Raw genomic sequence first — 45,112 nt, forward strand, 5'->3', positions numbered from 1 at the left:
CCAGGTCCCCGCGGTCTGACGGACGGCCAGCCGTTCCGCGGCCCGGAAGAGCCGGGCGTTGCGGCTCGCGCCCCGGCCGTCGGAGCGGCGTTCCGCGATGGCGTGCACGACGGTGGCGCCCGCCGCACGGGCGGCGGTGACCAGTTCGGCGATCCGGTCCAGGGTGCCGGCCTCCCTGACGGCGGCGGCGAGTTCGGGCAGCGCCCCGTCCGGGCCGACCACCCCGCGCTGGCACTCCACGGTGAGCAGGGCGGTGGCCGACGGGTCGCGCACAAGCGCGTCGAGTCCTCGTGGATACGGCATGGTCACGCACCTTAACTGACGGATCGTCAGCCGGTAAGGTGCACGGATGACCGCCACACAGCGGCGCGGCCGCCGGATCATGATGACGCCGGACGAGACCGACGCCTTCCTGCGCGAGCAGCGCACCTGCCGGGTCGCCACCGTCTCGCCGGACGGCCGTCCGCATGTCGGCGCGCTGTGGTTCGCCTGGGACGGCACCTCGCTGTGGCTGTACTCGATCACGCGCAGCCGCCGCTGGGCGGATCTGCGGCGGGACCCCCGGGTCGCGGTGGTCGTGGACGACGGCCTGGAGTACGGGGAGCTGCGCGGGGTGGAGCTCTCCGGCAGCGTGGAGTTCGTCGGCGAGGCCCCGCGCACCGGTGAGCCGCATCAGGCGCTGGAGGCGCCCGAGCGGCTCTTCGCCGCCAAGAACTTCGGCCTCGACACCATGGTGCACGACGGCCGGCACGCCTGGCTGCGGCTCACCCCGGACGCGGTCACCTCCTGGGACTTCCGCAAGATCACGCAGGGCTGACGCCCGGCAGGCCCCGGCAGTGCCCCGGCGGCGCCTGCGTCGGCCCCGGCGACGCGGCGGCCCGCGCTCACTCCGGGGCGACGTCGGCGCCCGCCGTGCGCAGCGCGTCCACCGCGACCCGGATCGCCGGCCGGCGGTCCGCGTCGGAGCGCCAGACCGCGTAGATGTGGCGCCGCATGGTGTGCCGGACCGGGACCGCGCGCACCCCCTCCGGCAGCGGGCCGCGCCCCAGCCGCGGCGCGACCGCCACTCCGAGCCCGGCGGCGACCAGCGCGAGTACGGTGTGGTGCTCCTCGGCGTGGTGCGCGATGCGGGGTTCGACACCCTTGCCCCGCAGCGTGAACAGCAGCCACTCATGGCAGAAGCCGCCGTCCGGCCAGGCGATCCAGTCGTCGTCCGCGAGCTCGCCGAGATCGACCTCGGCCCGGTCCGCGAGGGGGTGGCCGGGGGGCAGCGCGACATCGGCGAAGTCGTCCAGGAGCGGCTGCTTGGCGAGTCCGCCCGGCAGCGACAGCGGCTTGTTGTACCAGTCCAGGACGACCGCGAGGTCGATGTCACCGCGCACCAGGCGGACCAGGGCGGGCTCCGGCTCCATCTCCTGGATCATCGCCCTCAGCTGGGGATATCCCTGCCGCATCGCCACCAGGGCCTGCGGGAACAGCCCGCGCACGGCGGTCGGGAAGGCGCCCATGCGCAGCTCGCCCACCGGGGCTCCGCGGTGTGCCTCCAGGTCGGAGTGGGCCAGCTCGACCTGGGACAGGATCCGCCCGGCGTGGCCGGACAGCAGCTTGCCCGCGTCGGTCAGCCGTACCCCGCGCCCGTTCTTGGCGAGCAGCTGCTGACCGGTCTCGCGTTCCAGCTTGCTCATCTGCTGGGAGACGGCCGAGGTCGTCACATGCAGGATGTCCGCGGCGGCGCTCACCGAGCCGTAGGTCGAGATGGCGTGGAGGATCCGGAGGCGCTCCAGGTTCAACATATAAGCAACCCTACGCTGTCCCTGTTACCAATACTCGCTTGTCCTAAGAGGTCGCAACGGTCAAGGTGGTCGGTATGAGCGCAACCGCCGCACAACCCGCAGCCGAGTCCGCCGCTACACCGGCTGCCTCACCTGCCGTCCCCCCTCGCGGCACCCCGGCCGCCGGGAGCCCCGTCCGCCTCCTCCCCCGCGCCGGCCTCGACTGGCGGGTCCGCTGGACCGTGCTCGCGCTCATCTGGGGCTTCAGCTTCCTGTTCATCAAGGTCGGCACCGAGGCCTTCGCCCCGCTCCAGGTCACCCTGGGCCGGATGGGCTTCGGCACGGCGGTGCTGGTCGCCGCCGTCGCGGTCAAGCGGGAGCGGATCCCGCGCGGGGCACGCACCTGGGGCCATCTGGCCGTCGCGGCGTTCCTGCTCAACGCGCTGCCGATGACGCTGTTCTCGTACGCGGAGCTGACCATCCCGTCCACCCTCGCCGGGATCTGCAACGCCACGACTCCGCTGTGGAGCATGGTGCTGTCGGTCGTGGCGTTCTCCGAGGACCGCCCGACCCGGCAGCGTGTCGTGGGCGTGGCCATCGGCTTCGTCGGCGTCCTGACCGTCCTCGGCGCCTGGCAGGGCTTCTCCGGGCAGGACCCGGCCGGCACCATGATGGCCCTGGCCGCCGCCGCCAGTTACGCGGTCGGCTGGATCTATGTGCGCCGCACCCTGAGCGCCAGCGGCAACTCGGCCCTGTCGATGTCCGCGCTCCAGCTGCTGCTGGCCACCGCGCAACTGGCCGTCGTCACCCCGCTGTTCACCTCGATACCGACGTCGTTCCCGGTGCTGCCGCTGCTCGCCGTGGTCGCCCTGGGCGCGCTCGGCACCGGCTTCGCCTTCCTGCTCCAGTACCGCCTGGTCGCCGAGAAGGGCCCGACGATCGCGACCATGGTCACCTACCTCATCCCCGTCATCGCCACCGCGGCCGGCGTCGCGATCCTCGGCGAGCAGCTGAGCTGGAACGAGCCGGCCGGGGCCCTGATCGTGCTGGCCGGCGCCGCCCTGACGCAGCGTCAGCCGAGGCGGCCGGTCCGGTAGGGCCGTACGGCGTCGGCGATCGCGTCCGCGAGAGCGGGGAGTTCGCCGACGTCCAGCGGTGACACGGTCACCCGCACACCCGGCGGGGACGCCAGCCGGAAACGGGCCCCGGGGGCCACCGCCCAGCCGGACTGGAGCAGCCGGGTGACCGCGCCGGTCTCGTCGGGGACCGGGACCCAGATGTTCATACCGCTGCGCCCGTGCGCGGGGACGCCCCGCGCGGCCAGCTCCCGCAGCAGACCGTCGCGCCGGGCCGCGTAGGCGGCGGCCACCCGGTCCTCGCGCACGGCGCCGCCGCGCCACAGGTGCACCACCGCGTCCTGCAGCAGATGGCTGACCCAGCCCGGCCCGAGCCGGTGCCGGCCGCAGACCCGGTCGACGGTGACGGGGTCGCCGGTGAGGACGGCCAGCCGCAGGTCGGGCCCGTACGCCTTGGCGGTGGAGCGGACCAGCATCCAGTGCCGGGTGCTGCCGGCCAGCGGGTGCAGCGGCAGCTCGACGAGGCCGTGGACATGGTCGTCGTCGACCACCAGCACCTCCGGATACCCGGACAGCACGTCCCGCAGCGCGGCCGCCCGCCCGGCGGAGATCACCGCCCCGGTCGGATTCTGCCCCCGGTCGGTGACCACGAGGGCCCGGGCCCCCTGCCGCAGCGCGCGCTCCACCTCGCCCGGCAGCGGGCCGTCGTCGTCCACCCCGACGGGCACCGGCCGCATCCCCAGCGCCGGGACGAGATCGAAGACGCTGCCCCACCCCGGGTCCTCGACGGCGACCACGTCCCCGGGGCGCAGATGCGCGGTGAGCGCCCGCTCGATGGCGTCCAGCGAGCCGGAGGTGACGCCGACCGGACCGTCGGGCACCCCGTCGGCGTCGAACGCCTCGCGGGCCAGCCGGGCCAGCTCCCCGTCCACCGCGGAGCCGCCGTACATCATCGGCTGCCGCGCGTGCCGGGTGGCCGCGGCGGCCAGGGCCTCGCCGAGCGGGGGCAGCAGCGCCGGGTCCGGATTGCCGGTGGCCAGGTTGCGTACGCCCGGCGGCACCTCGATCCGGATCTCGTCCCGGGCGCTGGTCGCCGGGCGTGGCAGGACCCGGCTGCCGCGCCGCCCCGCCGTCTCGATCACTCCCCGGTCCCGCAGCAGGCGGTAGGCGGCCGCGACGGTGTTGGGGTTCACCGCCAGCTCGCCCGCGAGTTCCCGCAGCGGGGGCAGGCCGGCGCCGGGCCGCAACGCGCCCTCGCTGACGGCCCGTTCGATACCGGCGGCAATCTCTGCTGCGCCACGTCCGGTGAACGTATAGTCTCCTAGCACAAAGACTATTATGCACTAGTTCAAAAAGGACGCACCCACCATGGCCGAATACCGGGCGACCGACCGGACCGTCCCCACCCGCAGCGCCGAGCGCGCTTCCCACGACCGCGACGTGGTGCACGCGATCCTCGACGAGGGCTACGTCTGCCACCTCGGCTTCATCCGCGACGGCGCTCCCGTCGTCCTGCCCACGCTCTACGCCCGTGTCGGCGAGCGGCTCTATGTGCACGGCTCCACCGGCTCCCGCCCGCTGCGCGGGGCGGCCCAGGATCCCGGACTCGCGGTCTGCCTGACGGTCACCCATGTCGACGGGATCGTGCTGGCCCGCTCCGCCTTCCACCACTCCATCAACTACCGCTCGGTGGTGGTGCACGGCACCGCCCACCAGGTCACCGACCCCGCCGAGCGCACCCGCGCCCTGGACGCCCTGGTCGACCACATCGTCCCCGGCCGGGCCGAGGACTCCCGCCGCGCCAACGCCAAGGAGCTCGCCGCCACCTCCGTCATCGCCCTGGACCTGCACGAGGTCTCCGCCAAGATCCGCACCGGCGGCCCCAACGACGACCCCGAGGACCTCGCCCTCCCCCACTGGAGCGGCGTACTGCCCGTGCTGCGCGGCTACGGCACCCCGGTCCCCTCCGCCGACCTGGACCCCGCCATCGCCGTCCCCGCCTATCTCGCCTGAGGAGAACCGTGCTGATCCATCCCTGGGACGCCGCCCTCGACGACGCCGAATGGCAGACCTGGCTGGCCGCCCACGACTTCGGCCAGCTCGCCGTCAACGGCCTGCCCGGGTGGCCGCCCGTCGTGCAGCCGCTGCACTTCGCCTACGACGCCGGGCGCGCCGAGGTGGTCACGCATCTGGCCCGCCCCAACCCCGTCTGGGCCGCCGTCGCCGCCTGCCCGTACGTCACCCTCAGCGTGGTCGACGACCACACCTTCATCCCCGGCCCCTGGCACGCCCCCGACGGAGCCCCGCCCGAGCACGGCACCCCGACCAGCTTCTACGCCGCCGTCCAGCTGCGCTGCACCGCCCACGTCGTCGACGACCCCCAGGGCAAGGCCGACCTCCTGCACCGCCAGCTCGCCCACTTCCAGCCCGCGGGCGACCACGCCCCGGTGGCCCCGGACACCGCGCCCTTCGGCCGGATGCTCCCCGGCATCCGTGGTCTGCGCCTCGAAATCACCGACGTCCGGGCCAAGTTCAAGTACGGCGGCAACAAGCCCCGGTCCCTGCAACACGAGGTCTCCGACCGCCTCGCGCACCGCGACGCCCCCGGCGACACGGCCGCCCGCGCCCATCAACTGCGGCGCCTGACGGCCACGTCCGGCGACTGAGGACGGACCCGCGACCGGGCTACCCGCGACCGGGCCGGGCTCGGGCTTCCCGCACGGCCATGCCAACGGCCGCCCCGAGCAGGATCAGCGTGCCGGTGAGGGTCGCCGGGGTGAGGCGCTCACCGAGCAGCGTGACCGCGATGAGCGCGGCGGACACCGGCTCGATGAGGGTGACGACGGAGACCGTGGCGGCCCGCACCACGGCCGCACCGGCGAAGTACAGCCCGTAGGCCAGCGCGGTGGGGACCGAGGCGAGGTACAGGAGCAGCCCGAGGCTGTGGCCCAGACCGTCCGGGCCGGGAAGCAGGCCGCCCTCGCACACGGCCAGGGGCAGTACGCACACCGCGCAGACGGCGAAGGACCACAGCGAGGTCAGCACCGGGTCACCGCCCTCGCCGGCGCGTCCCGGACGCCGGGTCAGCACGGTGATCACGGCGTACCCGCAGGCGGAGAGCAGCCCGAGCGCGACTCCCGCCTGGCGGACGTCGGTGCCGTCGCCGCCCAGCACCAGTACGGCCAGCCCGGCCAGGGCGCCGCCGATGGCGGGCAGCCCGCCCCGGCCGAGGCGTTCGCCCATGGTCAGCCGGGCGCCCACTGCGATGAGGACGGGCCCGGCACCGAGGGTCACGACGGTGGCGACGGCGAGCCCGGTGACGGCGACCGCGCAGAAGTACGCGGTCTGGAAGAGGGTCAGCCCGAGCCCGGTGACCAGGATCCGCCGGGCGGGGGCGGCGCCCCGGACGCGGAGCGGGCGGCCCGACAGCAGCCGCGCGGCGAGCAGCAGCAGGACACCGCCGGCCGACCGCCAGAAGGTGAGCGCGAAGGGGCCGAGCCCGCTGCCGTGGAGCAGTGAGGCGACGGCGCCGGCCGTGCCCCAGGCGGTGGCGGCGAGGGTGACGTAGAGCAGACCCCGACCGGCGGTCGGGGTGGAGGACTGCGCAGCGGAGTGCGCAGGGGAATGTGACACGGAGTTCTCCCGCGGAGGACACGAAGGGTCGCCTGGTCCCGTGTGCGGGCAGCGGCAACCGTCCCGGGACGCGCCCGGGCCTGGTCTTCCGTGGCTTCGCCGCCCGCGTCAGGCGGCGGGAGGCGGCAGAACGCCGTGATGCGAAGGCATGACCAGCACTCTATAGGCGCTGTACGCGCTCGGGGAGCGGCTCGATCACCGGCTCGGCACCCACGTCCCCACCGTCCGCCTTGCCCGGCTTCGCCGTCTGCGCGACGAACGCCCCGGCCAGCACCAGCGTCCCGCCGACGATCTGCGGCAGCGCGAGGTGTTCGCCGAGCAGCACCCAGGCGAAGACCGTGCCGCAGACCGCCTCCAGGCAGGCCACGACGCCGGCGACCTGCGGCGACAGCCGCCGTACCGCCAGTACGCCGGTGACGTACGCGACGACGGTGGCCACCAGCACCACCCAGCCGAGCAGCAGCGCGGCGGGCACCTGGTACTCCCCCAGGGCCGCCCGGCCGGCGAGCACCGACCAGTCCATGCCCCAGGGGCGGGACACCACGGTCAGTACGACGGCCCCGACCAGCAGGCCGTAGGCGATGACGGCGATGGGGTCGGGCGCGTCGTCGCCCTCGCTGCCGTGGTCGGCCAGGACGAAGTAGCTGACCTGGCAGATGGCCGCGCCGAAGGCGAGCAGCAGCCCGAGCGCGTCGAAGGCGAGCCCGGACCAGACCTCGACCACCGACGCCATGCCGCCGACCGCCAGCACCACGCCCACCGCCGCGGCCCGGGTCACCGGCTTGCGCTGAACGAACCGCACCCAGCCCAGCAGCAGCGCCGGGCCGAGGAACTCCACCAGGATCGCGACGCCGACCGGGATCCTGGATATCGCGGCGAAGTAGAAGGTCTGCACTCCGGCGACGCCGAGCAGGCCGAAGCCGAGCAGCAGTCCGGGGTGCCGGGCCACCAGCGTCCGGTGCCGCCAGGCGACCGGCAGCATGACCAGGGCCGCGCCCGCCACCCGTAGCCACACCACGTGCAGCGGGTCGAGCCCGGCCTCGATCAGCGGCTTGGCCGCGACTCCCGAACCGCCGAACGCGACCGCCGACACGAGTGCGAGGCCGAGTCCGGCGCCCCTCCCCTTCGATGCATGCATCGGGCCATGATGTCAGCTCGCGACAGCACCGTCACCCCGGTAGCAACTGACATCACCTCCGGGCCGGAGGCCCTTCCCGGTCACAGCGGACCGGCCCCGGCACGGCGCAGCACCTCGGCCGCCCTGCTCAGCGGGTCCGCGGCCAGCGCCGCCAGCAGATCGGCGCCACCGGCAGCCGGCTCGCCCCGGTCACGGGCCAGGGAGTCGGCGGTGTTCAGGGCCGCCGCGGCCGACGGGCTCCAGCCCGGCACCTCGGGGGCGGCGGCGACGGGCGGCACGCCCGGCTCCTCCACGGTCCCGCGCCATCTCAGGCCGTAGCCGATGCTGCGCTGGGCCAGATATCCCAGGACCCGCCCCAGCCGGGCACCGAGCGCCTCCCGGGCCGGCGGATCGTTCTCCAGCAGGGAGTGCAGCAGGTGCGCGGTGTCGATCTGCGAGTCGCCGTCCCGCGCGGCACGCCGGCGCGCGCCGACGGCGACCGCGCGCAACTCCCCGCCGAGCCGCGCGTCCTCCATGGTGTCGCTGTGCACGGTTCCACCTCATCAGGTGGCGGGCCGCACATCATCCGCACAGGGAGGCATTCGCCCCTCCGTCACAAGAGGGGTGGGCGCCCCCCGGCTCCTCCTCCTACGGGATGACACCCCCTGAGGCCACGGCCAGGGCTACGGCCACAGCAGCCCGCGCGTCCAGCCGGCCCCTCCGCCTTCCACGTCCCGTACGTAGCGCAGCCGCCGGTGGTGTCCCTCGCCGTCACCCTGGAAGAACTCGGCCTCCCCCGCCGTCAGTTCGTAGACCCGGTGGCCGTCCGGTACCGCCTCCGGGTCGGCCGCCACCAGCGCGGCCGCCCGCCGCCGTTCCTCCTCGTACGCCTGGAGGCCGGCCAGCGGGGCGCTCATCAGGCCGGTGAAGCCCGCCACCCGGGAACGTTCACGGCGGCCGAGGAAGTCACGGCGCGCGGTGGCCGCGTCCAGAGCGCGCACCGGGCCCGCCATCCGGATCTGCCGGCCGTGGCCCGGCCAGTACCAGGTCAGCGCCGCCCACGGGTTCGCGGCCAGGTCGTGCCCCTTGCGGCTGCCCGCGTCGGAGGCGAAGACGAAGGCGCAGCGGGCCAGGTCGACGCCGCGCAGCATCAGCACCCGCGCCGAGGGCCGGCCGTCGGCGCCGGCGGTGCTGAGCGTCATCACATGAGGCTCGGGCACGCCGTCGTCCAGCGCGTGTCCCAGCCAGTCGGCGAAGACCGGCCCGGGCTCGGGACCGGCGCGCTCCGGATCGAAGCCGGGCAGCCGCCCGGCCAGTACGGGGGCCGCGCGCATCCGCCGCAGCAGTTCGGTCTCGGTTCCGGATTCAGGTCCGGATTCAGGTCCGGATTCAGGTTCGGGCACAGCCCGATCCTCACACAGCACCGGACAATCCTGACGGTTCATCAGTATTGAATATTGCGGCTCCGGCGGTTACGTTCCGCAGCACGCGCCGACAGAGGAGGAGTGGTCGCATGGCCGAGGTCACCGCCCAGGCCCTTGTCGCGGCTCCGGTCGAGAAGGTCTGGGACAGACTCACCGACTTCAGCTCGCACACCGAGTGGAGCACCACCCACACCGGCTACCCGAAGGGCGGACCCTCGCCGCTGGAGGCCGGCGCCACCTACCAGGAGAACATGAAGCTGATGGGCTTCCCCGCCGAGGTGACCTGGACGGTGGCCGAGCTCGATCCGGGGCGCGGATTCACCATCACCGGCAAGGGCCCGATGGCCGTGGAGCTGCTCACCCGCTACACCCTCACCCCGGAGGGCGACGCCACCGTGCTGCGCATCGACGGTTCCTTCACCGGCGCCGCGGTCTCCCTGATGGCCGGCAAGCTCAGGGACTCGGCGACGGCCGCCCTGGAGGAGTCGCTGCGCAGGTTCGCCGCTCTCGTCGAATAGCCCGCACGCGCAACGAGGCGGCCGGGGCACACGCCCCGGCCGCCTCGGTTCGTCGGCTGCTTCCGGCTACTCGCCGGCGTCGTCCGCCTCGTCGGCGAGGATCAGGTAGAGCTTCTTACGGGCCTCGTTCACCACCACCAGCGCCTTCTCGCGCTGACCCGGGGTACCGGTGGCCCACACCTGACGGAAGGCGTCGACGAGTCCGCCGCCCGCCTTCCGGATCTCGTGCAGGCTTTCCCAGTCGACGCCGCGCCCGGCCTCCTCCCAGGGGGCCTCGGCACCCGCGTCGGCCTCGGTGCGGCCGGCCTCGGTGAGCGTGAACAGCTTCTTGCCACCCTCGCTCGCACTGGTGATCAGGCCCTCGTCCTCCAGCAGCTGCAGCGTGGGGTAGACCGAGCCGGGGCTCGGCTTCCACGCGCCGCCGCTGCGCTCGGCGATCTCCTGGATGATCTCGTAGCCGTGCCGCGGCTGCTCCTTGAGCAGCACCAGGATCGACGCGCGCACGTCGCCGCGCCGCGCCCTGCTCCGATGGCCGCCCCGGCCGCGTCCGGGTCCCCATCCGGGGCCCGGTCCGGGCCCCCAGGGGCCGCCACCACCGAACGGCGGTCCGAACGGACCGAAGGCCGCCCGCCGCTCCTCGCGTCCGCCCTGGCCGTGGTGCCCGGGGCCGTCATGTCCGTGTCCTTGGAAACGCATGATGATGTTCCTTCCACCGTTGATCGATCGCGATGGCTCAACGATATATCGGTGACTGTCGGATGACAAGCCCCTTACAGACTGCTTGGTGTCCTGTCTCACTCAATCGAGTCGTTTTCTCAACGAAGCGAGTCGTTCGGGCTTCGGTCTCAGCGAACCGGTCGCGCGACTGAGGGCGCTGGGGGTGCTGGATGGCTGTACCGGCTGGGGTGGATCAGGCAGGGCCGTGCGTCGAGGTGTCGTACGTCGACGCGGTACACGGCGTCGTCGGCGTCCGTTGCAGGCCTGTGTGGCGAGCCGGTTCGAGGATGTCGATCCGGTACGTACGTTCCGCTGGTCGCGCGGTGAGCGTCACTTCCCGGGCTGGTACTGGGCGGCGACGACCGGGCGGCACATCGGCTTCGAGTCGTGGCTGGAGCGGGACCGACTGCTGCTGATGGACTTCGATCCCAACGTGGTGGGGATCGGCTCACAGCCGTTCCGGCTGCACTGACATGACGGTGAGCGGGAGCGTCGGCACGCCCCGGACTGCTTCGTGCGCCGTGCGAATGGCTCGGCGGGTGCCACCGACGTCCCGATCGCGGAGCTCCACGAGGCTGCCACTGAACAGGTCCCGCTGGTGGGAGAAGCCCAGGGCCAAGGCTGCCGAGCTGACGGCGGCCGGGCACCAGGTGTCGGCCAGCGGCATCAAGCAGCGGCGCCAGCGCTACCAGCGGGATGGCCTGGTCGGTCGGTCGGCCGGACGGACGGTCGGTCGGTCGGTCGGTCGGTCGGTCGGCCAAGCAGATGCAGGCCTTCGGCCAGGTCGAGGCGGCCTTGGTGGAGGCGATGCGACAGGCGATCGCGGAGACCGCCGACGCGCCGTCGAGGGCGGACCAACCAGATCCTGTCCGATCGGGAGGAGACCGCCGAGGTTGAGCTGCCGTCTCGGGCCACGCTCTACCGGCTGTTCGACAGGCTTGCCGCCGGCACCCACGCCACCGGGCCGGCCCGCACCCGCCGCTCCATCGGAGCACGGCCGTCCGGGCCGTTCGGCGAAGTACCGGCCAGGGCGCTTGGCGAGCTGATGCAGATCGATTCCACACCGATGGACGTGCTGCTGCGGCTGGATGACGGCGTCGCCGGGAAGGTCGAGTCGACGGCCATGGTCGGCATCGCCACCAGGTCGATCACCGCGGCGGTGCCGCGGCCCTCCACGAAGGCCGCGGACACCTCCGCGTTGCCGGCCCGCGGTGCTACCCCTGAGGCCGCCTGATCGCCCCTCACTTGCGCTACTGCTGAGGCCGTCGGCTCACATATCCGCGTCGCTCAGCCAACCGCTCCCGTCATCGCGTGCGGCCGTACCGCCGGTTCGAGCAGCGACAATGTCCGCTGCCGCGCATCCAGGCCGACACGGATACCGACCGGCATCGGCAGATTCGGGCCGGCATGTCCGAACTCGACGTTGCCCAGGACCGGGATGTCACGGTCGCCGAGGACGTCGAGGACTATCTCGTGAAGGGTCGGGGACGCGTCAGACGCCCCGAGCCCGTCGATCTCGTACGGGACGCCCACGACCATGCCGGAGATCCGATCGAGGATGCCGCAGTGCCGCAGCACCTGTAGATAGCTCCACACATACGATGCTTGGCCGCCCGTCTCCTCCCAGAACAGCACCGCGCCGTCGAACCATTCGAGCGGCAGCGCGTACGGCGTCGCCTGCGTCAGCACGATGCGATTGATCACCCCGCCGATCAGCCGGCCTTCGGTGCGACCGGCACGCCAGCACTCCCACGACGGGGTGGCCGGCAGCGCACCGATCGGCTCCGTACCGGTCAGCAGCCTCGAGTAGAGCTTCTCAAGCACCGCTTGGCGCGCTGCGGGCGCGGCCTGCCAGTGCCCGCCGAGTCCAGGGGTGGCCAAGTCGGCATGGAAACCGACCAGACCCGTGCGCGCGTAGAGCACCAGATGCAGCAGCGAGATGTCGCTGTAGCCGAGGATCGGCTTGGGGTCGGCAGTGATCGCCTCGACGTCGATCAGGTCGAGGTAGCCGAGCGCAGTCTGACCGCCGTCATGCGCGACGATCGCGCGCACCTCAGGATCACGCAGAAGAGCATTGAACTCCCTGGCGATCTCGGCCGGCGTAGCCGCGCTCCACCAACGGTGCCGCCCTGCTTCGAGGAGCGGTGCCCGACGCACGCGGAATCCCATCCGCTCAAGCACGATCACCGCCTGCTCGAGGTCGGGCTCGTAAGCGGCATGGAGCGGCCCGGACAGCGATGCGATAACGACGAGGTCTCCGGGCCTCAGGGCACGAGGTCGAAGCAGTTGAGGCAGCTCAGAACCGGTCACCGACGCAGTATCCCGACACGCGCAACAACACGCGATACATTTACCGATCGACCGCCCAGCAGTCCTGGCCCGCACAGCCCCCGGCTGGTCCCCGTACATGAGCCGACCCCGGGGGAATTACGGACGACTGACGTCGTTGAGACAGGCCACTTGTCCTGTCTCATCGGACGTTGACCGGTCTCACTGAAGTTGACGACCGTTCTGTTCGTCTCATCGAAGTCTGAGGGGGCGTCTTGTGGATCAGGCCGCATACGCTCGGCTCCGTGCCCCGCCGTTCGAAGAAGCCCCGCCGACTGATCGCCGACGGGCGCGCGCACCTGTGGACGCTTCGCCACAGCCACAGCCACAGCCACAGCCACAGCGAACTGGACGGCGGCCGGTCCGCGGACTGCCGCGAGACCCTCACGCTGTACCCGCAGCCGGCCGGCAGCGGCGGCCCGCTGTGCATCGTCTTCGCCGAGGGCCCGGGCCGGTACGTGGGCGGGTTCCCCATGGGCTCCGGGGATGTGGGGTACGTCCGGGGAGGCTCCCTGAACCTGCACGAACCGGGCGCTGTCCGGGCCCTGCTCGACGCGGCGTCGGCCCGCGGGTGGCAGCCGGGGGAGCCGCAGTCGGTGGAGGTCGACGGCTGGCCCCTGCTGGAGGCGGCGGCCGCCGCGCAAGCCGGTCGAACTCCGTGAGACGGGACACCGCTTCTGTGGGTCGCGCCGGCTGGGCGGTCGCTGATCGTTTCGGTTAGGCACGTAACTCATGCGCAGACACCCTGCGCGCACAGATGCCGTCACCAAAGATGGCCGGAGAACGTCAGCTCGGACAGCTTTGGTCAAGAGCCGGATCCCTTATGTATCCCGTTCAGGAAAGACGCTGGTTCGTTGGGCGCATCCCGCCATACGGTGGCGCCATGAGCAATCACTCCGAAGCACCTGTCGCGCCCGTCCAGGCCTATGAACCCCCCTACTACGTGGCTGTCTTCGCCACGGTGCGAACCCAGGACCAGAGCGGCTACAGCGAGACCAACGCACGCATGGAAGACCTGGTGAAGGACATCCCTGGGTTCCTGGGGATGGACCACGCGCAGACTCCTGGTGGGCTGTCCATCACCGTCGGGTACTTCCGCGACGCCGACGCCCTCACGGAGTGGCGGTACAACACCGAGCACCGCGCGGCGCAAAAGCGCGGGCAAGCCGAGTGGTACCAGAACTACACGCTGCATGTGGCGAAAGTGGAGCGGAGCCACGGGTTCCGGCGAGCGTAGGTCCCGCAGAGCCCGACAGCGGGGAACACCTCCAGGAGACGCTCGGCCACCGTCACCGGTAACCACAGGGTGCCCGGCGACAGCGCGCCGGCCACCGGACGTTGGCCTTAGTACCCGGTCCGGACGGCCGCATGGAGGCGCTGTCGTGTGCCGTCGCGCAGTGCGACCAGAAAGGCTGCGACGGCATCGCCCTCACCTGCGGATCTCTGCCGAGCAGGATCAACCGGTCCCGCTCCAGCACGACTTATGGCCCACGTGATCCCGCGCGGTCACCGAGTAGTACCGGCCGGCGAAGCCCGGCGTGCCCTTGTCCCAACGGAACGGCCGGACAGGTTCGGCCGCCTCGGACGGAAGCTGCCAACTCGCTCCCAGAGGGAGCCCGCTTCACTCTCCGTCGCTGCGAGAGTCCGGCGCAAACGCTGCTAACGCCTCATCGCCGTACGCACGCGACAGCGCTTCCACCGCACCCCCGGCCCAGAGAGCCGAGCCGGTACTCAACCGTCGGTGAGGCCCCTGCCGACGGCCTTGACGCAGGGGCGGCCTCAGGTGTCCTCGGCAGTGCCGGAGGAGAGCAGTCCGCAGCTGTCGAAGTTCATGCACCCGCAGGCGAGGCACTCGGCGACGGCGTTGCGCAGGGCCTGCGTTTCCTGGATGAACCGGTCCAGTTCGGGGATCTTGCGTTCGGCGAGAGCGCGCCACTGCCTGGTGGCGCCCCGGTCGGCGTCCGCGTCCAGCAACTGGCGGATCTCGGCCAGGGTGAACCCGGCCCGCTGCGCCATTTTGATCAACGCGATCCGCCGCACCGTGCCGGCCGGATAGACACGCCGACCCGCGACGCGTCCGGCGGGCGACAGCAAGCCGACGCTCTCGTAGTAGCGCAAGGCCGAGGGGCGCATCCTGACCTGCCGCGCGAGTTCCCCAATGCCGAGCTCTCGCACTGATCCTCCTTGACCTCAAGCGCGCTTGAACCACGAGTCTGGCCGGGTGACTCCTCCACGGACAACTCGCCTTCTGCCGCGGACGTATCGGCCCCTCTTCGCTCACCGTGAGTTCCGACGCCTCCTGCCGGCCCTGGCAGCCTCCGATCTCGGTGACGGGATGAGTGTGGTCGCCGTGGCATGGCTGGCCGTCCAGATCGCACCACCCGGTCGGTCCGGCCTGTTCGTCGGTGCGGCGATTGCCGCGTATGCCCTTCCCGGGGCTGCCGGCGCCCTGGTCTTCGGCCGTTGGTTGCGTCGCTTGCCCGCTCGGCGGCTGCTGGCCGCGGACAGTTGGCTCCGTGCGTCACTGCTCGGTTGCGTGCCTTTGGCCTGGACGGCAGGGGTGCTGAACCCGGTTCTGTATGTCGTCCTGCTCGCCGGTTCGTCAGTGCTGCATGCCTGGGGAGGTGCGGGAAAGTACTCCCTGCTCGCCCAGATCCTTCCCCCGGATCAGCGGCTGGCCGCCAACTCGCTGCTCAGTAGCAGCACTTCGGCGTCGGTCATCGTCGGTCCCGCACTCGCCGGATTCCTCGCGACGGCCGTGAGTCCGGCCTGGATCATCGGGCTCGACGCCGCGTCCTTCGCCGTCCTCGCCTTCCAGGCCGGCCGGCCGGGCGGAGTGGCCCCGTCGACAGCGACGTCCGCTCTGGTCGGCACCGGCCGATCGGCAGCCGGTCTGTACTTGTTGCGCAGGCAGCCCGAACTTCTCGGGGTCCTCGCCCTGACATGGTTCTTCAACTTCCTGTACGGACCCGTGGAGGTCGCGCTCCCGCTGCATGTCACCCATGACCTGCACGCCGAGTCCAGCCTTCTCGGGCTGTACTGGACGCTCTTCGGGGTGGGTGCCGTTCTGGGGGGCCTGGCTGCCGGTGCCCTCCGCAAGCTCCCTCTCTGGCCCGTGACCCTGGCCATCGTTGCCGGTTGGGGCCTCACCCTGGTGCCCTTCGGCCTGGGTGCGCCGGCCTCCGTCTCAGTCGCGTGCTTTGCTCTGGGCGGCGTGATCTACGGACCTTTCACGGCGCTGTCGTTCACCCTGTTCCAGGACCGCACGCCGGTGGCTCGGCTGACCGCGGTCCTGGCCGCCCGAGGCGCCGCCCTTCTCACCGCCGCACCGGTTGGCACCGCGCTCGGCGGCCCCCTCACCGCCGCCCTGGGCCCACGGTTGGTACTGGCTGCCTCGGGGATCACGACCATCGTTCTCGCCGTCGTCGCCACCGGGGTGCGGGTCCGGGGACATCAGCGGGCCGGTTCGAGGCTCGTCCGAGGGGCTGCCTCGAACGGCAGCGACTCACCCCGTCACCGCCGGCCGACCGGCTTGCCCGACAGCCGCACCGTCGACCGCGCCCTCCGGGAGACCCCGACGACCTCCCAGGAATGAGCACCATGGCCCGCCCGGGCGCCTTCGCTCACGAGGTGCCGCGCCCCCCGGCGCACAACGCGTCGTCGATCAGGGTGCTGGCAGCGTCCTCCTGGGCCAGCATGTGCTCCGAGGTGTCGCCGCGTGCCTCGGACATGGAGACCACGGCGCTCCGACGGCCGTCGTCGGTGACGCCGTTGAGGGTGATGTAGCCGCCGTCCCCGCCCTCGTGGCTCCAGTAGGTTCCTCCGCAGGTCAGGGGGCGTTCGGCGAGGCCGAGCCCGTATCGCCCGCCGGGCCACCACTGCTGGACGTCCGCGCTCACGGGGACGGTCTGCTTCATCTCGGCGAGCTGCCGCGGCGGCAGCAGGCGGCCCGCGAGCAGCGCGCGGAGGAGGCGGTTCTCATCCCGCGTGGTCGTGGCGAACGAGGTCTCGTGGTCGACCGCGACCTGATCGGTGACGTCCACCAGGGAGCCGGGGCCGAAGAGCTGGTACGCCTGGGCGTGCGGCCGGGGCAGGGCGGAGGAGGTGCCGGTCCACCGGGTCTGGTCGAGGCCGAGCGGCCGCAGGACCCGGTCTTCGATCTCCTGGTGGGCGGGGTGACCGGTGGCCCGCTGGATGATCATGCCGAGCAGGACGTAGCCGGGGTTGGAGTACGCCCAGCCCTCGCCGGGCGGGAAGTCCGGCGCGTAGGCCATGGCGCCGGCCACCAACTGCTCGGGGCTGTAGACGTCGTTGCGCTGCTGGTAGTACTCCTCCGCCGTGGTGTACCCGGGCAGGACGTTGTGGATGCCGCTGGTGTGCTGGAGCAGCTGACGGATGGTGATCCGGCTGCCGTCGTTGCCGTTGCCCCGCACCACTGCGGGCAGCCAGTGATCGACCGTGTCGTCCAGGGACAGCCCGCCCTCCGCCTCCAGTTGGAGGACCACGGTGGCGACCAGCGTCTTGGCCGTGCTGGCCATGCGGAAGGAGCCGTCGGAAGAGACCGGGCGGCCGGTGCTCGGGTCGGCCGTGCCGCTGGTGGCGACCGACTGCCGACCGTCGGGTGCGACCGCGCGGGCCTGCACGCCGCTGACACCGAGGGCGTGGATCGCCTCGGTGTCCCGGCGCAACCGGTCTGCGGCGAAGGAACCCGCCGGCCGGGCCACGGCGGTGGCCGCCTCGGCGGCGAGCAGCATGGCGGTGGCCAGTACCACGGCGAGGCGCGTGCGCGAGGTTGAAGTCATGGCCAGACGCTAGGTCCGCCCCCGGGGCGGAGGCGATCCGGCGCACCCCAGGACCGGGATGGGGATATCCCCCGGCACGGGCTCGACAGGTACCGCATCGCCGCGGGTGTCGCCCGCGCGGTTCAGCGCACCGCGGCGGTGGTCGCGGTCCCCGGCGGGATGCCCGGCGGGCGGTGCCGTCCTTGCCGGCGGGCAGCGGAGCCCGACAGGGCTCAGGAGCATGCCTGTGACCTCGTCCTCAGCGGCCCTGACCGTTCGCGGTGGCCGTGATCGTCACCGGGGCCCGCGGGCGGCCTGCGCCCCGGCCGGACGCAGGCCCGAGTCAGCGCGACGCCGCACGGGCTCCGGCCCGCGGTGCTGCTCGAACTAGGCTCGGACCATGCGCATCCGAATCGTCGACGCCTTCACCGACCGGCCCTTCGCGGGCAATCCCGCCGGGGTCCTCGTCCTGGACTCCGCCGGCTTCCCGGACGACCGCTGGCTGCAGCAGGTGGCCGCCGAGGTCAACCACGCCGAGACCGCGTTCCTCGTCCCGCTGCCCGACGACCCCGACGCCGACTGGGCCCTGCGCTGGTTCACCCCCACCACCGAGGTCAGGCTCTGCGGCCACGCCACGCTCGCCGCCGCGCACGTCCTGGGAACCTCCGTACGCTTCCGTACGCGGCACAGCGGCATCCTCACCGCCGTCATCGCCGACACCGCCGTCATCGCCGACGGCACGGCAGGCGGAGCGATCACTTTGGACTTCCCGGTGGCGCCGCTCACCGCGACAGCGGTCGCCGCCGAGATCGCGCCGGCCATCGGCGCGGAGGTGCTGAGTGTCCACGAGACCGGTGAGAACGTCGGCGACCTCCTGGTCGAGGTCACCGACGAGAAGACCGTACGGGCGCTGGCCCCCGACTTCGCGGCGGTGGCGGCGCTCCCCTCACGTCGCGGCCTGATCGTCACCGCCCGCGCCGACGACCCCGGCGCCGGCTACGACTTCGTCTCGCGGTGCTTCTTCCCCAACCTCGGCATCCCCGAGGACCCGGTCACCGGCAGCGCCCACACCGCCCTCGCCCCGTTCTGGTCGGCCCGCCTCGGGCGTTCCGGGCTGACCGGTCTGCAGGCCTCGCCCCGGACCGGTCTGGTGGGCACCGCGCTGCGCGGCGACCGGGTACTGCTCACCGGCACCGCGGTCACCGTCATCGACGGCGAACTGGCCGCCTAGAAGACTGCTGAAAATCTCATGTTCTGGCCCCGGCTCGGTGGAGTCGGGGCCAGTCTTGTAGGCATGCAGGGTGAGTGGGCCGGGGAGATGGTCGGGCCGGATGTGTGGGAGACGTGCCGGGAGTTGATCCCGGTGGGGAGTGTGTTCGCGTTCCTGGCCGAGCATCGTGAGGTGCTGTTCCCGCCGGGGATGTTCGCGGACATGTATCCGTCGTCCAATGGCCGTCCGAGTCTGCCGCCGCAGGTGCTGGCCGCGACGGTGGTGCTGCAGAGCCTGCAGGGGCTGTCGGACTTCGAGACGGTCCAGGAACTGCGGTGTGACCTGCGGTGGAAGGCGGCTTGCGGGCTCGGGCTGTACGACACCGCGTTCGATCCGTCGCTGCTGACGTACTTCCGGCGCCGCTTGCGTCATTCGGCCGATCCGATGCGGATCTTCACCAAGGTCAGGGAAGTCGTGGCCGCGACCGGCGTGCTCAAGGGCAAACAGCGGCGCGCGCTGGACTCCACCGTGCTCGATGACGCGGTGGCCACCCAGGACACCGTCACCCAGATCATCTCCGCGATCCGCCGGGTGATCCGCGAGGTCCCCGGCGCCGACGAGGTGGCCGCGGGCACTGCCGGGCACACGACTACACCGACCCGGGCAAGCCGAGGATCGCCTGGGACGACGAGAGGGCCCGCGCCGCGCTGGTCGACGCGCTGGTCACCGACGCCCTCAACCTGCTCGGGCACCTGCCCGAGCAGAACCTGGGGGAGAAGGCGGCGAACGCGGTCGGCCTGCTGGCCCTGGTCGCCGGGCAGGACGTGGAACCCGCCGAGGACTCCGACGGACGCGACGGGCGCTGGCGCATCGCCAAGCGCACGGTGGCGGACCGGACGGTGTCCACCGTTGACCCCGACGCGCGGCACATCCACAAAAACCGCACCCGTCACCAGGACGGCTTCAAAGGGCATGCGTCCTTCGAGCCGGAGACCGGGCTGTTCACCGCCGTCGCCCTGACCAGCGGCTACGGCCCCGACAACCACGAGGCCGCCGTCGCCGCCGGTCTGCTGGCCGACGAGGAAGAGGGCGCGGAGTTAACCGTGCTCGGCGATTCCGCCTACGGCACCGGCGACCTGCGCGCGCAACTGCAGGCCGACGGCCACACCCTGGTGATCAAGCCGCCGCCGTTGCGGCAGGCAGTCCCCGGCGGGTTCACCGTCGACGACTTCCGTATCGGCCTGACCGCAGGCACCGCGACCTGCCCGGCCGGAAACACCGCCAACCTCGGCCAGATCAAACCCGACGGCGCCCGCACCGCCCAGTTCAAGGGTGTGTGCGCCGACTGCCCGCTGCGGACGCGTTGCACCACCTCCAAGACCGGACGCACCCTCAACGTCCACCCCCAGTACGAACTGCTGGCCGCCGCCCGGGCCCAGGCCGCCACCGACCCCGTCTGGAAGGACGAATACCGCCGATGGCGGCCACCCGTCGAACGCGCCATCGCCTGGCTCGTCGCCAAGGGCAACCGCCGGGTTCCCTACCGCGGCGTCATCGCCAACAACATCTGGCTCCACCACCGCGCCGCCGCCCTCAACCTCCGCCGACTGATCAACCTGGGACTCACCCGGACGAGCAACACCTGGCATCTCACCCCAGCCACCGCATAGCAAAAGGGCCGCCCGGCCTGCGGCCGGACAGCCCCTCGACAAGATTTTCAGCAGTCTTCTAGAAGACTGCTGAAAATCTCATGTTCTGGCCCCGGCTCGGTGGAGTCGGGGCCAGTCTTGTAGGCATGCAGGGTGAGTGGGCCGGGGAGATGGTCGGGCCGGATGTGTGGGAGACGTGCCGGGAGTTGATCCCGGTGGGGAGTGTGTTCGCGTTCCTGGCCGAGCATCGTGAGGTGCTGTTCCCGCCGGGGATGTTCGCGGACATGTATCCGTCGTCCAATGGCCGTCCGAGTCTGCCGCCGCAGGTGCTGGCCGCGACGGTGGTGCTGCAGAGCCTGCAGGGGCTGTCGGACTTCGAGACGGTCCAGGAACTGCGGTGTGACCTGCGGTGGAAGGCGGCTTGCGGGCTCGGGCTGTACGACACCGCGTTCGATCCGTCGCTGCTGACGTACTTCCGGCGCCGCTTGCGTCATTCGGCCGATCCGATGCGGATCTTCACCAAGGTCAGGGAAGTCGTGGCCGCGACCGGCGTGCTCAAGGGCAAACAGCGGCGCGCGCTGGACTCCACCGTGCTCGATGACGCGGTGGCCACCCAGGACACCGTCACCCAGATCATCTCCGCGATCCGCCGGGTGATCCGCGAGGTCCCCGGCGCCGACGAGGTGGCCGCGGGCACTGCCGGGCACACGACTACACCGACCCGGGCAAGCCGAGGATCGCCTGGGACGACGAGAGGGCCCGCGCCGCGCTGGTCGACGCGCTGGTCACCGACGCCCTCAACCTGCTCGGGCACCTGCCCGAGCAGAACCTGGGGGAGAAGGCGGCGAACGCGGTCGGCCTGCTGGCCCTGGTCGCCGGGCAGGACGTGGAACCCGCCGAGGACTCCGACGGACGCGACGGGCGCTGGCGCATCGCCAAGCGCACGGTGGCGGACCGGACGGTGTCCACCGTTGACCCCGACGCGCGGCACATCCACAAAAACCGCACCCGTCACCAGGACGGCTTCAAAGGGCATGCGTCCTTCGAGCCGGAGACCGGGCTGTTCACCGCCGTCGCCCTGACCAGCGGCTACGGCCCCGACAACCACGAGGCCGCCGTCGCCGCCGGTCTGCTGGCCGACGAGGAAGAGGGCGCGGAGTTAACCGTGCTCGGCGATTCCGCCTACGGCACCGGCGACCTGCGCGCGCAACTGCAGGCCGACGGCCACACCCTGGTGATCAAGCCGCCGCCGTTGCGGCAGGCAGTCCCCGGCGGGTTCACCGTCGACGACTTCCGTATCGGCCTGACCGCAGGCACCGCGACCTGCCCGGCCGGAAACACCGCCAACCTCGGCCAGATCAAACCCGACGGCGCCCGCACCGCCCAGTTCAAGGGTGTGTGCGCCGACTGCCCGCTGCGGACGCGTTGCACCACCTCCAAGACCGGACGCACCCTCAACGTCCACCCCCAGTACGAACTGCTGGCCGCCGCCCGGGCCCAGGCCGCCACCGACCCCGTCTGGAAGGACGAATACCGCCGATGGCGGCCACCCGTCGAACGCGCCATCGCCTGGCTCGTCGCCAAGGGCAACCGCCGGGTTCCCTACCGCGGCGTCATCGCCAACAACATCTGGCTCCACCACCGCGCCGCCGCCCTCAACCTCCGCCGACTGATCAACCTGGGACTCACCCGGACGAGCAACACCTGGCATCTCACCCCAGCCACCGCATAGCAAAAGGGCCGCCCGGCCTGCGGCCGGACAGCCCCTCGACAAGATTTTCAGCAGTCTTCTAGCACGGTGACCGCGGCGGTTCACCGGTTCCGCCCCGCGGCCCGCGCCGCCCGCGCGGCCCGGTGAACAATCGCTGTCACCGGTCAACCCGTCGGCAGCCAGCCGACCCTGCCCGCGAGCAGCGCGTAGCCGACGAAGGCCACGATGTCGATCAGCGCGTGGGCCGCCACCAGCGGTCCGACCCGGCCCCAGCGCCGGTACAGCAGGACGAAGACCACACCCATGGCCATGTTGCCGAGCAGGCCGCCGATGCCCTGGTAGAGGTGGTACGAACCGCGCAGCACCGCGCTGGCGACCAGCGCGGCGGCCGGGGTCCAGCCCAACTGGCCGAGCCTGCGCAGCAGATAACCGACCACAATGACTTCCTCCAGCACGGCGTTCTGCACCGCCGACAGGATCAGTACCGGGATCTTCCACCACACATCGGGCAGCGACTCGGGGACGACCGTCAGATTGGCGCCGGCCGCCCGCACCGCCAGGTAGAAGGCGAGCCCGGTGCCGCCGATCGCCGCCGCGACGCACACCCCGGCGCCCAGGTCCCAGCGCGGCCTGCGCAGGTCGAAGCCGATCACGGACATCCCCGTCCGCTCGCCGACTTCCCCGGTCACGAACCGCTCACGCGCCAGCAGGTGCGCGACCAGCGCGACGGGGACGAGGGCCGTGGCGATCCCGAAGAGCTGCCAGGCCAGATCCAGCCAGGGCCGGCCCGGGGCCTGGGAGGAGACCAGGGTCGCGGCCTGGTTGCGCAGGGCGCCGGGTCTGGTGATCGAGCCGATGAAGCTGATCAGCGACGCCAGCGCACTCGCGCCCAGTGACAGGGCCAGCACCAGCAGGGTCTCGCTGCGCAACGTACGCCGCCCCGTCACGACAGCATCTGTCGCTTCTGACTCGCCTCGCACATAAACCTCCATTTTCGCCATCCTGCCGCATTCCCGATCAGCCGCCGCTAAGGTCTCGAAATCAAGTGCGAAGCTCGCGCAACTCTCCAGGGGAAGCACATCATGGGACGTCATCGAGTCCCCGTCGATTCGACCATGCCGGACCCGTCGGGGGCACAGCGGGCCCGGCGCCGCACCATCGGCATCACCACCGCTCTCGTACTGACCGTGGGCGCCGGCACGTTCGCCGCGCTGCGCAGCGGCGTTCTCCCCTTGGGCGGCCAGTGCGCCGACGGCACGGTGAGGCTGCGGGTCGCGGCCTCCCCCGATATCGCGCCCGCGCTGGACCAGGTGGCCGCGCAGGCACGCCGTGACGGCGTCAGGAGCGACGGAAGGTGCCTCGATGTGAAGGTCATCGCCCGGTCGGCCTCCGAGGTCTCGGCGTCGCTGGGCAGTGGCAGCTCGGACGGTTCCGACTTCGAGGTGTGGGTCCCCGACTCCAGCGCCTGGGCCGAGTTGTCCGACGTCGGGGAGCGCAGCACGCCCACCACGACGATCGGCGCGATCGCGTCGTCGCCGATCGCGATGGGCACGGTGGCGGCCCGCGCGGCGGAACTCGGCTGGCCGGAGAAGACGTACACCTGGGCGGAGCTCACCCGGGCCGCCGCCACGGCGAAACTGCGGCTCGGTGCCGCCGATCCGGCCACCAGCGCGACCGCGCTGCTGGCGCTGGCCATGGTCAACGCCTCCATCGCCAAGGAGGGCGGGGACACCGACACCCGTACCGCCGCCGTGGCGAAGCTGCTGGCCCGGCACTCCGCGCCCGGCGACGCCGAGATGGCGGCGAGCCTGCCGGGCGACGCCTCTAAGGACGAGCTGGACAACCCGCTGCGCAGCCAGGCGCTGCTCATGTCCGAGCAGGCCGCGTACGCGCACAACACCGCCGCCGGCAGCGCCCCGGATCTGCGGTTGTTCTATCCCGAGGACGGCACCGCGACCCTGGACTACCCGTACACCCTGGTCGACCCCGACGAGGTGGGTACGGAGCGGGAGCGGGCCGCCACCCGGCTCCTGGCGCTGCTGCAGGCCCCGGACGGACTGCGCCGGCTGGCCTCGCACGGCTTCCGCGCCCCGGCGGGCGCTCCGGTGGACGCCGTGGTGTCCAGAACGGGCGGCCGTTCCTCGCAGCCGGTGAGCAACCGGCCGGTCAAGGTGCCCCCGGCGCGGGAGCTGAGACGGGTGCGTTCGCTGTGGCAGATCACCGTGCAGAACGCGCGGCTGATCACCGTCGTGGACGCCTCGTTCTCCATGGCGCAGACCATGCCGGGTTCGGGCGGCAAGTCGCGGATGGAGGTGACCCGGGCCGCGCTGCTCCAGGCGCTGTCCCAGTTCACCGCGGACGACGAGATCGGGCTGTGGGAGTTCGCCCACCGGCTCGACGGTGGCCGGGACTACCGGGAGGTGGTGACCGCGCGGCCGCTGGGCGACACCATGGCGCGGGGCGGCACCCAACGCTCCCGGCTGACCGCCGCCTTCGGCACCCTCGAACCGGTGTCCCACGGGGCGACGGGGCTGTACGACTCGGCGCTGGCGATCTACCGGGACGCCCGCAGGACCTACCGGCCGCACGAGTTCAACGCGGTCGTCATCCTCACCGACGGGGCCAACGAGGATCCCGGGAGCATCTCCCTGGGCACGCTCGCCGGCCGGCTCAGGAAGCTCGACGATCCGGACCGGCCGATCCCGCTGATCGCGATCGCCATCGGACCGGACGCCGACAAGGCGGCCTGCGACCGGATGGCCCGGGCCACCGGTGGCACCGCCTACCGGGTCAACGATCCCGCCCAGATCAACACGGTGCTGCTCAGGGCCGTGGTGGCCGCCTCCTCCTGAGCCGTCCCGGTCACCGGGGCCACTCGTGCACCGGGGCCCCGGAGTGCATGTGCTCGCAGTAGCGCAGTGTCATCGCGGCCAGCGCCCGCTGCCGGTCCAGGCCGCGTCCCAGCTCCTGGTGGAAGGCGTCGCGCTGCCAGCGGGCGCCGTTGGTGCGGCTCGCGCAGCGGCCCTCGACAATGCCGAGGTAGCGGTCCCGGTCCACCGGGTCGATGCCCCAGGAGTCCAGCCCCTGGGCGGCCAGCGGCAGCAGTTCGTCGCGCACCAGGTCGACGGCGCCGATCTCGGCGAGCGCCCCGGACCGCCCGTTGCGCGGCCAGCGCAGTACCGCGTCGATGCCGTCCCGGCAGGCGGCGTCGAAGTTCGCCTCGGCGGCGGCGAACGGCAGCCGGCTCCACGCCGGGCGCGGCGCCTCGGCCAGCGCGCGCACCAGGCCGTAGTAGAAGGCGGCGTTGGCGATCACGTCGGCGACCGTGGGCCCGGCGGGCATCACCCGGTTCTCGACCCGCAGGTGCGGCACCCCGTCCACCACGGCGTACACCGGGCGGTTCCAGCGGTAGACGGTGCCGTTGTGCAGGGTGAGTTCCTTCAGCGCCGGCACCCCGCCCTCGTCGAGCACCCGCAGCGGATCCTCGTCGTCGCAGATCGGCAGCAGGGAGGGGAAGTACCGGACGTTCTCCTCGAAGAGGTCGTACGCGCCGTCGATCCAGCGTTCCCCGAACCAGGTGATCGGGCGAACGCCCTGCATGCGCAGTTCCTCGGGGCGGGTGTCGGTGGCCTGGAGGAACAGCGGCACCCGGGTCTCGCTCCACAGCTCGCGGCCGAACAGGAAGGGCGAGTTGGCGCCCATCGCGATCTGCGGCGCGACGGCGACCTGGGCCGCGTTCCACACCGCGGCGAAGCGGGCCGGGGTGACCTGGAGGTGCATCTGCATCGAGGTGCAGGCGGCTTCGGGGGCGATGGAGCCGGAAGTGGTGGTCAGCCGCTCGGTGCCGGCGATGTCGAGGCTGATGTCCTCGCCGCGGGCCGCGAGTATGCGGTCGTTGAGCAGCATGTAGCGGTCGGCGCGGGAGAGGTTGGCGGACACCAGGTCCTGGGCTCCGAGCGTCGGCAGGATGCCCACCATGACGATATGCGCGCCGACCTCGCGGGCCTTGCGGTCGGCATATCCCAGCCCGATGCGCAGTTCTTCGGCGAGCCGGTCCAGGACGCGTCCGGCCAGCCTGTGCGGAGCGATATTCACTTCAATATTGAACTGCGCGAGCTCGGTCTGGAAATCCTTGCTCGCGATGCGCTCCAGCACCTCTTCGTTCATCATGCGCGGGAGTCCGTCGGAATCCGTGAGATTCAGTTCTATCTCCAGGCCCATGAGATTACGCGGCCGGTCGAACCGCTTCTCCTCCAGCAGCCGCTCCAGCCCCACCAGGCACTGCCGCAGCTTCCGCCGGTACCGAAGGCGGTCGGACAGGTCGAACCCGGTGGCCACGACCTTCTCCCCCATGGGGTGTCCCTCCTTGTGTGGGCGTGCTCGGATGATGCCCACCCTTGAGATCGACAACGCTCTCGCGAGCCCTTTGGAACGGGCCCGCCCCGGCCGCCTACCCGCTACGCTGTCGGAGGAACACCTCTCGGGCACATTCCACTGGCAAGGCGGCTATCCGCGGTTCGTCCGGCCTCGTGAAAAAGACCGACGAGATTCAGCCATCCGCAGCAGCGTGGGAACACCTGCTGAGCGGCAGGCATTTCACCGTGAATACGGAGGAATTAGCGCCTCAGGACGGCGTAATAGCGCCTTGCTCGTAATCCTGATGACGACTAGTGGAAACACCTCGCGAACACTCCTCGTATAAACTCCGCTCATAAGGCAGAGACTCCGTGGCCCGCCGGAAGTACCCCGCAGGTATCCGGCCATGGGTGGGGATCCGCATGCCCACAGCTCTCCCCCGCCCGGTCCCGGTCGTCACGCCCCCAGTGCCGTCCGCACCCGCCGAGCACCGCCGTGTCTCCCGATGAGAGGCCGCCCACCATGCCGCTGCAGGTACCCCCAGCACCCGCCCCAGCCCTCCGGAGCGTCCTGGCCGCGCTGAGTTCGCCCACCGCCGTCCGTGAGGCGCGTACCCCGTCGTTGCGCACCGCCACCGGACCGCTGGTACCCGAACATCCGCTTCCCGTGCACGTCCTCGAACCGGTGGCTCCGGACCGGGGACTGCCACGGGCCCGGCTCACCGGCTGGCGTTTCCACATCAGGGCCGGGGAGGGCGGAGTGGCCGCGGCCGGCGAGACGGTGTGCACCGCGGACGGCTGGACCTTCTCGCACTTCTGCGAGGGTCCCTATCTGCTGTCCACCGAAAGGGCGTTGCGCCAGGCCGAGCCCCTGGCGTCGGCGTACCAGCCGCATCTGCTGTCCGTGCCGGGGCTGTACATGCTGACGCTGTGGCTGCACAGCGACGCCACCGCCGACGCCGCGACCGCCCAGCCCGGCGCGGCGGACCTGCTGATCCCACTGGCCCCTGCCCCGCCCGGGATCGCCGCGCACCGCATCCACCGGCTGTCGGACCTGGTCCCGGTGCTCACCCTCCGGCTCGCCCCGGCCCCGCTGCTGGGGACGCGCGTCTGACCCGGGAGCACGGCGGCAGACACCTGACACGCGGACACCCCCGTGACCTCACGGTCACGGGGGTGTTGCTTTGTGCGAGCAACCGCCCGCACGGGTGACTGCGTCCCCAACTAACAAGAAAAGCTCACACGAAATGCCTGCGGAATCACGTCAGTAGAGCAACACTGGACCCGACCAACGAAACGGGGGGCACGGTCATGAAGAAGGTACCTACCCCAGCAGACAGCTCGTCACACCAACCGCAGCGAAAGAACCCGCCGATCATGTGTCAGCACCAGTTGCTTTGCCCGACCGCCAGCAGCCCCGACCGCGAGGCCGCCCAGGTGGTGGCCCACCACCCGGAACAGGGCTGGAGCCTGCTGTGCAACGGTGTCCTCCTCTTCGAGGACACCGGCGAACTCCTGCCCGACGGGCAGATCATCGCACCGCACCGGCCGCTCGGCACCGAGCGCATCGTGACGGCTGCCTGAGGAGCTACCCCTCGTACTCGTCGAGCGGCGGGCACGAGCAGACCAGGTTCCGGTCGCCGTAGGCGCCGTCTATACGACGCACCGGAGGCCAGTACTTGTCCGCCGGCGACACCCCGGCCGGGAACACCGCCTCCTGACGGGAGTACGGGTGCTCCCACTCGCCGCCGAGTGCGGCAGCGGTGTGCGGCGCGTTGCGCAGCGGGTTGTCATCCGCCGGCCAGAGACCGGAGCCGACCTTGTCGATCTCCGCGCGGATCGAGATCATCGCCTGGCAGAAGCGGTCCAGTTCCGCCAGGTCCTCGCTCTCGGTCGGCTCGATCATCAGCGTCCCGGCCACCGGGAACGACATCGTCGGCGCGTGGAAGCCGTAGTCGATCAGGCGCTTGGCGACGTCGTCGACCGTCACGCCCGTCTCCTTGGTCAGCGGCCGCAGGTCGATGATGCACTCGTGCGCCACCAGCCCGCCGGGGCCGGTGTAGAGCACCGGGTAGTGCGGTTCCAGCCGCTTGGCCATGTAGTTGGCGCCCAGCACCGCGACCTGCGTGGCGGCCTTGAGCCCCTCGGCGCCCATGAGCCGTACGTACGCCCACGAGATCGGCAGTATGCCGGCCGAGCCGAACGGGGCCGCGGAGACCGGGCCGACGCCGGTCGCCGGACCGGCCTCGGGCTGGAGCGGATGGTTCGGCAGATACGGGGCCAGGTGGGCGCGGACCGCGACCGGGCCGACACCCGGGCCACCGCCGCCGTGCGGGATGCAGAAGGTCTTGTGCAGGTTGAGGTGGGACACATCGCCGCCGAAGTGGCCCGGCTTGGCAAGCCCCACCAGGGCGTTGAGGTTGGCGCCGTCCACGTAGACCTGGCCGCCGGCGTCGTGCACGGCGGCGCAGATCTCACCGATGTGCTCCTCGAACACACCGTGGGTGGAGGGGTAGGTGACCATCAGCACGGCCAGTTCGTCCGCGTACTGCTCGATCTTGGCGTGCAGGTCGGCGATGTCCACCTCGCCGTCGTCGCTGGTGCGCACGACGACCACCCGCATACCGGCCATGACCGCGCTGGCCGCGTTGGTGCCGTGCGCGGAGGACGGGATGAGGCAGACCGTGCGCCCGGTGTCACCGTTGGCCCGGTGGTACGCGCGGACCGCGAGCAGACCCGCCAACTCGCCCTGGGAACCGGCGTTGGGCTGGATGCTGACCTTGTCGTAACCGGTGACCTCGGCGAGCTGCTCCTCCAACTCCCGGATGAGCGTGAGGTATCCGGCGGCCTGCTCGGCCGGCGCGAAGGGGTGCAGCGCGCCGAACTCGGGCCAGGTGACCGGCTCCATCTCCGTCGTGGCGTTCAGCTTCATCGTGCAGGAGCCGAGCGGGATCATGCCCCGGTCCAGCGCGTAGTCCCGGTCCGCGAGGCGGCGCAGGTAGCGCAGCATGGCGGTCTCGGAGCGGTGCTGGTGGAAGACGGGGTGGGTGAGGTAGGTATCGGTGCGCAGCAGCGCCTCCGGAAGGGTGTCCCCGGTGGCCGCGTCCAGCGCCTCGATGTCACCGGGCCCGACCCCGAACGCGCCCCAGACGGCGGCGAGCTGGTCGCGACCGGTGGTCTCGTCACAGGCGATGCCGACCAGATCGGCGTCCGTCTGCCACAGGTTGACCCCGGCCTCGCGGGCGGCGGTCACGACCTCGGCGGCCCGGCCCGGCACCCGGGCGGTGACCGTGTCGAAGAAGGCGTCCGTCGTGACCTCGACACCGCCGGCCCGCAGCCCCTGGGCGAGGATCGCCGCGTAGCGGTGGGTGCGGCTCGCGATGCCGCGCAGGCCGTCGGGGCCGTGGTAGACCGCGTACATCCCGGCCATCACGGCCAGCAGGACCTGCGCGGTGCAGATGTTGCTGGTGGCCTTCTCCCGGCGGATGTGCTGCTCACGGGTCTGCAGGGCCAGCCGGTACGCCTTGTTGCCGTCGGCGTCCACCGACACGCCGACCAGGCGGCCGGGCAGGCTGCGGGCGAACTGCGCGCGCACCGCCATGTATCCGGCGTGCGGGCCGCCGAAGCCCATGGGTACGCCGAAGCGCTGGGTGGTGCCGACCGCGATGTCCGCGCCCAGTTCGCCGGGCGAGGTGAGCAGGGTCAGCGCCAGCAGGTCGGCGGCGACGGTGACGATCGCGCCCAGGCCGTGGGCCTGCTCCACGACCGGCCGCAGGTCACGGACCGCGCCGGAGGCACCCGGGTACTGGAGCAGGACGCCGAAGACACCGCGTTCGGCCACCTCGGCCGGGATGCCGGCCGAGAGGTCGGCGACGACGACCTCGACGCCGGTGGGCTCGGCGCGGGTCCGCAGCACGGCGGTGGTCTGCGGGAAGGTGTCGGCGTCGACCAGGAAGACACCGTTCTTGACCTTGCCGACCCGGCGGGACAGCGCCATCGCCTCGGCGGCGGCGGTGCTCTCGTCGAGCAGCGAGGCCCCCGAGGTGGGCAGTCCGGTGAGGTCGGCGACCACGGTCTGGAAGTTCAGCAGCGCCTCCAGGCGGCCCTGCGAGATCTCCGGCTGGTAGGGCGTGTACGCGGTGTACCAGGCCGGGTTCTCCATGACGTTGCGCAGGATCACCGGCGGGGTGAAGGTGCCGTAGTAGCCGAGCCCGATCATGGGGTGAAGGACCTGGTTGCGGTCGGCCAGCGCGCGCAGTTCGGCGGTCACCTCGGCCTCGGTACGGGCGGCCGGCATGCGCAGCGCCTCGGCGCTCCTGATGGCGTCCGGCACCGCGGCGGCGGTCAGCTCGTCGAGTGAGCCGTACCCGACCTGGGCCAGCATCTTGTCCTGCGCGGACCGGTCGGGCCCGATGTGGCGGCCGGCGAACGGAATGCCGCGTTCCAGCTCGGAGAGGGGGATGCGGTGGGCGGTCATCTGCGGAGGCCTCCTGGTCTGACGCGCTCGGGCGAGGCGCTGGTCTGACTCCAATGGGGCCTCCCCCTCTGTCATCTGAACCTGAGAGCTTCACCGTCCCGTCTGCACGGAACGGCTTTCACCGTCGGTGAGAAACGGCTTTCGCCGTCGCTGCTTTCCAGAGTGACCTCACCCGTGCGGTACGGATGCCTGAGAGATTCCGGGGAGGAGTTGCTCCTTCGGCGCCCGGCCTGCGCGACGCTGCGCTTCCGGGACTCTCCCGCATGGGGTCTGCGGCCGCTGTCAGCCTACCAGCGTGACTTCCGCGAGCGGCATGTGACAGAAAGTGGCTTTCATGCCTAAATAGGATCAATCACTAGTTGTTGGAGGAACCGTGCAGACCGGTATCGATCCGCGCAGCCTGATCGGCCGCAGGGCCTTCGACCTCAACGGAGTGAAGATCGGCACCGTCGACGAGGTCTACCTCGACGACGCCACCGGACGCCCCGAATGGGCCGCCGTCCGGACCGGGCTGTTCAGCCGTGACGCCTTCGTGCCCCTGGAGCCCAGTCAGTTCGTCGATGACCATCTCATCGTCCCCTTCGACAAGGCTCTGATCAAGGACGCACCCGACTTCGGCGTGGGCCGGCATCTCTCGCCCGAGCAGGAACTCCAGCTCTACCATCACTACGGCCTCGAAGTACCGCCCGCCGCCGTCGGCGACCACGACTTCGGCACCCTCGCCGGCGACGCCTGACCCCTGCCCCGGGGTGCGGCGGCCTCGCGCCGTCACCGCGGGGGCGGCGGGGGCAGTGGGGGCGGCGGGGGCGGCACCAGGGGCAGCGGGTCCGCGGGCTCCAGGTCGGGTGCCTCCACGGGGAACGTCCGCACCCGCCCCGGCGCCGGCGATCCCGGCTCCTCGAAGCGCACCGTGACCCGGCCCACCCCGCTGCCCTGCACCCAGCCCGCGCCGTGGACGGCATGCCGCACATCCTGGCCCGGCAGCCAGCGCCGCGCGGGGACGGCCGGCTCCTCCTGCGCCGGCTCCAGCGGGGCCGCGGCCGCCTCCTGCTCGGCGGCGAGACCCTCGGCGGCCGCCGCCTGCGCGAACAGATCCTCCTGGGTGAAGTCGGCGAGGCCCGCGACACCCACCCCGAGCAGCCTGACGCCGCCCGTGGTGTCGACGGCCTCTATCAGCCGTCCCGCCGTCTCCCGCACCACCGCCGGGTCGTCGGTCGGCGCCCGCAGCGTCTCGGAGCGCGTCAGGGTACTGAAGTCGTACCGCCGGACCTTGATCACCACGGTGCGCCCGGAGCGCCCGGCGCCCCGCAGCCGCTTCACGCAACGGTCGGCCAGCCGGTCCAGCTCGGCCCGGACCCGTATCCGGTCCGTCAGGTCCACGTCGAAGGTGTCCTCGACCGAGATGGACTTGTGCTCCCGCTCCGCGACCACCGGCCGGTCGTCCAGTCCGGCCGCCATCGCGTACAGCGACGCCCCGTGCGCCTTGCCCAGCAGCCGGACGAGCTCCGCCTCCCCCGCGTGCCGCACCTCCGCGATGGTGCCGAGCCCGGCCCTCCGCAGAACCTCGGCGGTGGCCGGGCCGACCCCTGGCAGTGTGCGCGCCGGCATGGGGGCGAGCAGCTCGCGCTCGGTGCCCGGCTCGACCACGACCAGCCCGTCGGGCTTGGCCTCCTCCGAGGCGATCTTGGCGAGCAGCTTGGAGGCGGCGAGCCCGACCGACGCGGTGAGCCCGGTGGCCGCCCTGATGTCCGCGCGCAGCTTCTCCGCGACGGCCCGGGGGCGGTCACCGATACCGCCGGCCTCCAGATCGACGAATGCCTCGTCCAGGCTCAGCGGCTCCACCAACGGCGACAGCTGTCCGAGCAGCCCCATCACCACCTCGCTGACCTGGCGGTACAGCTCGAAGCGCGGGATCAGATAGGCGGCGTTCGGACAGAGCCGCCGAGCGTGCGCCATGGCCATCGCCGAGTGCACCCCGTGCACCCGCGCCTCGTACGAGGCCGTCGCGACCACCCCGCGCGGCCCCACACCACCGACGATCACCGGCTTTCCGCGCAGGGACGGCTTCGACCCCTGCTCGACGGCGGCGAAGAACGCGTCCATGTCGAGGTGCAGGATGGTCGGGGAGCTTCTCACAGCACCGATGCTGCCCTATGCCACTGACAGCCGCCGTACAGGCGTACGGCGGCCGGCCGGCACCGGCGGCGACCGGCGTGGCTGGGACCCGTTCGAGGCACCCCGTCCGGCCGCCGGGCGCGGTGTCGCGCGCTACCCCGCGCGGTTGCGGCGCCGGGCCAGCTCGTCCCCCGGGTTGTGCCCGGGCAGCGTCTCCCCGGTGTCGACCCGCTCACCGTGCAGCTGCGCGAGTGAACCCTCCACATCGCGCCACACCACGCCGACCGCGATCCCGAAGATGCCCTGGCCGCCCTGGAGCAGTGAGACCACCTCGTCGGGGGATGTGCACTCGTAGACCGTCGCACCGTCGCTCATCAGCGTCATCCTGGCCAGCTCGGCCGGCGCGCAGGAGCGCAGGTGCTGTACGGCGTTGCGGATGTTCTGCAGGGAGACGCCCGTGTCGAGGAGCCGCTTGACGATCTTGAGGACGACCACGTCGCGGAAGCTGTAGAGCCGCTGGGTGCCCGATCCGTACGCGGGCCTGATGCTCGGCTCAACCAGTCCGGTGCGGGCCCAGTAGTCGAGCTGGCGGTAGGTGATGCCGGTGGCCGCGCAGGCCGTGGGACCGCGGTAGCCGACGGTCTCGGCCGCGCCGGATCCCGTGGAGGCGCTCTCCGGTCCGGGTGCGGCCGGGTCGCTCCCACCCCCGTCGGCGGCCATCGCGGAGTGCCGGGCCAGGGCCTCGCGCAGCGGATACGGGCCGCCGCCTGCGGCCATTCCGTCGCCGGTGCTGATCACGCCGACCTCCGTCCCTTCTCGTCCCGCCGGGCGCGTGCACGTGCCGTGGGGACTTTCCCTCTCGACGGTAGGCAGTCACTCCGGGTGCGTCAACGATCGCCACGCTCGGCACGCCGAGTGATATCAACCCCAGGAGTGGTTTCGCGTGTCCGCCGGAGGGGTAAGGCTAGCCGAATGGTCGTCAGCAGGGGCCCTTACGCGGTACTGGCTACTGACTGCTGGTGCCGAAGTCCTCCGGCGAGATCTGGTCGAGGAACTCGCGGAACTTCTCGACCTCGTCCTCCTGCTCGTCGGGGATGGCGATACCCGCGTCGTCGAGCACGCCCTCGCTCCCGTAGATCGGGGTGCCGGTGCGCAGCGCCAGCGCTATGGCGTCGGAGGGACGGGCACTGACCTCGACGCCGCTGGCGAAGACCAGCTCGGCGTAGAAGACGCCCTCGCGCAGATCGGTGATCCTCACCTCGGCCAGGGTCTGGCCGATGGCTTCGAGCACGTCCTTGAACAGATCGTGGGTCAGCGGCCGCGCGGGCGTCATGCCCTGCTGGGCGAAGGCGATGGCGGTGGCCTCCCCGGGCCCGATCCAGATGGGCAGGTAGCGGTCCCCTCCCACCTCGCGCAGAAGCACGATCGGTTGATTGGAGGGCATTTCGACCCGGACACCCACGACATCGAGCTCGTTCACACAGCAACCCTAGGACGTGCCCGGCCGGTTTGGGTAGTCGGGGAGGAAGCTGCCGCCCCGGCGGAGGCTCGCAGCCTGGCCTCAGAACAGCCGCACGCGCAGCGCAGACTGGACCAGCGCGGCATGCAGCCGCACCGACAGCGCCGCCAGCTCCCGGGCGGTGTTCTCCGCATGCGCCCTGGTCTGCGGATTGCGGTGCCTGCGCAGCGGGGCGACCACCTGTTCGACCAGACCGGCCTCGCGGTCCGCGGCGGCCTTCACGGCCCGCAGATGGCGCGGCTCCAGGCCGAAGCGGCCCAGCTCGGAGATCAACTTGGCGATGTTCACCGATTCGGCGTCATAGCCGCCGTCCTGGCCCGCCTCGACCAGTCCGTAGGACTCCCACTGCCCCAGATCGTCCTCACCCGCACCGGTGGCCGCCATGAGCTCCTCGCGGCCGAGCCGCAGCCCCGTCGGTTCCGGCTCGACCGGCTGGTCCAGCAGGTCACGGGGCTCGGCGGGCGGGGGCAGCGAGACGGTCTCACCCCGGTCCAGGGCGTCCAGATGCTCGCGGATCACCTTCAACGGAAGGTAGTGGTCGCGCTGCATGCGCAGGATGTGCCCGAGCCGCTCCACGTCCCGGACCGCGAACTTCCGGTACCCCGAAGGGGTGCGCTGCGGCTCGACCAGGCCCTCCGCCTCCAGAAAACGGATCTTGGAGATGGTGACCTCGGGGAACTCCTCGCGCAGTTGGCCGAGGACCGCCCCGATGCTCAGCAGGCTGCCGTCCGCGGTGGCGGTGCCGTTTCCGGCACCGCCCGCCGGTGTACGAAGCATGGACCTTCCCTCGCGGGTCAGATGCCCCGCTGGCTCGCGTAGAAGACCAGTCGGTACTTGCCGATCTGCACCTCGTCGCCATTGGCCAGAGGTACCGCGTCGATCCGTTCCCGGTTGACGTACGTGCCGTTGAGGCTGCCGACGTCGGAGACCGTGAAGCCTCCGTCGGTGCCCCGCCGGAACTCCACATGCCGCCGCGAGACGGTCACGTCGTCCAGGAAGATGTCGCTCTCCGGGTGACGGCCCGCCGTGGTCAGCTCGCCGTCCAGGAGGAAGCGGCTGCCGGAGTTGGGACCACGCCGCACGATCAGCAGCGCGGAACCCGGCGGCAGCGCGTCCACGGCGGCCTGGGCCTCCGCGGACAGCGACGGGACCAGCGTCTGACCGGTCGCCTCGGCCTCGTACGCCTCAAGACCGGAGATGGAGATCGTCGAGGTCGTCTCCGACGCCCGCTCGAACGGGGCTCCCCCGCGCAGCGGCGCGCCGCAGTTGGAGCAGAAGCGACTCGCCTCCGCATTGCGGTGCCCGCACCTCGTACAGACCGGCAAGGACCCTCCACCCGCGTTCGAGGTTGATGGTTCCCCGAAACCTATGCGGCCGGACGCGGCAGGGTCAACAGAAGCCACGCCGGTACCACCCGAAATGTCGCCACCGGATCCGGCGGGGCCATTGCGGAACAGCGGACGCTCCTCACCCGCTTCCTCATCCTGGGCGTGTCGCGGCGCGCGGTGCCGTGCCGTGGCACTGTCACGCTCCTGCCGCGCGCTCTTACCGAACAACTTTCCGAACAACTTCACGGGCGATTCCCCTTGAACGAAACAGACCCGCCCGTGGGGCAGGACGAACCCTCAGTCACGACCAACACACAGTTTCCATCACGCACCACATGCCACATGCGGCGACCCCCCGTTCTCACATGCCCTCTGGCCGGGTACCCCCATTCGCCGAGCTGTCACCGGGACGACGACTGAGCGTAGTCAGGCGCCTCCGACGGCCGCAAGGCGTCCACAACGATCTTCTGCGAGCGGGTCACATCCGCTGTGGCCTGCTCCTTCTCCAGAGTCTGCACCACTCCGCCGGGGATGTTCAGCGCTGGTTCAAGATCCTGTGGATTACCGATGACTTTGAACCGGTACGGCTGTGAGATCTTCTTGCCGTCGATCTTCACGCTGCCGCCCTCCTGGGTGAAGTACGTGTCCGCGACCACCCGCACATCGTTGATCTGAATGGCCTCCGCACCCGCCGCCCGCAGCTCCTGGAGGGTGTCCAGCAGCGTGTCCGACTCCACGGACCCCTTCGGGTCGGTGATCGTCAGGGTGATGCCCGGTCCCTGGGCCGCGACGGTGCCGGCCAGCACCCCGAGCTGCTGTGCCTTCTGCTCGGTCTGCTTACGGGCCTCCTCGGCCTGGTCGGAGCTGTTCTCCAGCTCCGTACGCTGGCTCTCCAGGCGCTGCTTCTCGTCCTGGAGCCGCTGTGTGCGGTTGTCCAGCTCGTCGAGGATCCGGACCAGGTCCTCCTGCCGGGCACCGCGCAGCGCGCTGCTGTCGCTGGTGGAGCGGACCTGGATGGCCAGGCCGAGGCCCAGCACGAACAGCAGCAGCGCCACGATCAGCTGCGCCCGGCTCACCCGGGGCGGCCACAGGCCGGCCTTCAGCCGCTGCCGGCCGCCGGAGGCGTCCTGCGGGCCCGGGGCGGGTGCCGGTGCGGATGCCTCCGCACCCGGTTCCGTCCCGGGTGCCGTACCGGGTTCCGTCCCGGGTGCCGTCCCGGGTGCCGCAAGGGGTTCCGTACCGGCCTCGCGCGCGGGGTCCGAAGCGGGCCCGGGCTGCCGGTCGGGAGTCCGCTCCGGCTCGCGGTCCGGCTTCTCGTCGTGGTCGCTCATCGCCCGCTCACGCCCGGAAGACATGGCGCCGGATGGCCGCCGCGTTGGAGAAGATCCGGATACCGAGGACGACGACCACACCGGTGGACAGCTGGGACCCGACTCCGAGCTTGTCCCCCAGGAAGACGATGAGAGCGGCGACCACGACATTCGACAGGAACGACACGACGAAGACCTTGTCGTCGAAGATCCCGTCGAGCATGGCCCGCAGGCCGCCGAAGACCGCGTCCAGCGCGGCGACCACGGCGATCGGAAGGTACGGCTCGACCACCGTCGGCACCACGGGGCGGACCACGAGGCCCACCACGACTCCTACGACGAGGCCCAGTACGGCGATCAATGCGTGCCCTTCCCTGTCTTACTGCCTGTGCTGCCTGTGCTTGCCGGTGAGCTCTGCCCGGCCGACGGAACCGGACTGGCGGACCGCACGATCAGGCTCGGCGCTGCCGGAAGCCTGAGCCCGGTCTCGGCCGAGATGCTCGTCCGGATCCCGTAGTTCTCCTCAAGGACATGCAGGTACTGACCGTCCGCACTGTCCTGGAACGCGGTGCTCAGCCGCTTCCCGTCCCCGATGGCCAGCACCGTGTAAGGCGGCGCCAGTGGCTTGTTGTCGACCAGTATGGCGTCCCCGGCCGCCCGGATCGCCGACAGCGCGGTCAGCCGCTGCCCGTTGACGGAGATCGCCTCGGCCCCGGACGCCCACAGACCGTTCACGACCCGCTGCATGTCCCGGTCCCGGACCCGGCCGGTGTCCGAGAAGTCGCTGCTCGTACGGGGGTTGCCGCCACCGCCCGACGAGGCTTCCTTGGCGTCGTCCACGACCAGTTTGACGCCGGGGCCGGTCACCGGGGTTGCCCCGGCCAGGAGTGAGATCCGATCGGCGTCGCCGACGTCCTGTTCCTTCAACGCCTGGCGCTGCATCTCGCCGACGTCGTCACGCAACCGGTCCACGCTCTTCTGCAGCCCGTCCGCCGCGGTGGTCTCCGCGCCGATCCGGTCGATCAGCTTCTGCCGTTCCTTGGCCAGCGTCGGGGCGCTCACCTGCGCCTGCGCGGCGCCCAGGGTGACCACCACGGCCACCAGCACCAGGCCCACGGCCAGACTGAGCTTCCCGCGCAGCGAACGCGGCATCCGGGAGCTGCCGGTCTCGCCGCGGCGCGCAGCCGCCTCCGCGTAACCGTCGTCGAGGCTGTGCTCCATGACATTGGTCAGCAACGACATGGAGGCGTCAGGACGCCGCGGCACGGCCTCGCGGCTCGTGCCGCTGCGATCGGGGTGCTGCTGCGGCATGCCGCACATCGTCCCACGTCGGCGGCACCACACTCGAACGGCCCCCTCCCGGCGCGCCGTTAGCGCGACGAAAGGGGGCCGGAGCGGGTGTCAGCCAGGTGTCAGCGGCCCGCGCTGTCCACGATCGCCGACCACTCGTCGAGCAGTGCCTGCGCCGAGGCGTCGTCGGGCCCCTCGGCCCACAGGTGCGTCACCGCCTCCGCCGGGTCCGGCAGCACCATCACCCAGCGGCCGTCGGCCTCCACGACCCGTACGCCGTCGGTGGTGTCCACGGACCGGTCGCCCGCCTCCTCGACCACCCGGCGCATGACCAGGCCCTTGACCGCCCACGGCGTCGCCAGGTCCCGCTTGAGGACATGGGCGCTGGGGATCCGGGCGTCGATCTGGCTGAGCGTGAGCTGCGTGCGCGCCACCAGACCGATCAGCCGGACAAAGGCCGCCGAGCCGTCGAACACGCTGCTGAACTCGGGGATGATGAAGCCGCCCTTGCCGTCCCCGCCGAAGATCGTCGCATCGTTGCGGCCGACCCGGGTCAGGTCGTCGGGCGACGTGGTCGTCCACTCCACCTGCGTACCGTGGTAGGCCGCCACCTGCTCGGCGATACGGGTGGTGGTCACCGGCAGCGCCACCCGCCCGCTGCGGCGCTCGGCGGCCACCAGGTCGAGCATGACCAGCAGTGCCCGGTCGTCCTCGATGATCCGGCCCCGCTCGTCCACCAGCGACAACCGCTCACCGACCGGGTCGAAGCGCACCCCGAAGGCCGCGCGGGAGGACGAGACGATCTCGCCGAGGCGCACCAGCCCCGCTCTGCGGGAGTCGGCGGTCTCGGTGGGCCGGGACTCGTCCAGCCCCGGGTTGATCGTCAGCGCGTCGACGCCGAGCCGGCCGAGCAGGCTGGGCAGCACCAGGCCGGCGCTGCCGTTGGCCGCGTCCACCACGACCTTCAGGCCCGAGTCGGTGATCCCGGTGGTGTCCAGCGCGCGCAGCAGCGCGCCCGTGTACGAGTCGAAGACGCTGGCCGGGAAGTGCAGGTCGCCGATCTCACCGGGGAAGGCACGCCGGTACTCCTGGCGTGCGTAGACCCGGTCCAGCTTCCGCTGGCCGGCCGCCGACAGGTCGGCTCCCCGCTCGTCGAAGAACATGATGTCGACCGAGTCCGGTGTCCCGGGGGTGGTACGGATCATGATGCCGCCGGCGCTGCCCCGCGCGGTCTGCTGCCGCGCCACGGGCATCGGCACGTTCTCCAGGTCACGTACCTCGATCGCGCTGGTCTGCAGGGCGGAGATGACCGCCCGCTTCAGCGCCCGCGCGCCACGGGAGTGGTCACGGGCCGTGGTGACGGTCGCGCCCTTCTTGAGCGTCGTCGCGTACGCACCCGCCAGCCGCACGGCCAGCTCCGGGGTGATCTCGACGTTGATGATGCCGGACACGCCCCGGGCACCGAAGAGGTGCGCCTGACCCCGCGACTCCCAGATGACGGACGTGTTGACGAAGGCGCCCGCCTCGATCGTCTTGAAGGGATACACGCGGACATTGCCCGCGATGATCGACTCCTCGCCGATCAGGCACTCGTCACCGATGACCGCGCCCTCGTCGATCCGGGCCGCTCTCATGACGTCGGTGTTCTTGCCGATGACGCAGCCACGGAGATTGGTCTGCTGACCGACGAAGACATTGTCGTGGACGACAGCCTTGTGGAGAAAGGCCCCGGACTTCACGACGACATTCGAGCCGATCACGGTGTGCTCGCGGATTTCCGCGCCGGCCTCGACCTTGGCGTAGTCCCCGATATAGAGCGGGCCGCGCAGAATGGCGTCGGGGTGTACCTCGGCGCCCTCGGCGACCCAGACCCCGGGCGAGATCTCGAAGCCGTCGAGGTCGACGTCGACCTTGCCCTCCAGGACGTCGGCCTGGGCCTTGAGATAGCTCTCGTGGGTGCCGACGTCCTCCCAGTAGCCCTCGGCGATGAAGCCGTAGATCGGCTTCCCCTCCTTCATGAGCTGCGGGAAGACATCACCGGACCAGTCCACCGAGACGTCGGCCTCGACATAGTCGAAGACCTCGGGCTCCATGACGTAGATACCGGTGTTGACGGTGTCCGAGAACACCTGGCCCCAGGTCGGCTTCTCCAGGAAGCGTTCGACCTGGCCGTGCTCGTCCACGATGGTGATGCCGAACTCCAGGGGATTGGGAACCCTGGTCAGGCATACGGTGACGAGCCCGCCCTTCTCCTTGTGGAAATTGATCAGCTCCGTCAGATCGAAATCGGTGAGCGCGTCGCCGGAGATCACCAGGAACGAGTCGTCCTTGAGCGCTTCCTCCGCGTTCTTGACACTCCCGGCGGTCCCGAGTGGCTTCTCCTCGTTCGCGTAGGTGAGATCCATGCCGAGTTCTTCACCGTCGCCGAAGTAGTTCTTGACGAGGGAGGCAAGAAACTGCACGGTCACCACGGTCTCGGTGAGACCATGCCGCTTCAGCAGCGTGAGTACATGCTGCATGATCGGCTGGTTGGCCACGGGCAGCAGCGGCTTGGGCATGCTTGAGGTCATCGGGCGAAGGCGAGTGCCCTCGCCGCCGGCCATCACGACGGCCTTCATGTCGGAAGCGTCCTCCTTGAAGAGACGACTGTCATGCCGACGTCACCCGTCCGCGTGTCCGTGCCCCACCTCACGTGGGACACGGAACACCGCTGGCTCGCGCTGCGGGCGGCTCCGTCGGCCGGTCCACGGCCGGCCGGAGGCGCACAGCGCACAGGCTCAATCGGCCATTGCGTCCGCCCTGATGAGCCGGCGGACCTGGACCACGTAAAGGATCCCTGCCCACCAATAGAGGGTTGTACCCCATCCGGCGAATGCCCATCCGAAAATAGCAGCGAGCGTGTTCAGCCACCCGTTGCCGTCGCTCAGAAGGAGCAACGGGAACGCGTACATGAGGTTGAAGGTCGCCGCCTTCCCCATGAAGTTGACCTGCGGCGGACCATAGCCGTGCCTGCGCAGGACCAGGATCATCACGCCGAGCATGGCCTCGCGGGCCACGAGAAGGCCGGTCAGCCACCACGGGAGGATCTCCCGCCACGTCAGACCCACCAGGGTGGACAGGATGTACAAACGGTCTGCTGCGGGGTCCAGCAGCCGGCCGAGGTCGCTGATCTGGTTCCAGCGACGCGCGAGCTTGCCGTCCAGGTAGTCGGTGACGCCGCTCAAAGCGAGGATGAGCAGAGCCCAGCCATCAGCCTTGGGCCCGCCGAACTCCGGCCACAGGATCAGCCACAGGAAGACGGGAACGCCGACAAGACGCGCCATGCTCAGGATGTTGGGGATCGTCATGATCCGATCCGTTTGCACCCGTGTCTCCTGGACCTCCACCGGGGCCCCTCCTGTGTGTATGTACGCCCGTTGATTCCACCTGACCCTACCCCAGGCAGCAAAAAGGCCTTGCCCCGGATCCAGGATCCGGGGCAAGGCCCTATAAAGATTGTTCGGCGGTGTCCTACTCTCCCACAGGGTCCCCCCTGCAGTACCATCGGCGCTGAAAGGCTTAGCTTCCGGGTTCGAAATGTAACCGGGCGTTTCCCTAACGCTATGACCACCGAAACACTATGAAGTTAACGACCACCGGAAAACAACACGGTTCGTTACTTCAGAACTACACAGTGGACGCGAGCAACTGAGGACAAGCCCTCGGCCTATTAGTACCGGTCAGCTCCACCCCTTACAGGGCTTCCACATCCGGCCTATCAACCCAGTCGTCTACTGGGAGCCTTAACCAATCAAGTTGGTGGGAATACTCATCTCGAAGCAGGCTTCCCGCTTAGATGCTTTCAGCGGTTATCCCTCCCGAACGTAGCCAACCAGCCATGCCCTTGGCAGGACAACTGGCACACCAGAGGTTCGTCCGTCCCGGTCCTCTCGTACTAGGGACAGCCCTTCTCAATATTCCTACGCGCACAGCGGATAGGGACCGAACTGTCTCACGACGTTCTAAACCCAGCTCGCGTACCGCTTTAATGGGCGAACAGCCCAACCCTTGGGACCGACTCCAGCCCCAGGATGCGACGAGCCGACATCGAGGTGCCAAACCATCCCGTCGATATGGACTCTTGGGGAAGATCAGCCTGTTATCCCCGGGGTACCTTTTATCCGTTGAGCGACGGCGCTTCCACAAGCCACCGCCGGATCACTAGTCCCGACTTTCGTCCCTGCTCGACCCGTCAGTCTCACAGTCAAGCTCCCTTGTGCACTTACACTCAACACCTGATTGCCAACCAGGCTGAGGGAACCTTTGGGCGCCTCCGTTACATTTTAGGAGGCAACCGCCCCAGTTAAACTACCCACCAGACACTGTCCCTGATCCGGATCACGGACCGAGGTTAGACATCCAGCACGACCAGAGTGGTATTTCAACGACGACTCCACCATGGCTGGCGCCATGACTTCACAGTCTCCCACCTATCCTACACAAGCCGAACCGAACACCAATATCAAGCTATAGTAAAGGTCCCGGGGTCTTTCCGTCCTGCTGCGCGAAACGAGCATCTTTACTCGTAGTGCAATTTCACCGGGCCTATGGTTGAGACAGTCGAGAAGTCGTTACGCCATTCGTGCAGGTCGGAACTTACCCGACAAGGAATTTCGCTACCTTAGGATGGTTATAGTTACCACCGCCGTTTACTGGCGCTTAAGTTCTCAGCTTCGCCACACCGAAATGTGACTAACCGGTCCCCTTAACGTTCCAGCACCGGGCAGGCGTCAGTCCGTATACATCGCCTTACGGCTTCGCACGGACCTGTGTTTTTAGTAAACAGTCGCTTCTCGCTGGTCTCTGCGGCCACCCCCAGCTCAAGCAGCAAGTGCTATCACCGGTGATGGCCCCCCTTCTCCCGAAGTTACGGGGGCATTTTGCCGAGTTCCTTAACCATAGTTCACCCGAACGCCTCGGTATTCTCTACCTGACCACCTGAGTCGGTTTAGGGTACGGGCCGCCATGAAACTCGCTAGAGGCTTTTCTCGACAGCATAGGATCATCCACTTCACCACAATCGGCTCGGCATCAGGTCTCAGCCTCAATGTGTGACGGATTTGCCTATCACACGGCCTACACCCTTACCCCGGGACAACCACCGCCCGGGCTGGACTACCTTCCTGCGTCACCCCATCGCTTACCTACTACAGGTCTGGTCCGTCGGCTCCACCACTCCCCTCAACTCCGAAGAGATCAGGGCGGCTTCACGGACTTAGCATCGCCTGGTTCGATACTGGGCGTTTCAAAGCGGGTACCGGAATATCAACCGGTTGTCCATCGACTACGCCTGTCGGCCTCGCCTTAGGTCCCGACTTACCCTGGGCAGATCAGCTTGACCCAGGAACCCTTAGTCAATCGGCGCACACGTTTCCCACGTGTGTATCGCTACTCATGCCTGCATTCTCACTCGTGAACCGTCCACCACTGCCTTCCGGCGCGGCTTCACCCGGCACACGACGCTCCCCTACCCATCACAGCCTCCGTTGGGAGTACATGCTGCAATGACACGACTTCGGCGGTACGCTTGAGCCCCGCTACATTGTCGGCGCGGAATCACTTGACCAGTGAGCTATTACGCACTCTTTCAAGGGTGGCTGCTTCTAAGCCAACCTCCTGGTTGTCTCTGCGACTCCACATCCTTTCCCACTTAGCGTACGCTTAGGGGCCTTAGTCGATGCTCTGGGCTGTTTCCCTCTCGACCATGGAGCTTATCCCCCACAGTCTCACTGCCACGCTCTCACTTACCGGCATTCGGAGTTTGGCTAAGGTCAGTAACCCGGTAGGGCCCATCGCCTATCCAGTGCTCTACCTCCGGCAAGAAACACGTGACGCTGCACCTAAATGCATTTCGGGGAGAACCAGCTATCACGGAGTTTGATTGGCCTTTCACCCCTAACCACAGGTCATCCCCCAGGTTTTCAACCCTGGTGGGTTCGGTCCTCCACGCGGTCTTACCCACGCTTCAACCTGCCCATGGCTAGATCACTCCGCTTCGGGTCTTGGGCGCGCTACTCAATCGCCCTATTCGGACTCGCTTTCGCTACGGCTTCCCCACACGGGTTAACCTCGCAACACACCGCAAACTCGCAGGCTCATTCTTCAAAAGGCACGCAGTCACGACGCACCGAGTAAACTCGATGCGCGACGCTCCCACGGCTTGTAGGCACACGGTTTCAGGTACTATTTCACTCCGCTCCCGCGGTACTTTTCACCATTCCCTCACGGTACTATCCGCTATCGGTCACCAGGGAATATTTAGGCTTAACGGGTGGTCCCGCCAGATTCACACGGGATTTCTCGGGCCCCGTGCTACTTGGGTGTCGTACAAGCAAGCCGTACAGATTTCAGCTACGGGGGTCTTACCCTCTACGCCGGACCTTTCGCATGTCCTTCGCCTATCCATACGGTTTCTGACTCGCCCGACGGCCGGCAGACCATCGAAGTACGATCCCACAACCCCGTATACGCAACCCCTGCCGGGTATCACACGCATACGGTTTGGCCTCATCCGGTTTCGCTCGCCACTACTCCCGGAATCACGGTTGTTTTCTCTTCCTGCGGGTACTGAGATGTTTCACTTCCCCGCGTTCCCTCCACATACCCTATGTGTTCAGGTATGGGTGACAGCCCATGACGACTGCCGGGTTTCCCCATTCGGACACCCCCGGATCAAAGCTCAGTTGACAGCTCCCCGGGGCCTATCGCGGCCTCTCGCGTCCTTCATCGGTTCCTGGTGCCAA

Annotated in this window: 39 protein-coding genes, 2 rRNA genes, 2 pseudogenes and 1 riboswitch (2 of these 44 only partly in view); of the genes and pseudogenes, 17 read left to right on the forward strand and 26 right to left on the reverse strand. The window is 70.2% G+C overall.

The window, feature by feature from the left end; translation table 11 throughout:
• Positions 1-303, reverse strand: the 5' portion of a protein-coding gene (locus RWE79_RS06040) for a cysteine hydrolase family protein (RefSeq protein ID WP_475938970.1). 348 nt of this gene lie to the left of the window's left edge; the window shows 303 of its 651 coding nt (coding positions 1-303); it begins with the start codon at positions 301-303; the stop codon falls past the left edge of the window.
• Positions 304-349: 46 nt separating this feature from the next.
• On the opposite strand from RWE79_RS06040, the gene RWE79_RS06045 reads away from it, so the two are divergent.
• Positions 350-817: a pyridoxamine 5'-phosphate oxidase family protein gene (locus RWE79_RS06045; protein ID WP_475938971.1), complete on the forward strand. Its 468-nt coding sequence runs from the start codon at positions 350-352 to the stop codon at positions 815-817.
• Positions 818-884: 67 nt separating this feature from the next.
• On the opposite strand, the gene RWE79_RS06050 is transcribed toward RWE79_RS06045, so the two are convergent.
• Positions 885-1,793: a LysR family transcriptional regulator gene (locus RWE79_RS06050; protein WP_475938972.1), complete on the reverse strand. Its 909-nt coding sequence runs from the start codon at positions 1,791-1,793 to the stop codon at positions 885-887.
• A gap of 74 nt (positions 1,794-1,867) precedes the next feature.
• On the opposite strand from RWE79_RS06050, the gene RWE79_RS06055 reads away from it, so the two are divergent.
• Positions 1,868-2,869 carry a DMT family transporter gene (locus tag RWE79_RS06055; protein ID WP_475938973.1) on the forward strand — a complete coding sequence of 334 codons (1,002 nt, stop codon included), beginning with the start codon at positions 1,868-1,870 and terminating at the stop codon, positions 2,867-2,869.
• Here the strand turns inward: RWE79_RS06055 and RWE79_RS06060 are convergent.
• Positions 2,845-4,176: an aminotransferase class I/II-fold pyridoxal phosphate-dependent enzyme gene (locus RWE79_RS06060; RefSeq protein WP_475938974.1), complete on the reverse strand. Its 1,332-nt coding sequence runs from the start codon at positions 4,174-4,176 to the stop codon at positions 2,845-2,847. The two genes, RWE79_RS06055 and RWE79_RS06060, sit on opposite strands and share 25 nt — an antisense overlap.
• A 40-nt stretch (positions 4,177-4,216) precedes the next feature.
• Between RWE79_RS06060 and RWE79_RS06065 the strand changes: the two genes are divergently transcribed.
• Positions 4,217-4,861 (forward strand): pyridoxamine 5'-phosphate oxidase family protein, encoded by a 645-nt coding sequence (locus tag RWE79_RS06065; RefSeq protein ID WP_475938975.1) that lies wholly within the window; start codon positions 4,217-4,219, stop codon positions 4,859-4,861.
• 8 nt (positions 4,862-4,869) lie between these two features.
• Positions 4,870-5,514: an FMN-binding negative transcriptional regulator gene (locus RWE79_RS06070; RefSeq protein WP_475938976.1), complete on the forward strand. Its 645-nt coding sequence runs from the start codon at positions 4,870-4,872 to the stop codon at positions 5,512-5,514.
• A 19-nt stretch (positions 5,515-5,533) separates the two neighbouring features.
• Here the strand turns inward: RWE79_RS06070 and RWE79_RS06075 are convergent, their stop codons facing one another.
• The 4 genes from RWE79_RS06075 to RWE79_RS06090 all read right to left on the reverse strand — a co-directional run bounded on the left by RWE79_RS06075 (position 5,534) and on the right by RWE79_RS06090 (position 9,001).
• A complete protein-coding gene (locus tag RWE79_RS06075) occupies positions 5,534-6,481 on the reverse strand; it encodes a DMT family transporter (protein ID WP_475938977.1) in 948 nt (315 codons plus the stop codon).
• A gap of 160 nt (positions 6,482-6,641) precedes the next feature.
• Positions 6,642-7,619 (reverse strand): EamA family transporter, encoded by a 978-nt coding sequence (locus RWE79_RS06080; RefSeq protein ID WP_475938978.1) that lies wholly within the window; start codon positions 7,617-7,619, stop codon positions 6,642-6,644.
• Positions 7,620-7,699: 80 nt separating this feature from the next.
• Complete coding sequence (locus RWE79_RS06085) at positions 7,700-8,134, reverse strand: Clp protease N-terminal domain-containing protein (protein ID WP_475945628.1); 435 nt, start codon at positions 8,132-8,134, stop codon at positions 7,700-7,702.
• A 147-nt stretch (positions 8,135-8,281) separates the two neighbouring features.
• A complete protein-coding gene (locus RWE79_RS06090; protein ID WP_475938979.1) occupies positions 8,282-9,001 on the reverse strand; it encodes a pyridoxine/pyridoxamine 5'-phosphate oxidase in 720 nt (239 codons plus the stop codon).
• Between the two features lie 110 nt (positions 9,002-9,111).
• Here RWE79_RS06090 and RWE79_RS06095 point away from each other — a divergent pair, with 110 nt between their 5' ends.
• Positions 9,112-9,540, forward strand: a complete 429-nt coding sequence (locus tag RWE79_RS06095) for a type II toxin-antitoxin system Rv0910 family toxin (RefSeq protein WP_475938980.1) — start codon at positions 9,112-9,114, stop codon at positions 9,538-9,540.
• 66 nt (positions 9,541-9,606) lie between these two features.
• Here RWE79_RS06095 and RWE79_RS06100 read toward each other — a convergent pair whose 3' ends face one another.
• Complete coding sequence (locus tag RWE79_RS06100) at positions 9,607-10,236, reverse strand: PadR family transcriptional regulator (RefSeq protein ID WP_475938981.1); 630 nt, start codon at positions 10,234-10,236, stop codon at positions 9,607-9,609.
• Between the two features lie 289 nt (positions 10,237-10,525).
• Here RWE79_RS06100 and RWE79_RS06105 point away from each other — a divergent pair, with 289 nt between their 5' ends.
• Together RWE79_RS06105 and RWE79_RS06110 are read left to right on the forward strand one after the other, a co-directional pair.
• On the forward strand, positions 10,526-10,729 hold the full coding sequence (locus tag RWE79_RS06105; RefSeq protein ID WP_475938982.1) for a TnsA-like heteromeric transposase endonuclease subunit: 204 nt from the start codon (positions 10,526-10,528) through the stop codon (positions 10,727-10,729).
• 573 nt (positions 10,730-11,302) lie between these two features.
• Entirely contained in the window at positions 11,303-11,491 is a 189-nt protein-coding gene (locus RWE79_RS06110) for a hypothetical protein (protein WP_475938983.1), read from the forward strand.
• Positions 11,492-11,544: 53 nt separating this feature from the next.
• Here RWE79_RS06110 and RWE79_RS06115 read toward each other — a convergent pair whose 3' ends face one another.
• On the reverse strand, positions 11,545-12,567 hold the full coding sequence (locus RWE79_RS06115; protein ID WP_475938984.1) for a S66 peptidase family protein: 1,023 nt from the start codon (positions 12,565-12,567) through the stop codon (positions 11,545-11,547).
• 263 nt (positions 12,568-12,830) lie between these two features.
• Between RWE79_RS06115 and RWE79_RS06120 the strand changes: the two genes are divergently transcribed.
• On the forward strand, positions 12,831-13,247 hold the full coding sequence (locus RWE79_RS06120; RefSeq protein WP_475938985.1) for a hypothetical protein: 417 nt from the start codon (positions 12,831-12,833) through the stop codon (positions 13,245-13,247).
• 221 nt (positions 13,248-13,468) lie between these two features.
• Complete coding sequence (locus RWE79_RS06125) at positions 13,469-13,822, forward strand: antibiotic biosynthesis monooxygenase family protein (RefSeq protein ID WP_475938986.1); 354 nt, start codon at positions 13,469-13,471, stop codon at positions 13,820-13,822.
• A gap of 542 nt (positions 13,823-14,364) precedes the next feature.
• Here the strand turns inward: RWE79_RS06125 and RWE79_RS06130 are convergent.
• On the reverse strand, positions 14,365-14,760 hold the full coding sequence (locus tag RWE79_RS06130) for a MerR family DNA-binding protein (RefSeq protein WP_475938987.1): 396 nt from the start codon (positions 14,758-14,760) through the stop codon (positions 14,365-14,367).
• Between the two features lie 46 nt (positions 14,761-14,806).
• Between RWE79_RS06130 and RWE79_RS06135 the strand changes: the two genes are divergently transcribed.
• On the forward strand, positions 14,807-16,180 hold the full coding sequence (locus RWE79_RS06135) for an MFS transporter (RefSeq protein ID WP_475938988.1): 1,374 nt from the start codon (positions 14,807-14,809) through the stop codon (positions 16,178-16,180).
• A gap of 28 nt (positions 16,181-16,208) precedes the next feature.
• Here the strand turns inward: RWE79_RS06135 and RWE79_RS06140 are convergent, their stop codons facing one another.
• Positions 16,209-17,387 carry a serine hydrolase domain-containing protein gene (locus RWE79_RS06140; protein ID WP_475938989.1) on the reverse strand — a complete coding sequence of 393 codons (1,179 nt, stop codon included), beginning with the start codon at positions 17,385-17,387 and terminating at the stop codon, positions 16,209-16,211.
• Between the two features lie 379 nt (positions 17,388-17,766).
• Here RWE79_RS06140 and RWE79_RS06145 point away from each other — a divergent pair, with 379 nt between their 5' ends.
• The 3 genes and pseudogenes from RWE79_RS06145 (at position 17,767) to RWE79_RS06155 (ending at position 21,957) form a co-directional block, all read left to right on the forward strand.
• Positions 17,767-18,597 (forward strand): PhzF family phenazine biosynthesis protein, encoded by an 831-nt coding sequence (locus RWE79_RS06145; RefSeq protein WP_475938990.1) that lies wholly within the window; start codon positions 17,767-17,769, stop codon positions 18,595-18,597.
• A 63-nt stretch (positions 18,598-18,660) separates the two neighbouring features.
• Positions 18,661-20,246, forward strand: a pseudogene (locus tag RWE79_RS06150) (IS1182 family transposase).
• 125 nt (positions 20,247-20,371) lie between these two features.
• A pseudogene (locus RWE79_RS06155) lies at positions 20,372-21,957 on the forward strand (IS1182 family transposase).
• A 143-nt stretch (positions 21,958-22,100) separates the two neighbouring features.
• Here the strand turns inward: RWE79_RS06155 and RWE79_RS06160 are convergent.
• The gene (locus RWE79_RS06160; protein WP_475938991.1) at positions 22,101-22,928 is read right to left on the reverse strand and encodes a CPBP family intramembrane glutamic endopeptidase; all 828 of its coding nucleotides are present in this window, start codon (positions 22,926-22,928) and stop codon (positions 22,101-22,103) included.
• A 90-nt stretch (positions 22,929-23,018) separates the two neighbouring features.
• Between RWE79_RS06160 and RWE79_RS06165 the strand changes: the two genes are divergently transcribed.
• Positions 23,019-24,788 (forward strand): substrate-binding domain-containing protein, encoded by a 1,770-nt coding sequence (locus RWE79_RS06165; protein WP_475938992.1) that lies wholly within the window; start codon positions 23,019-23,021, stop codon positions 24,786-24,788.
• 10 nt (positions 24,789-24,798) lie between these two features.
• On the opposite strand, the gene RWE79_RS06170 is transcribed toward RWE79_RS06165, so the two are convergent.
• On the reverse strand, positions 24,799-26,289 hold the full coding sequence (locus RWE79_RS06170; protein ID WP_475938993.1) for a glutamate-cysteine ligase family protein: 1,491 nt from the start codon (positions 26,287-26,289) through the stop codon (positions 24,799-24,801).
• Positions 26,290-26,814: 525 nt separating this feature from the next.
• Here RWE79_RS06170 and RWE79_RS06175 point away from each other — a divergent pair.
• Together RWE79_RS06175 and RWE79_RS06180 are read left to right on the forward strand one after the other, a co-directional pair.
• Positions 26,815-27,405 carry a hypothetical protein gene (locus RWE79_RS06175; protein WP_475938994.1) on the forward strand — a complete coding sequence of 197 codons (591 nt, stop codon included), beginning with the start codon at positions 26,815-26,817 and terminating at the stop codon, positions 27,403-27,405.
• Positions 27,406-27,668: 263 nt separating this feature from the next.
• Positions 27,669-27,875 (forward strand): DUF5999 family protein, encoded by a 207-nt coding sequence (locus tag RWE79_RS06180; protein ID WP_475938995.1) that lies wholly within the window; start codon positions 27,669-27,671, stop codon positions 27,873-27,875.
• A 4-nt stretch (positions 27,876-27,879) separates the two neighbouring features.
• Here RWE79_RS06180 and gcvP read toward each other — a convergent pair whose 3' ends face one another.
• A complete protein-coding gene (gene gcvP, locus RWE79_RS06185) occupies positions 27,880-30,768 on the reverse strand; it encodes an aminomethyl-transferring glycine dehydrogenase (RefSeq protein ID WP_475938996.1) in 2,889 nt (962 codons plus the stop codon).
• A 167-nt stretch (positions 30,769-30,935) separates the two neighbouring features.
• A riboswitch (glycine riboswitch) is annotated at positions 30,936-31,040 on the reverse strand.
• Between the two features lie 101 nt (positions 31,041-31,141).
• Between gcvP and RWE79_RS06190 the strand changes: the two genes are divergently transcribed.
• Entirely contained in the window at positions 31,142-31,504 is a 363-nt protein-coding gene (locus RWE79_RS06190; protein ID WP_475938997.1) for a PRC-barrel domain-containing protein, read from the forward strand.
• A gap of 32 nt (positions 31,505-31,536) precedes the next feature.
• On the opposite strand, the gene RWE79_RS06195 is transcribed toward RWE79_RS06190, so the two are convergent.
• The 12 genes from RWE79_RS06195 to RWE79_RS06250 form a co-directional block, all read right to left on the reverse strand.
• Positions 31,537-32,904 (reverse strand): DNA polymerase IV, encoded by a 1,368-nt coding sequence (locus tag RWE79_RS06195; protein WP_475938998.1) that lies wholly within the window; start codon positions 32,902-32,904, stop codon positions 31,537-31,539.
• Positions 32,905-33,036: 132 nt separating this feature from the next.
• Positions 33,037-33,681: a MerR family transcriptional regulator gene (locus RWE79_RS06200; RefSeq protein WP_475938999.1), complete on the reverse strand. Its 645-nt coding sequence runs from the start codon at positions 33,679-33,681 to the stop codon at positions 33,037-33,039.
• Positions 33,682-33,889: 208 nt separating this feature from the next.
• The gene (locus RWE79_RS06205) at positions 33,890-34,363 is read right to left on the reverse strand and encodes a bifunctional nuclease family protein (RefSeq protein WP_475939000.1); all 474 of its coding nucleotides are present in this window, start codon (positions 34,361-34,363) and stop codon (positions 33,890-33,892) included.
• An 81-nt stretch (positions 34,364-34,444) separates the two neighbouring features.
• Entirely contained in the window at positions 34,445-35,179 is a 735-nt protein-coding gene (gene ftsR / locus RWE79_RS06210; RefSeq protein WP_475939001.1) for a transcriptional regulator FtsR, read from the reverse strand.
• Positions 35,180-35,196: 17 nt separating this feature from the next.
• Complete coding sequence (locus tag RWE79_RS06215; RefSeq protein ID WP_475939002.1) at positions 35,197-35,727, reverse strand: FHA domain-containing protein; 531 nt, start codon at positions 35,725-35,727, stop codon at positions 35,197-35,199.
• A 404-nt stretch (positions 35,728-36,131) separates the two neighbouring features.
• Complete coding sequence (locus RWE79_RS06220; RefSeq protein ID WP_475939003.1) at positions 36,132-37,061, reverse strand: DUF881 domain-containing protein; 930 nt, start codon at positions 37,059-37,061, stop codon at positions 36,132-36,134.
• A gap of 7 nt (positions 37,062-37,068) precedes the next feature.
• On the reverse strand, positions 37,069-37,401 hold the full coding sequence (locus RWE79_RS06225; protein WP_127360349.1) for a small basic family protein: 333 nt from the start codon (positions 37,399-37,401) through the stop codon (positions 37,069-37,071).
• Positions 37,398-38,360 carry a DUF881 domain-containing protein gene (locus RWE79_RS06230; protein ID WP_475939004.1) on the reverse strand — a complete coding sequence of 321 codons (963 nt, stop codon included), beginning with the start codon at positions 38,358-38,360 and terminating at the stop codon, positions 37,398-37,400. The genes RWE79_RS06225 and RWE79_RS06230 overlap by 4 nt, the downstream gene beginning before the upstream one ends.
• Positions 38,361-38,452: 92 nt before the next feature.
• A complete protein-coding gene (locus RWE79_RS06235) occupies positions 38,453-40,948 on the reverse strand; it encodes a sugar phosphate nucleotidyltransferase (RefSeq protein ID WP_475939005.1) in 2,496 nt (831 codons plus the stop codon).
• A gap of 159 nt (positions 40,949-41,107) precedes the next feature.
• Complete coding sequence (gene clsA / locus RWE79_RS06240) at positions 41,108-41,716, reverse strand: cardiolipin synthase ClsA (protein ID WP_475939006.1); 609 nt, start codon at positions 41,714-41,716, stop codon at positions 41,108-41,110.
• Between the two features lie 111 nt (positions 41,717-41,827).
• A 5S ribosomal RNA gene (rrf, locus tag RWE79_RS06245) occupies positions 41,828-41,944 on the reverse strand.
• Between the two features lie 75 nt (positions 41,945-42,019).
• Positions 42,020-45,112 (reverse strand): 23S ribosomal RNA (locus tag RWE79_RS06250); it runs 32 nt beyond the window's last position.

It is taken from the genome of Streptomyces sp. RLA131 (genome assembly GCF_056270125.1).

Coding starts and splice junctions, on each gene's coding strand:
- RWE79_RS06045 (WP_475938971.1), top strand. CDS start 350: ATGACCGCCACACAGCGGCGCGGCCGCCGGATCATGATGACGCCGGAC.
- RWE79_RS06050 (WP_475938972.1), bottom strand. CDS start 1,793: ATGTTGAACCTGGAGCGCCTCCGGATCCTCCACGCCATCTCGACCTAC.
- RWE79_RS06055 (WP_475938973.1), top strand. CDS start 1,868: ATGAGCGCAACCGCCGCACAACCCGCAGCCGAGTCCGCCGCTACACCG.
- RWE79_RS06065 (WP_475938975.1), top strand. CDS start 4,217: ATGGCCGAATACCGGGCGACCGACCGGACCGTCCCCACCCGCAGCGCC.
- RWE79_RS06080 (WP_475938978.1), bottom strand. CDS start 7,619: ATGCATGCATCGAAGGGGAGGGGCGCCGGACTCGGCCTCGCACTCGTG.
- RWE79_RS06085 (WP_475945628.1), bottom strand. CDS start 8,134: ATGGAGGACGCGCGGCTCGGCGGGGAGTTGCGCGCGGTCGCCGTCGGC.
- RWE79_RS06095 (WP_475938980.1), top strand. CDS start 9,112: ATGGCCGAGGTCACCGCCCAGGCCCTTGTCGCGGCTCCGGTCGAGAAG.
- RWE79_RS06100 (WP_475938981.1), bottom strand. CDS start 10,236: ATGCGTTTCCAAGGACACGGACATGACGGCCCCGGGCACCACGGCCAG.
- RWE79_RS06110 (WP_475938983.1), top strand. CDS start 11,303: ATGCAGATCGATTCCACACCGATGGACGTGCTGCTGCGGCTGGATGAC.
- RWE79_RS06125 (WP_475938986.1), top strand. CDS start 13,469: ATGAGCAATCACTCCGAAGCACCTGTCGCGCCCGTCCAGGCCTATGAA.
- RWE79_RS06140 (WP_475938989.1), bottom strand. CDS start 17,387: ATGACTTCAACCTCGCGCACGCGCCTCGCCGTGGTACTGGCCACCGCC.
- RWE79_RS06145 (WP_475938990.1), top strand. CDS start 17,767: ATGCGCATCCGAATCGTCGACGCCTTCACCGACCGGCCCTTCGCGGGC.
- RWE79_RS06160 (WP_475938991.1), bottom strand. CDS start 22,928: ATGGAGGTTTATGTGCGAGGCGAGTCAGAAGCGACAGATGCTGTCGTG.
- RWE79_RS06165 (WP_475938992.1), top strand. CDS start 23,019: ATGGGACGTCATCGAGTCCCCGTCGATTCGACCATGCCGGACCCGTCG.
- RWE79_RS06170 (WP_475938993.1), bottom strand. CDS start 26,289: ATGGGGGAGAAGGTCGTGGCCACCGGGTTCGACCTGTCCGACCGCCTT.
- RWE79_RS06175 (WP_475938994.1), top strand. CDS start 26,815: ATGCCGCTGCAGGTACCCCCAGCACCCGCCCCAGCCCTCCGGAGCGTC.
- RWE79_RS06180 (WP_475938995.1), top strand. CDS start 27,669: ATGTGTCAGCACCAGTTGCTTTGCCCGACCGCCAGCAGCCCCGACCGC.
- gcvP (WP_475938996.1), bottom strand. CDS start 30,768: ATGACCGCCCACCGCATCCCCCTCTCCGAGCTGGAACGCGGCATTCCG.
- ftsR (WP_475939001.1), bottom strand. CDS start 35,179: ATGCTTCGTACACCGGCGGGCGGTGCCGGAAACGGCACCGCCACCGCG.
- RWE79_RS06220 (WP_475939003.1), bottom strand. CDS start 37,061: ATGAGCGACCACGACGAGAAGCCGGACCGCGAGCCGGAGCGGACTCCC.
- RWE79_RS06230 (WP_475939004.1), bottom strand. CDS start 38,360: ATGTGCGGCATGCCGCAGCAGCACCCCGATCGCAGCGGCACGAGCCGC.
- RWE79_RS06235 (WP_475939005.1), bottom strand. CDS start 40,948: ATGAAGGCCGTCGTGATGGCCGGCGGCGAGGGCACTCGCCTTCGCCCG.